The sequence below is a fragment of the Pseudomonas neuropathica genome, assembly GCF_051174785.1.
Classification (GTDB): Bacteria; Pseudomonadota; Gammaproteobacteria; order Pseudomonadales; family Pseudomonadaceae; genus Aquipseudomonas; species Aquipseudomonas neuropathica_A.
This window is the reverse complement of the sequence record NZ_CP195111.1, coordinates 3,327,749-3,385,419: the sequence shown is the minus strand read 5'-3', so window position 1 is coordinate 3,385,419 and position 57,671 is coordinate 3,327,749. Positions and strand designations below refer to the sequence as shown.

Sequence of the window (57,671 nt, the reverse complement as noted above, 5' to 3'; positions counted from 1 at the left end):
CGCAGAGCGCCTACCAGCAAGGCGCCTTTAAACTTTTCCACAGGTCACTCCTGATCTTGTGCGGTGCGCGAGGCGGCCATTCTAACCGCCGTTGGCGAGCTGCGCGTAGCGGTCGCAGTCCTGGGTGTGATCCATGACCATGCCCGAGGCCTGCATCAGCGCGTAGCAAATGGTCGGTCCGACAAACGTGAACCCGGCCTTTTTCAGGCCTTTGCTCATCGCCAGCGCTTCGGGGGTGATCGCCGGGACTTCGCTGCGATCCTTGAAATGATTGATGATCGGTTGGTCACCAACGAACGACCAGAGGAACGCCACCGGATCCTCCAGCGCCAGCCAGGCCTGGGCATTACGCCGGGCGGCGTTGAGTTTGAGGCGGTTGCGGATGATCCCCGGGTCGAGCATCAACTCGTCGATTTCGGCGTCGCTCATCTGCGCCACCCGCTGCACATCGAAGCCGAACAACACCTCGCGATAACGCTCGCGTTTGCGCAGCACGGTGATCCACGACAGCCCGGCCTGGAACCCTTCGAGCAAAAGCAACTCGAACAAACCCTGCGCATCGCGTAGCGGCGTGCCCCACTCCTGGTCGTGATAAGCCATGTACAGCGGATCTTCGGTACACCAAAAGCAGCGTGGCATAAGGCTCCAGGGGGCGTGCGCAGCAATGAATCGGGTATACTCCCGCTCTTTAAATCGCAGCCCAAGAAACAGGTGAATTTCGTGAGCCAGCCTACGCCAGCCGTGCGTACCTTCCAAGACTTGATCCTCGCGCTCCAGCAATACTGGGCCGAGCAAGGTTGCGTGGTACTTCAGCCCTACGATATGGAAGTAGGCGCCGGCACTTTCCACACCGCGACCTTCCTCCGCGCCATCGGCCCGGAAACCTGGAACGCCGCCTACGTGCAGCCAAGCCGCCGTCCGACTGACGGCCGTTACGGCGAAAACCCGAACCGTCTGCAGCACTACTATCAGTTCCAGGTCGTCCTGAAACCGAACCCGGACAACTTCCAGGAACTGTACCTGGGCTCGCTCAAGCATGTCGGCCTCGACCCACTGGTCCACGACATTCGCTTCGTCGAAGACAACTGGGAATCGCCGACCCTCGGCGCCTGGGGTCTGGGCTGGGAAGTCTGGCTGAACGGTATGGAAGTGACTCAGTTCACTTACTTCCAGCAGGCGGGCGGCATCGAGTGCTACCCGGTGACCGGCGAGATCACTTACGGTCTCGAGCGTCTGGCCATGTATCTGCAAGGCGTGGACTCGGTCTACGATCTGGTCTGGGCTGACGGCCCGATGGGCAAAGTCACCTACGGCGACGTGTTCCACCAGAACGAAGTGGAGCAGTCCACCTATAACTTCGAACACGCCAACGTCGACAAACTGTTCGAACTGTTCGACTTCTATGAAGGCGAAGCCAAGCGTCTGATCGAGCTCGACCAGCCGCTGCCGTTGCCAAGCTACGAAATGGTGTTGAAGGCGTCGCACACCTTCAACCTGCTGGATGCACGCCGGGCGATCTCGGTGACCGCGCGTCAGCAATACATTCTGCGCGTACGCACCCTGGCGCGTTCCGTTGCGCAAGCCTACCTGCTGGCACGCGCCAAGCTGGGCTTCCCGATGGCGACCCCGGACCTGCGTGACGAAGTACTGGCCAAGCTGGAGGCAGCACAATGAGTGCGCAAGATTTTCTGGTTGAACTGGGCACCGAAGAACTGCCACCGAAAGCCCTGAACACCTTGGCTGAGGCATTCCTCGCCGGTATCGACAAGGGCCTGCAAGCTGCCGGCCTGAGCTACGAGACCAAAACCGTCTACGCCGCGCCGCGTCGTCTGGCTGTGCTGATCACCGCGCTGGCCACTCAACAGCCGGATCGCAGCATCAACCTCGACGGCCCGCCACGTCAGGCGGCGTTCGACGCTGACGGCAACCCGACTCAGGCAGCACTGGGCTTTGCCAAGAAGTGCGGCGTCGATCTGAGCGAAATCGATCAGAGCGGCCCGAAACTGCGTTACAGCCAGAGCATCGCCGGCAAGCCGACCGCAAGCCTGCTGCCGACCATCGTCGAAGATTCGCTGAACGACCTGCCAATCCCGAAACGCATGCGTTGGGGTGCGCGCAAGGAAGAGTTCGTGCGTCCGACCCAATGGCTGGTGATGCTGCTCGGTGACCAGGTCATCGACTGCACCATCCTCGCGCAGAAGGCTGGCCGTGATTCCCGTGGTCACCGTTTCCACCACCCGCAAAGCGTGCGCATCGGTTCGCCGTCGAGCTACCTCGCTGACCTGCGTGCCGCCTATGTATTGGCCGACGCCAACGAGCGTCGCGAGATCATCAGCAAGCGCACCGAAGAGCTGGCCACCCGTCAGGAAGGCACGGCAATCGTTCCGCCGGCACTGCTCGACGAAGTGACCGCGCTGGTTGAATGGCCGGTGCCGCTGGTGTGCTCGTTCGAGGAACGCTTCCTCGACGTGCCGCAAGAAGCGCTGATCACCACCATGCAGGACAACCAGAAGTACTTCTGCCTGCTGGATGCCGACGGCAAGTTGCTGCCACGTTTCATCACCGTGGCCAACATCGAAAGCAAAGATCCACAGCAGATCATCGCCGGTAACGAGAAAGTGGTTCGCCCACGTCTGACCGACGCCGAGTTCTTCTTCAAGCAAGACAAGAAGCAGAAGCTCGAAGCTTTCAATGATCGCCTGAAGAACGTGGTGTTCCAGGAAAAACTTGGCAGCGTCTACGACAAGGCCGAGCGCGTTTCCAAGCTGGCTGCGTACATCGCCGCACGCATTGGCGGCAACGCTTCGTGGGCTGCTCGCGCTGGCCTGCTGTCGAAGTGCGACCTGGCCACCGAAATGGTCGGCGAGTTCCCGGAGATGCAAGGTGTCGCCGGTTACTACTACGCCCTCAATGATGGCGAGCCGGAAGACGTCGCGCTGGCGCTCAACGAGCAGTACATGCCACGCGGTGCCGGTGCTGAACTGCCGGCGACCCTGACCGGCGCGGCCGTTGCAATCGCTGACAAGCTCGACACCCTGGTCGGTATCTTCGGTATCGGCATGCTGCCAACCGGCAGCAAAGACCCGTATGCCCTGCGCCGTGCGGCACTCGGCGTGCTGCGTATCCTCATCGAGAAAAAACTCGACCTCGACCTGAATGACGCCGTGGCTTTCGCCGTGACCGCGTTCGGTGCCAAGGTCAAGGCTGCCGGCCTCAACGAGTCCGTGCTGGAATTCATCTTCGACCGTTTGCGTGCGCGCTACGAAGACGAAGGCGTTGAAGTGGCCACTTACCTCTCGGTACGTGCGCTGAAGCCGGGTTCGGCGTTGGACTTCGACCAGCGAGTGCAAGCGGTGCAAGCCTTCCGCAAACTGCCGGAAGCGGCAGCGCTGGCGGCGGTGAACAAGCGTGTATCGAACCTGTTGAGCAAACTCGAAGGCGCGGTACCAACCGAGGTGCAAGCCAAGTACTTCGACAACGCCAACGAGTTCTCGCTGTACTCGGCGATCCAGCAAGCGGATCAAGCGGTACAGCCGATGGCCGCGGCGCGTCAGTACAACGAGTCGCTGGCACGCCTGGCGGCATTGCGTGAGCCGGTGGATGCGTTCTTCGACGCAGTGATGGTCAATGCCGACGACGCCAATGTGCGGGCCAACCGTTACGCGCTGCTGGCGCGTCTGCGCGGTCTGTTCCTCGGCGTTGCCGACATTTCGCTGCTGGGTTGAGGGATTGCTGTTGAAACTGCTGATTCTCGATCGGGACGGAGTGATCAATTACGACTCCGACGCTTACATCAAGTCGGTGGCGGAGTGGATTCCGTTGCCCGGCTCGATCGAAGCGATTGCGCAGTTGAGCAAGGCCGGCTGGACGGTGGCGGTGGCCACCAACCAGTCGGGCATTGCTCGCGGCTATTACGACCTCGCCACCCTCGATGCCATGCACGCGCGCCTGCGCGAGCTGGTCGCGGAACAGGGCGGTGAAGTCGGGCTGATCGTGTATTGCCCGCATGGCCCGGACGAAGGCTGCGATTGCCGCAAGCCGAAACCGGGGATGTTGAAAACCATCGCGGCGCATTACGACGTGAAGTTGGCGAATGTCTGGTTCGTTGGCGATAGCCTTGGTGACCTGGAGGCCGCCAAAGCCGTCGATTCACAGCCAGTTTTGGTAAAGACCGGAAAAGGCGCAAAGACTCAGGGCAAAACCCTGCCGGTTGGCACTCTGATTTTTGACGATCTGGCGGCGATTGCCGCAGAACTTATCCACAACTAGAGTACTTCTGAAGTTCCTGACCAGGGATTGATCGGGAGTGCGCTTGAACACTCGGGCATTGCCCCGTAACGGTAAACGTCACTATGTCGATACTGCGGGCCATCAGGATTTTTCTCTTTTACCTGCTGCTGGGCACCACTTCCCTGCTGTGGTGCAGCTTGAGTTTTTTTATCGCGCCGTTTCTGCCGTTCAAGGCGCGTTATCGTTTTATCAACGTGTACTGGTGCCGTTGCGCCTTGTGGTTGACCAAGGTGTTCCTCGGTATCCGTTACGAAATCAAAGGCGCGCAAAACGTGCCTGACCGGCCCTGCGTGATTCAGTCGAACCACCAGAGCACTTGGGAAACGTTCTTTCTCTCCGCTTATTTTTCGCCGTTGAGCCAAGTGCTCAAGCGCGAATTGCTTTATGTGCCGTTCTTCGGCTGGGCGATGGCCATGTTGCGGCCGATCGCGATTGACCGCGACAACCCGAAAGCGGCGTTGAAGCAAGTCGCGGCCAAAGGTGATGAACTGCTCAAGGACAACGTTTGGGTGCTGATCTTCCCCGAAGGTACACGCGTTCCTTACGGCACTGTCGGCAAGTTCTCCCGCAGTGGCAGCGCTTTGGCGGTGAATGCGGCGCTTCCGGTGCTGCCGATTGCACACAATGCCGGCAAGTTCTGGCCGAAAATCGGTTGGGGCAAGAAGTCTGGCGTGATCACCGTGGTCATTGGTGAACCGATGTACGCCGAAGGCACTGGCCCTCGCGCCATCGCCGATCTGAACGACCGGGTGCAAGCCTGGAACGAGAAGACCCAGCGCGAAATGGGCTCGCTGCCACCGGCCCCGCAGGCACCGGCCGCTAGTGATCAGATCGCTGTCTGAGATTTTGTGGATAACCTGTGTACGGTTTTGTTGAAAACGCTTGAATATTGAAACTAAGTTATTGATTTAAATATATATTTCTCAAACTCATAAAACATCGTAAAAGGTGCATAAGTTTTTTTCGGAAGTAAAAAAACCGGCTGATATAGCCGGTTTTTTTGTGCCTGATCATTCGGGGATCAGCGGTAACTCAAGCAGGAACGTGGTGCCTTGATCGACCACGCTGCGGCATTCGATTCTGCCGCCATGATGATCGACCACCGCTTTGACCATCGACAGGCCGAGCCCCACACCGTCGATTCCTTGTGCCGAAGAAAAACGTCGGTACTGGCTGAACAGGTCAGGCAAGTCTTGTTCGGCGATGCCTTTGCCCTGATCGGTCAGTTCGCAACATAGCCACTCTCCGTGGCAACTGACCCGCAGTTGAATCGTGGTGTCTGCCGGGCTGTACTTGATCGCATTCTCCAGCAGATTGAACAGCGCACGCGTCAGTAATCCCTGGTCAGCCATGATCAGGCGCTCCTGGGATTGCTCATCCATGTTCTGCAGCAATTCGATGCGTTTCTGCTGGGCGATGGGCAACGCCTGATCCAGCACGTCCAGCACCAACATCGCGAACAGGCTCGGCTGGAACTGATAGGCCTCGGACTCGGCCCGCGCCAGCAAGACGAAACCATCGGTGAGATCCAGCGCGCGACGCACCTGCCGCTCAATCTGTTCGAACAACGGCGAATCCGCCCCGGCCTGATGGCGGTGAACATCGAGCAGGGCGAGGATAGCCGAATGCGGGGCACGCAGGTCGTGGGAGAGAAAGCGCAGCAACACACCGCGTTGTTCCTCGGCGGCACGTTCGGCGCTGAGATCGGTGAGGCTGAGCAGCCAACCGATCGGCGTATCTCCGTCCACCGGCAGCAGGGCGGCACGCTCCAGACGCAGGCTGCGTTCCTTGAGATCGCGAAACTCCAACAGCGGTATGGCCGACAGTGACGGGCGCAACTCTGTGGACAACTCCGGGTAACCGAGGCTGGCCAGTTGATCGAGGACGTCGTCCCCCACCAGGTTGTGATCGAATAGCTGGCGAGCCTTGCGATTGCCCAGCAGGATCTGACCTTTGGGATCGCTGATCAGCGTAGCGACGGGCAAGTACTCCAGACCGTCGGCAATAAAGCGCCGGGTATCTCGGGTGCGACTCATGGCCTGTTCAAGCGCCATGATCTGGCCCTGCAAGCGATCAGCCCCGGTGAATTGCGTACGACGACGTTCGGGGAACACTTTCGGCTCGCTGTCCAGGCGGGCCAGTTCCCAGCCGAAATACGTCAGCACCACACTCAGACGCCGCCAGTTCCAGATCAGATAACCGAACAACATGCCCAGCACCGCCGGTGTCGGCGACCACCAGCGGCGCATTTCCGCCAGTCCGGTACTGGCCAGCAGCACGCACGCCATGCCGATCAACGTTAGCCAGAGTGCCCATCGCGGTCGCCAAAGCAGCAAGCCAAGCACGCAGGCCACCAACCCTACCGATAACAACGCTCCAGCAACGGGAGACACATCGTGCAAGTTAATCTGCGCGCGATACGACAACAGCGCAGTCAGCGGCAACAGCACTAGACTTATCCACACCCATTCGCGCACCAACTGTCGAAACAGTCGCTGCACCTGGCTCGGCTCTCGGCTTTCGCGCCGGCGCTGATTGTTCATACGGAAAAAGGGCAGGGCAGGGTGAATGCTTTCATAGGTCACAGGTCTGAGACGTAGACTCGAAGAATCATAGCGGACGTCGTCCAACGGCGGGCCGCTTACTTTCAAGGCGATGACCAAGCGACTATGGTTGACGCCCAACTGTTCAAGCAACAAGGAACCATCGCGTATGCGCGTTGCGATACTGGACGACGAACCCGCCGAACTGCGCCGGGTCGAGCAAACCTTGCAGCAAATGGCCGATGCCGGTGAGCAGCCGTGGTCGCTACACAGCTTCGAGCGTGGTGAAGACCTTCTCCGGCAACTGCGCCGGGAAACCTTTGACCTGCTGATCCTCGACTGGCAACTGCCCGACCTCACCGGCCTGGCCCTGCTACGCTGGACCCGCGAACACATGGAAGCGCCACCGGCAGCGATCATGCTGACCAGTCGCGATGGCGAGAGCGATATCGTTCAGGCGTTGAATGCCGGGGCTGATGATTATGTGAGCAAGCCGTTTCGGCCGAATGAGTTGAAGGCGCGGGTGGCTGCGGTGCTGCGTCGGCATAGCCAGCAACGTGCGGCGGCGACGGAAGTGCTGAGCTTTAATGATCTGACTTTCGATGACGCGGAACTGACCGTCACACGCGAAGGAAAGCCGATTGTCATGACCGAACGTGAGTATCGACTGGCGCGTTGTTTGTTCAGCAATCTAGGCCGGCCGTTGTCGCGGGATTATCTGTATGAGCGATTCTGGCCGCATGAAGAGATGGCGTCGTCGCGACCGCTGGATACACATATCTATCGGCTGAGGAACAAGCTGGGGCTGACGGCGGATCGGGGTTGGCAGTTGTTGACGATTTATGGGTATGGGTACCGGTTGGAAAGTGTGTCTTCAGCATCCGAGTAAAAGATCAAAGATCGCAGCCTTCGGCAACTCCTACAAGTAATCAATGGGGGAGCTGCCGAAGGCTGCGATCTTTTGATCTGCCAATAAAAAAGGCCAACGCAATGCGTTGGCCTTTTTTGTTGACGACAACCGGGATCAGAAATCCAGGTTCGACACCGCCAGCGCATTGCTCTCGATGAAGTCACGGCGAGGTTCGACCGCATCACCCATCAGGGTGTTGAAGATCTGGTCCGCGCCAATGGCGTCTTCGATGGTGACTTTCAGCATGCGGCGCACGCTTGGGTCCATGGTGGTTTCCCACAGCTGATCCGGGTTCATTTCGCCCAGACCTTTGTATCGCTGAATGGTGTGGCGCTTGGTGCTTTCCGCCATCAACCAGTCCAGGGCTTCCTTGAACTCGGTGACCGCTTTCTTGCGCTCGCCGCGCTGGATGTACGCGCCTTCGTCGAGCAGGGTGCTCAGTTGAGCGCCGAGGGTGACGACGGTTTTGTAGTCGTTGCTGCCGAAGAAGTCGCGGTTGAAGGTGACGTAGTTCGACAGGCCGTGGGAGATCAGTTCGACCTCTGGCAGCCAGACGCCACGTTCACGATCTTCACGCAGGCTGGCCTTGTAGACCAGACCGGATTTTTCAACGGTGCGCAGACGTGCTTCGTACTGGGCCAGCCACTCTTGCATCGCGGCGTGGTCGCCAAGCTTTTCCAGGCTCACGGCCGGCAGGTAGATGAAGTGCTCGGTCAGCTCCTGCGGATACAGGCGCGACAGACGCTTGAGGGTCTTCATCACCATGCGGAAGTCGTTCACCAGACGCTCGAGCGCTTCACCGGAAATGCCCGGGGCTTCTTCGTTCAGGTGCAGGCTCGCGTCTTCAAGGGCCGACTGCGTCATGTACTCTTCCATGGCGTCGTCGTCTTTGATGTATTGCTCTTGCTTGCCTTTCTTGACCTTGTACAGCGGTGGCTGGGCGATGTAGATGTAGCCGCGCTCGATCAGCTCCGGCAACTGACGGAAGAAGAAGGTCAACAACAGGGTACGGATGTGCGAACCGTCGACGTCAGCATCGGTCATGATGATGATGTTGTGATAACGCAGCTTGTCGATGTTGTACTCGTCGCGACCGATGCCGCAGCCCAGTGCGGTGATCAAGGTACCCACTTCCTGGGAAGAGATCATCTTGTCGAAACGCGCTTTCTCGACGTTGAGGATCTTGCCCTTCAACGGCAGGATCGCCTGGGTCTTGCGGTTACGTCCCTGCTTGGCAGAGCCGCCCGCGGAGTCACCTTCCACCAGGTACAGTTCGGAGAGTGCCGGGTCTTTTTCCTGGCAGTCAGCGAGCTTGCCCGGCAGGCCGGCGATGTCCAGCGCGCCTTTGCGGCGGGTCATCTCACGGGCTTTACGCGCCGCTTCACGGGCACGCGCAGCGTCGATCATCTTGCCGACGACCAGCTTGGCTTCGTTCGGGTTTTCCAGGAGGAAGTCGGAGAAATACTTGCCCATCTCCTGCTCGACCGCCGTCTTCACTTCGGAAGACACCAGCTTGTCTTTGGTCTGCGAGCTGAACTTCGGATCCGGCACTTTCACCGAAATAATCGCAGTCAGGCCTTCACGGGCATCGTCACCGGTGGTGGCGACTTTGTGCTTCTTCGCCAGACCTTCCTGCTCGATGTAGTTATTCAGGTTACGCGTCAGTGCCGAACGGAAACCCACCAGGTGAGTACCGCCGTCGCGCTGCGGAATGTTGTTGGTGAAGCACAACAGGTTCTCGTTGAAGCTGTCGTTCCACTGCAGGGCGATTTCTACGCCGATGCCGTCTTCACGCTGGATGTTGAAGTGGAACACTTGGTTGACCGCAGTCTTGTTGGTGTTCAGGTATTCAACGAACGCACGCAGGCCACCTTCGTATTTGAACAGCTCTTCCTTGCCGCTGCGCTCATCCTTGAGGACGATGCCGACACCGGAGTTGAGGAAGGACAGTTCACGAATGCGCTTGGCGAGGATGTCCCAGCTGAAGTGAATGTTCTTGAAGGTTTCGCTGGAAGCTTTGAAGTGGATCTGGGTGCCGGTGGTTTCGCTGTCGCCAACGATGGCCATCGGTGCCTGAGGTACGCCGTGGACGTAAGTCTGCTCCCAGATCTTGCCGCTGCGGCGAACGGTCAGTACCAGTTCTTCGGACAGTGCGTTCACTACCGACACACCTACACCGTGCAGACCGCCGGATACTTTGTAGGAGTTGTCGTCGAACTTACCGCCAGCGTGGAGGACGGTCATGATGACCTCGGCGGCGGAAACGCCTTCCTCTTTGTGCACGTCTACCGGGATGCCACGACCGTTGTCTTTAACGGTGATGGACTCATCCGGGTGGATGATGATGCTGATGTCGTCGCAGTGGCCGGCGAGGGCTTCGTCGATCGAGTTGTCGACCACCTCGAACACCATGTGGTGCAGACCGCTGCCATCATCGGTGTCGCCAATGTACATACCGGGACGTTTGCGTACGGCATCCAGGCCTTTCAGCACTTTAATGCTCGTTGAGTCGTACGTATTTTCTTCGCTCAATGCCTTCACTCCCGATGGTCGTGGGTCTGGGTGATACGGCCCTGTTCCACGTGGAACAGAGCGACTGGCGTTTCCGTCTGCCAGCCTTCCCTCAATAATTCGTGATCTACACAGGTGATGAACACCTGGCAGCGTAAGTCTTCCAGCAAGCGGCACAGCGCGCGACGGTGGCTCTCGTCCAGCTCGGACGGCAAGTCATCCACCAGATAAATACACTGACCGCGTCGGGCCTGGCTGACCAGGTGCCCTTGGGCAATCCGCAATGCACAGACCACCAACTTCTGCTGACCCCGGGACAAAATGTCCGCGGCGTTGTGTGCGCCCAATCTAAGACGCAAATCAGCCCGTTGCGGTCCGGCCTGGGTATGACCCATTTGCTGATCCCGTTGCACGGAACCGGCCAGTACGGCGCTCAATTCCCGTTCTTTGTCCCAGCCTCGGTAATAGCTGAGCGTCAAACCTTCGAGCTCAACCAGTTCGCTCAAGGTTTGTTCAAAGACTGGTTTCAAGGCTTTGATGTAAGCGCGGCGGTATTCATCGATTTCAGCGCTGGCCTGGCACAGTTCCCTGTCCCAAACCGCTTGCGAAACGGCGTCAAGTGTACCATGCCGCAGCCAGGAGTTTCTCTGGCGCAAGGCCTTCTGCAAACGCTGCCAGGTCGCCATAAAGCGCGGTTCGACGTGGAACACGCCCCAGTCGAGAAACTGCCGGCGGATCTTCGGCGCGCCTTCAAGCAAACGGAAGCTGTCAGGGTTGATCAACTGCAACGGCAGGATCTCCGCCAGTTGCGCAGCGCTACGGGCGTTCTGGCCGTCGATGCGGATCTGGAACTCGCCCTGACGATCGCGCGAGATGCCTAACGCGCTGTGGCCACCCTCGGCCAATTCAACCTGACCGAACACGGTGCAGGCGAGTTGCTCGTATTGGATGACCGGCAACAGCCGCGTGCTACGAAACGAACGGGCAAGCCCCAGCAGATGAATGGCTTCCAGAACACTGGTTTTGCCGCTGCCGTTGGCGCCGTAAAGAATGTTGATGCGGGGGGAGGGGGAGAAGGTCACCGGGTGCAGATTGCGCACCGCGGTGACCGAAACACGACTTAAGGACATCCAGGGTCAGCTGATTACAGACGCATCGGCATGACAACGTAAGCCGAATCGTCGTTATCGGACTCCTGCACCAGCGCACTGCTGTTGGAGTCGGACAGGATCAGGCGAACCTGCTCGGTGGTCATCACGCCCAATACGTCGAGCAAATAGCTGACGTTGAAGCCGATTTCCAGGGAGCCGCCGTTGTATTCAACGCCCACTTCCTCTTCCGCTTCTTCCTGCTCCGGGTTGTTGGCCTGGATTTTCAACTGACCGCTGGCCAGTTGCAGACGGATACCACGGTACTTCTCGTTGGACAGAATCGCGGTACGGCTGAACGCTTCACGCAGTGCCTGGCGATCGCCGAGTACCAGCTTGTCGCCGCCCTTAGGCAAAACGCGCTCGTAGTCCGGGAACTTGCCGTCGACCAGTTTCGAGGTGAAGGTGAACTCGCCGGTAGTGGCGCGGATGTGATGCTGACCCAGTACGATGCTGACATTGCCGTCCGGCTCGGTAAGCAGACGTGCCAGCTCAAGGATACCTTTGCGCGGCACGATCACCTGATGACGATCCGGCTGGCCGATATCGGCTTTCATCGAGCACATGGCCAGACGGTGACCGTCAGTGGCCACCGCGCGGATGATGCCTTCGGACACTTCCAGCAGCATGCCGTTGAGGTAATAACGCACGTCCTGCTGAGCCATGGCGAAGCTGGTGCGTTCGATCAGACGACGCAGTTTGCTCTGCTCAAGGCTGCAGGTCAGCGAGCCTGGACCTTCTTCAACGGTCGGGAAATCGTTGGCCGGCAGGGTCGACAGGGTGAAACGGCTACGGCCTGCCTTCACCACCAGCTTCTGCTCGTCGACCTTGATGTCGATCAGCGCGTCGTTGGGCAGGCTTTTGCAGATATCCATCAGCTTGCGCGCAGGCACGGTGATGGAACCTGTTTCCGCCGGCTCCTCAAGTTGCACACGACCGACCAGCTCGACTTCCAGGTCGGTACCGGTCAGCGACAGTTGCTGGCCTTCGACTACCAGCAGCACGTTGGACAGTACCGGCAAGGTCTGTCGACGCTCGACGACGCCTGCGACCAGTTGCAGGGGTTTCAACAGGGCTTCGCGTTGAATGGTGAAATGCATGGTCTAGTCCCTTGCCTTAATAAGCTGCGCTGGTGTTCATCAAGTGGTCAGTGTACGCAGCAGGTTCTTGTAGTCCTCGCGGATGTCCGCGTCGGATTCCTTAAGTTCGTTGATCTTGCGGCAGGCGTGCAACACGGTGGTGTGGTCGCGGCCGCCAAACACATCGCCGATTTCCGGCAGACTGTGGTTGGTCAGTTCCTTGGACAAGGCCATGGCCACCTGACGCGGACGCGCTACCGAGCGCGAACGACGCTTGGATAGCAAGTCCGAGATCTTGATCTTGTAGTACTCGGCGACGGTGCGCTGAATGTTGTCCACAGAGACCAGTTTGTCTTGCAGCGCCAACAAGTCTTTCAGGGATTCGCGAATCAGCTCGATGGTGATGTCGCGGCCCATGAAGTGCGAGTGGGCGATCACGCGTTTCAGCGCACCTTCCAGCTCACGGACGTTGGAACGAATGCGCTGGGCAATGAAGAACGCAGCGTCGTGCGGCAACTCGACTTTGGCCTGGTCGGCCTTCTTCATCAAGATCGCCACACGGGTTTCCAGTTCCGGCGGCTCGACGGCAACCGTCAGGCCCCAGCCGAAACGGGATTTGAGGCGTTCTTCAAGGCCTTCGATTTCTTTCGGGTAGCGGTCACTGGTGAGAATGACCTGCTGACCACCTTCAAGGAGGGCGTTGAAGGTGTGGAAAAACTCTTCCTGCGAACGCTCTTTACGGGCGAAAAACTGAATGTCGTCGATCAGCAGGGCATCCACCGAACGGTAGAAGCGCTTGAACTCGTTGATCGCGTTCAGTTGCAGCGCCTTGACCATGTCAGCGACGAAACGCTCGGAATGCAGGTACACGACCTTGGCATTCGGATTCTTCTTTAATAGATGGTTACCCACCGCGTGCATCAAGTGGGTTTTACCCAGGCCGACGCCACCATACAGGAACAGTGGGTTGTAGCCGTGCTTGGGGTTGTCCGCCACTTGCCAGGCCGCCGCACGGGCGAGCTGGTTGGATTTACCTTCGACGAAGTTTTCAAAGGTGAAGGTGCGGTTCAGGTAGCTGGTGTGCTTGAGCGCACCTTCGACCTGCACGGTGCGCTGTTCGGCGCGGACCGGCGCCTGTTGCGAAGCAGCACCGGACATCGGATCGAAACTGTCGCGAGACGGTTCATCGCTGACTTCAGGGCTTTTCTGCGTTGAACGCTTGGCTGCCGGCGCTGACGTCTGGGTAGGTGCCGGCGTACTCACAGGCGTGGCATTTGCCTGGGCCTGCTGGGAAACCTGCGCGGCTGCAAGCGGCGCGTTCGGTGCGGCACGCGGAGCGGAACTGCGTTTGCTGCCTATTAACAAGGAAAGCGCAGGCGCCATGCCGTTGCCGTGCTCATCCAGCAGTTCAAGGACGCGGCCCAGGTACTTTTCGTTGACCCAGTCCAGCACAAAACGGTTCGGTGCGTAGACGCGCAACTCGTCGCCTTCGGCTTCGACCTGTAGTGGACGGATCCAGGTGTTGAATTGTTGGGCAGGCAGCTCCTCGCGCAAAAGCTCCACGCACTGCTGCCAAAGTTCCACTGACACGGATATCCCCTAAGTTGAAAGCCGGTGAGGCAAAAACAAGCGGCCATTGTAGCGGCGAGCCGTCCACTTATCCACATGCAGGTTGTCCGGCGAACATGATTTATCAATGTGTTAACCGATGAGAAAGCGACCAACGGTGTGTTAATAAGCTCTGTGGATAACCGCCACTAAGGGCACTGGACAACTGGGGGTTGAACTCGGTGGATAACCTGCCTGTGGATAACGAACCCTTCCACACACAGGTTATCCGACAGTGCAGCACAGGCTGAACACGGTTTTCCACCGTAGTTGTCATTCTCTGTACATCACGTGAAATATGGGCTCATGCCACTTATCCACAGAAGATGGCTGCCCTAGCTTTTATAAGCTTTACAAAAAAGCTTTAAATAAGTCCCTTCTTTATTTTTATGTTTGGCAGACAGGCTTTCAGCCACAGAGGCCCCCGAGATCTATTTATAAGGAAACGCTGGTTGGAAATTGACCTGAAGGCTTGCTTTCTCTAGAATCCCCGGTCTCTTAAAACGGGGGCCATTCCGGCCCGTTGTGGACGAACCAGGTAACACGACAATGAAACGTACTTTCCAACCAAGCACTATCAAACGCGCTCGTACCCACGGTTTCCGTGCTCGCATGGCTACCAAGAACGGCCGCGCAGTCCTGTCGCGTCGTCGCGCCAAAGGTCGTGCGCGTCTGGCAGTTTGATAATCCGGTACTGGAGGTGAGTCAGGACTTCAGTCGGGAAAAGCGTCTGCTTACTCCCCGGCATTTCAAGGCAGTCTTTGACTCCCCTACCGGCAAGGTTCCGGGGAAAAATCTCCTGCTCCTTGCACGCAACAACGATCTTGATCACCCCCGTCTCGGGCTGGTTATCGGGAAAAAGAGCGTAAAGCTCTCCGTTGAGCGCAATCGCCTCAAACGTTTGATGCGCGAATCATTCCGTCTGCACCAGGATTCACTGGTCGGCTGGGATATCGTTATCGTCGCGCGCAAAGGTCTGGGCGATGTAGAAAACCCCGAATTGATTCAGCATTTCGGCAAGCTCTGGAAGCGTCTGGCACGCAGCAAGCCAGTTCCAGAAGTCAAAACCGAAACTGTAGGGGTAGACAGTACCGATGCGTAAACTGGCCCTCGTTCCGATCCAGTTTTATCGCTATGCCATTAGTCCTTTGATGGCCAGCCACTGTCGTTTCTACCCCAGTTGTTCCTGCTACGCGTATGAAGCCATCGAAAATCATGGCCTTCTGCGCGGTGGCTGGCTGACCTTTCGTCGTTTAGGTCGCTGTCATCCGTGGAATCCCGGTGGTTATGACCCGGTTCCACCTATCCCTACCTCCCGTTCTTCTTCGATGGCCGAGTAATCATGGATATCAAACGCACGATCCTGATCGTCGCCCTGGCAATCGTGTCCTACGTTATGGTTCTTAAATGGAACCAGGACTATGGCCAGGCTGCCCTGCCGACTCAGAATGTTGCTTCCAGTACGACTACATCCGGTTTGCCGGACACCACTACTGGCAATAATGCTGCCGCCAGTGACGATATTCCGCGCGCCGCTAGCGATACCAGTGCACCTGCCGAAACTCCGGTAGCCGCCAGCAAGGATCTGATCCAGATCAAAACCGATGTGCTCGATCTCGCGATCGATCCACAAGGTGGTGATGTTGCTCAACTGAACTTGCCTTTGTATCCACGTCGTCAGGATCGTCCTGATGTTCCGTTCCAGCTGTTCGATAACGGCGGCGAACGTGTTTATCTGGCCCAAAGCGGTCTGATCGGCACCAATGGCCCGGATGCAAATCCGGCCGGTCGTCCGGTCTACTCTTCGGAGAAGAAGACTTATCAACTGGTTGACGGTCAGGACCAACTGGTCGTCGACCTGAAGTTCAGCAAGGATGGCGTCAACTACATCAAGCGTTTCACTCTGAAACGCGGCCTGTATGACGTAGCCGTTTCCTACATTGTGGATAACCAGAGCGCTCAGCCCTGGAACGGCGCAATGTTTGCTCAGTTGAAACGCGACAACAGCGCTGATCCTTCGTCCACTACTGCTACTGGCACCGCGACTTACCTGGGCGCCGCCCTGTGGACAAGTTCGGAGCCGTACAAGAAAGTGTCCATGAAGGACATGGACAAGGCACAGCTGAAAGAAACCGTCACCGGTGGCTGGGTAGCCTGGCTGCAACACTACTTCGTGACTGCGTGGATTCCGGCCAAGGGCGAAAACAACATCGTCCAGACCCGTAAAGACAGCAAAGGCAACTACATTATCGGTTATACCGGTCCTACACTGACCGCTGCTCCGGGTGCCAAAGTTGAAACCAGCGCAGTTTTGTACGCCGGTCCGAAAAGCCAGGCTGTATTGAAAGAGTTGTCCCCAGGTCTGGAACTGACCGTCGACTACGGCATTCTGTGGTTCATTGCCCAGCCAATCTTCTGGCTGCTGCAACACATCCACGCCATTGTCGGTAACTGGGGCTGGTCGATTATCTTCCTGACCATGCTGATCAAGGGTATTTTCTTCCCTCTGTCGGCTGCCAGCTACAAATCGATGGCACGCATGCGTGCTGTCGCGCCGAAACTGGCTGCTCTGAAAGAGCAACATGGCGATGACCGGCAGAAAATGTCGCAAGCCATGATGGAGCTGTACAAGAAAGAGAAGATCAACCCGCTGGGCGGCTGCTTGCCGATCCTCGTGCAGATGCCGGTTTTCCTTTCGCTGTACTGGGTTCTGCTGGAAAGCGTGGAGATGCGCCAGGCGCCGTTCATGCTGTGGATCACTGACCTGTCGATCAAGGATCCGTTCTTCATTCTGCCGATCATCATGGGCGCAACCATGTTCATCCAGCAGCAGCTGAACCCGACTCCTCCGGATCCGATGCAGGCGAAGGTCATGAAAATGATGCCAATCATCTTCACCTTCTTCTTCCTGTGGTTCCCTGCAGGTCTGGTGCTGTACTGGGTTGTGAACAACTGCCTGTCGATTGCACAACAGTGGTACATCACGCGTAAGATCGAAGCGGCGACGAAAAAAGCCGAGGCGTAACTTGCACTGTGGATAACACCACTCAAAACGCCCCCTAGTGGGGCGTTTTGCTATCTGCCACTTTTGTCTGGATTCCGGTTTATGAGCACACCTCGTGAAACCATCGCCGCCGTCGCCACTGCTCAGGGTCGCGGCGGTGTGGGCATCGTCCGTATTTCCGGGCCGCTGGCCAGTGTTGCAGCCAAAGCCATCAGCGGCCGCGAACTGAAACCGCGTTACGCCCATTACGGGCCGTTTTTCAGTGACGACCAGCAAGTACTGGACGAGGGCCTGGCCCTGTATTTCCCGGGGCCGAACTCGTTCACCGGCGAAGACGTGCTGGAACTGCAGGGCCACGGCGGCCCGATCGTTCTTGATATGTTGCTCAAGCGTTGCCTGGAGGTGGGTTGCCGTTTGGCCCGTCCGGGTGAATTCAGTGAACGTGCCTTCCTCAATGACAAACTCGACCTGGCCCAGGCCGAGGCGATTGCCGATTTGATCGAAGCCAGTTCGGCACAGGCTGCGCGTAATGCCCTGCGTTCATTGCAGGGGGCATTTTCCCAACGTGTGCATAACTTGACCGAACAACTGATCGGTCTGCGCATCTACGTCGAAGCCGCCATCGACTTCCCGGAAGAAGAAATCGACTTCCTCGCCGATGGCCATGTGTTGAGCATGCTCGACAAAGTGCGCGATGAGTTATCCACAGTACTGCGTGAAGCCGGGCAAGGCGCTTTGCTGCGCGATGGCATGACTGTGGTAATTGCCGGTCGTCCGAATGCCGGCAAGTCCAGCCTGTTGAATGCTTTGGCCGGTCGCGAAGCTGCCATCGTGACGGAGATTGCCGGCACCACGCGGGATATCCTGCGTGAACATATCCACATCGACGGTATGCCGCTGCATGTTGTCGATACTGCAGGGCTGCGTGATACCGATGATCATGTGGAAAAGATCGGTGTTGAACGGGCATTGAAGGCTATTGGTGAAGCTGATCGGGTGTTGCTGGTGGTCGATGCAACCGCTCCGGAGGCACTGGATCCGTTTGCGTTGTGGCCAGAATTCCTCGAAACCCGCCCGGATCCGGCGAAAGTTACCCTGATTCGCAACAAGGCGGATCTGACCGGCGAAGCAATTACCCTTGAAACCAGTGAAGACGGGCATGTGACGATCAGTCTGAGCGCCAAGTCGGCCGGTGAAGGACTGGACTTGCTGCGTGACCATCTCAAAGCCTGCATGGGTTACGAGCAAACTTCGGAAAGCAGCTTCAGTGCACGTCGCCGCCATTTGGAGGCATTACGTCACGCCAGCGCCGCATTGGAACATGGCCGCGCGCAGCTTACATTGGCCGGCGCCGGCGAATTGCTCGCCGAAGATTTGCGTCAGGCCCAGCATTCTTTGGGTGAAATCACCGGGGCGTTCAGCTCCGATGACCTGCTGGGAAGGATCTTTTCCAGCTTCTGCATCGGCAAATAAAAAAAGGGGCTGTGGAATATTTATCCACAGCCCCTTTTTTGCTTTACCAGTTGTAAGACACCGTACCGAGTAAGGTGCGGTCTTCACCCCAGTAGCAGCGACCGGCATCGTTGCATCCCGACACATATTCCTTGTCGAACAGGTTTTTCGCGTTCAGGTCGACGCTCCAGTACGTATCGATCTGATAACCGATCGCCGCATCCACCAACGTGACATCGCCGGCATCGAGCTTGCCGTACAGAGAAGGGGAGGTGTAGGCGAAGGCACTGTCGAAGTAACGCACACCACCGCCGACGTACAGGCCTTTCAAGTCACCATCGAGGAATCGGTATTTCGTCCAGACCGAAGCCTGATTACGTGGCACGCCGGTCATTTGATGGCCTTTGACCAATGAAGTCGCGGCATCCTTGGTGATGCGCGCATCGGTGTAGGTGTATGCAGCCGTGACATTGAGGTTTTGTGTCAGGTTGCTGTTCAGTTCCAGTTCCACGCCTTTGGAACGGCTTTCGCCGACCTGACGATAAGTCGCTGTCGTTGAGTCGAAGTAGGTATCGTCCTTTTTGCGCAGGTCGTACACGGACGCGGTAAACGCGGTATCCCAGCCGATTGGTTCGTATTTCAGGCCTACTTCGTATTGGCTGCTGGTGATCGGGTCGAGCGGTGCGCCGGCATTGGAGATCTGCTGCACCGGTACGAACGAGGTGGAATAGCTGAGATACGGCGTCATGCCGTTGTCGAACTGGTACATCACCCCGCCTTGATAAGTGAATTTCTTGTCCTCGGAGCTGATGTTGCTCGACTGGGCGACCTTGTCGCGGAAATCACTGTCGACCCAGTCCTGGCGCCCACCGAGCAAGAACAACCAATGGTCATATTTGCTTTGGATCTGTGCATAAACACCTTTCATCTGTTGCTCGAGCAGCGTGTTTTGCACCGCGATCGGGGTAGTGGGATCGCGTAGGTAAACCGGGTTGTAGATATCAATCGGCCCGACGATGCCGGCATTCCAGTCCTGATTGAACGAAGTGCGATCGTAACTGGCGCCGAACAGCACGGTGTTTTCCAGCTCACCGAGCTGGAATTTGCCTTCCAGCTGGTTATCCAGCGAGTACACCATCGACTTGTTGAAGCGATCGTACGCAGTCATGTTCAGGCGCGTGCCAAAACCGGCGTTGTTGAGGTTGCCCGGCCAGGTTTCGTGGCGGGTGATGCGCGACTGCATGTAGCGCGAGTTCTGCCGGAACTGCCAGTCGTCGTTGAAGGAGTGGCTGAACTCATAACCACTGCTCCAGGTTTCCCGTTCGAAGGTGTTCCAGTCCGGGTCGCCGAGCATGGTGCCTTTGGATAACTTGCCATTGGGGTTGGTCAGCAATGTCCCGGCGGCCGGCAGGCCAAGTTCCATGTTGGTGTGATCCTTCTGGTAGTTGGCCAGCAGGGTCAGGGTATTGAAGTCATCGAAATTCAGAGTTAGCGAAGGCGCGATGTAAATGCGGTCATCCGGGACGTGATCGGTCTGGGTGTCCGACTTGCGCCCGAGCATGACAACGCGCCCGAGAATGTTGCCGCTGTCGTTGAGTGGCCCCGACACATCAACGCCGATCTGCCGACGATTGTTCGAGCCATAACCCAGTTGCACTTCGCCTTGCGGTGCAGCGGTTGGCCGTTTGCTGACCAGGTTGACCAGGCCCCCCGGCGCGTTTTCCCCATACAGCAGCGAGGACGGGCCACGGAAAATTTCCACCCGCTCAAGTCCATAAGGTTCGGTACTGGTGTCATAGCGGTTGCCTTGTACACGCAGTCCATCGCGCAGCAGACCGTAGCCATAATCGGTCGCGTTGAAACCGCGAATGAAAAACAGATCCCCGGCCAGACTGTCACCGGCGGCAAACGGTGGGGCAAAGATCCCCGGGACGTAGCCAAGTACTTCGGTGAGCGTCTGAGATTTCTGATCTTTCATGCGTTGCGCGGTTACGACTGACACCGAGCGCGGCGTTTCCGACAACGGCGTGCTGGTTTTCGTACCAATCCGGCTGCTTTGCGCCTTGTAGCCAACGTCGGCGGCGTAATCCAGGTTCATTGGGTTAGCCAATTGCCCGTTGATGTTGGTCGGGGCCAGTTCCAGCGAGTCACCATTGGGCAGCGCCTGCAGAATGTAGCTGCCAGGCGCCTGTGGTATCGCTTGTAAACCCGAGCCTTGCAGCAGTTGGGCGAATCCCTGGTCAACGGTGAAGTTGCCGTTCAGTCCGGCACTGCTTAAGCGGCTGGTCTGCTGCGGCGAGAACGACAGAATCACGTTCGAAGCAGAGGCGAACTGGCTCAACGCATTATCCAGTGGGCCGGCAGCAATGGTGTAACGCTGGGCGGCCATCGCCGCGAAGGCGTTGTTGGTCATTACCAGGCAGGACGCGACACTAGTCATCAGTAGGCTGTAGGCAATGCAGTGGTGGGAAAAACGCTTACGGAACGTGGGAAGACGCATGTGTGGATAAGCCCTGAAGGTGGCGAAGAGCCGCGTTTATCGCGATTACCTGTAGGGCCGGGTCAGGGCAAAAAAAGATAACCCTGTTTTCGATTTATTTTTCCCCAGGTGATTTTCGATCAGAGGTTGTGGCTGATCGAGACCCAGTAACGGGTGAAGTAGCGGACGTTGATCGGTAACGAGGCCTGGAGATTGGCCAGCACGGCATCGGTGGAATCGAGCCGAAAGGTGCCGGATACCCGCAGCTCCCGGGCGCGGCTATCGCAGTGCAGAACACCGCTGCGATAACGCCCCAGCTCTTCGATCACCTCGCCCAACCGTGCATCGAGGACAATCAGCTGGCCGTTGGTCCACGCCACTGCCGAGGATTTATAGGGATGAAGGCGTCCGATATGCCGACTATCAAAGTCAGCACCTTCGCCTGCTTTCAAAATCATCGCGGCCGTTGATGGATCAGCGGGTTGCACGCTGACCCGATCTTCCAGCACGCCGACCCGCGTTGAGCCTGACAGCTGATGCACAGAAAAACGCGTACCCAACGCTTGAATCCGGCCATCGCGGGTTTCGACAAAAAAGGGTCGCTGATCGCCAAGCTTGCCGGTTTGAATGAGGATCTCACCTGAGCGCAGGCGAATCAGGCGCTGCGCCGCATCGAAGGACAGATCAATGGCGGTATCGGTGTTGAGCTGGATCTGGCTGCCATCAGCCAATAAAAGGCTACGACGCTGGCCAACGCCGGTTTTGTAGTCGGCCCAGACATTGCCAAGGGATGTATGTTGCTGAGCATTCCAGCCCAGGAACCCCGTCCCGGTCACGAGCAGCAACAGCTTCAGCACCTGACGCCGTTGCTGGCCTGGATTCAGCGCGCGACGTTTCAAATCCTTCGGCAAAGTGCCGAGGTGACGCTGCAATTGTTCCATCTGGTTCCACGCCGCCAAGTGCGCTGGATCGCTATCTATCCACAGTTGCCAGGCTTTTTGTTCGGCGAGCGTCGGCGGATCGGCCTGAAACTGCACATACCAACCGGCAGCGGCTTCGAACACTTTGCGATTGGGGGCGATGGCCATCAGCGCTGCGCCATGATCAGGGCACATTCCGTCAAAGCGCGGATCATGTGCTTCTTTACTGTGGTCAGGGAAACCTTCAATTGCACGGCGATCTGTTGATAAGTCAGGCCGTCAATCTGCGAGAGCATGAAGATCTGCCGGGTTCGCGCGCCCAGGCCGGCCAGGGCTTTATCCACAGCGACCAGGGTTTCGATGATCAGCGCCTTGTCTTCTTCGCTGATGGCGGTCGCTTCTGGTCGAGCAGCCAAGGTCTGCAAGTAGGCGACTTCGATGGCCTGTCTTCTATAACGATCAATGACGAGGCCGCGTGCAATGGTAGCCAGATAATCCCGCGGCTCGCGAATATGCACGGCATTCCGCGCCGCGAGGATCCGCACGAAGGTGTCATGTGCGACATCGGCAGCATCGCAGGCGTCATGCAATTTGCCCTTGAGCCATCCATATAGCCACGAATGGTGTTGCTCGTAGATTTGCTCGATCGCAGCGTGATGGGCGGGTAGGGACATGGGGAAAGATTGGCGAGTTAATGATAATGGCTATTATTAGCCTCTGTTACGTTCTCTCACAATAGCCCTTTCACATCCCACTATCGGCCTTCTGACCGTCACCGATCTTTCGATGGCGGTGTTTTTTGCGTCCTGAAAAAGCCGTTTGGTTAATTTTCCGTGGATTAAGCCCTGTGAATAACTGCCATTGAGGTCGGTTGATAACAGGGCTTCAAAACTGGACATAACCCCATCTGTGGATAACCATCCCTTTCATCCACAGGCTTAAAGCGGTTATCCAAGGGCCTCATTGGCACATGAGCACAGGGTTTTAAATCTCTGTACATATCGGATATAAAGGCCTGCAGCAATCTATCCACAGAAAGGTGGCTCAGTAAGAATAAACATAAAAACAAAGGTTTTATAAATTTCTCTCTTTTTTATTCTTTTAACCTCGAGTTCTCCACAGCTGGTTAAATTTTGTGCAAAGGGTTCTTTAGGAAGGGCGAAGTCCCTATACTTGTCGACCAGGTCCAGAAACCTGATCTCAAACTAATCCTGAATTACCTACTTAAGCAGGCACGAGGTGCGTGGTGGATTTCCCTTCCCGTTTTGAAGTGATCGTCATCGGCGGCGGTCATGCCGGTACCGAGGCAGCACTGGCCTCAGCACGTATGGGGGCAAAAACCCTGTTGCTGACGCATAACGTGGAAACCCTCGGTGCCATGAGTTGCAACCCGGCCATCGGTGGCATTGGCAAAAGCCATCTGGTCAAGGAAATCGATGCCCTCGGCGGCGCGATGGCCACCGCTACCGATTTGGGTGGCATCCAGTTTCGTGTGTTGAACAGCCGTAAAGGCCCGGCGGTGCGTGCAACTCGCGCCCAGGCCGACCGTATTCTTTACAAAGCCGCTGTCCGCGAAATTCTGGAAAACCAACCGAACCTGTGGATATTTCAACAAGCCGCTGATGACCTGATCGTCGAGCAGGAACAAGTCCGCGGTGTTGTCACGCAAATGGGTCTGCGCTTCTTCGCCGATTCCGTGGTGCTGACCACTGGTACGTTCCTCGGCGGACTTATCCACATCGGTTTGCAGAATTTTTCCGGCGGTCGTGCCGGTGATCCGCCGTCAATTGCCCTGGCTCATCGTCTGCGTGAACTGCCACTGCGTGTCGGTCGCCTGAAAACCGGCACACCGCCACGTATCGACGGCAAGTCTGTGGATTTCTCGGTAATGACCGAGCAACCCGGCGATACGCCGATCCCGGTGATGTCGTTCATGGGCAACAAAGAACAGCATCCACGTCAGGTCAGCTGCTGGATTACTCACACGAACGCCCGCACCCACGAAATCATCGCGGCGAACCTCGATCGTTCGCCGATGTATTCCGCTGCCGGTGAAATTGAGGGCATCGGCCCGCGCTATTGCCCGTCGATCGAAGACAAGATCCATCGCTTTGCCGACAAGGAAAGCCATCAGGTGTTTATCGAACCGGAAGGTTTGACCACCCATGAGCTGTATCCGAACGGGATATCCACAAGCTTGCCGTTCGACGTGCAATTGCAGATCGTGCAATCGATTCGCGGCATGGAAAACGCGCACATCGTGCGTCCAGGCTATGCGATCGAGTACGACTACTTCGATCCCCGTGATTTGAAATACAGCCTCGAGACCAAAGTCATCGGCGGTCTGTTCTTTGCCGGACAAATCAACGGCACCACCGGTTACGAAGAAGCTGGCGCCCAAGGTTTGCTCGCTGGCGCCAACGCGGCACTGCGCGCCAAGGGCAAAGAAGCCTGGTGTCCACGTCGCGATGAAGCGTACATCGGTGTGTTGGTCGACGACCTGATCACCCTCGGTACCCAAGAGCCGTACCGCATGTTCACTTCCCGTGCCGAATACCGCCTGATCCTTCGCGAGGACAACGCCGACCTGCGGTTGACCGAAAAAGGTCGCGAGCTCGGTCTGGTCGATGACGCGCGTTGGGCAGCCTTCTGCAAGAAGCGCGAAAGCATCGAGCTGGAAGAACAGCGCTTGAAGAGCACTTGGGTTCGCCCGAATACGCAGCAGGGTGATGCGATCGCGGAAAAATTCGGCACGCCGCTGACCCACGAGTACAACTTGCTCAACCTCTTGAGTCGTCCGGAAATCGACTACGCTGGTCTGGTCGAAGTGACCGGCAACGGCGCCGAAGATCCACAGGTCGCCGAGCAGGTTGAAATCAAGACCAAATACGCCGGTTACATCGACCGTCAACAGGACGAAATCGCCCGTCTGCGCGCCAGTGAAGACACGAAATTGCCTGTGGATATCGATTACACCAACATTTCCGGTCTCTCCAAGGAAATCCAGAGCAAGCTCGGTGCCACGCGTCCAGAGACGCTCGGTCAGGCTTCGCGGATCCCGGGTGTGACCCCGGCAGCGATTTCGCTGTTGATGATTCATTTGAAAAAACGCGGCGCGGGCCGTCAGTTGGAGCAAAGCGCTTGAGTTCTAAGGTCACTTCGCAACACGCCGAAGAGTTATCCACAGGAGCCCGCGAGCTCGGTGTCAATCTCACTGAAGCCCAGCACGAATTGCTGCTGGGTTATCTGGCCCTGTTGATCAAATGGAACCAGGCCTACAACCTGACCGCCGTGCGTGATCCGGACGAAATGGTCTCGCGGCACTTGCTCGATAGTCTCAGCGTCATGTCGTGCATCGAAAACGGTCGCTGGCTCGACGTTGGCAGCGGCGGCGGCATGCCGGGAATCCCGTTGGCGATTCTGTATCCAGACTCGCAAGTGACCTGTCTGGACAGCAACGGCAAGAAAACCCGCTTCCTGACCCAGGTAAAACTCGAACTCAAACTGGATAACCTGCAAGTTATCCACAGTCGTGTCGAAGCCTTCCAGCCTGCTCAACCGTTCAACGGGATCATTTCCCGGGCGTTCAGCAGCATGGAAAACTTCACCAACTGGACTCGTCACTTAGGCGACGCCGATACACGCTGGCTGGCAATGAAGGGCGTTCATCCGGCCGATGAGCTGGTAGCATTGCCGGCAGACTTCAAACTCGATAGCGAACACGCCCTGGCCGTACCCGGTTGCCAAGGCCAACGCCATCTGCTGATACTGCGCCGCACGGCATGATTGGGAACACAAGCAAGAATGGCTAAGGTATTCGCGATAGCGAACCAGAAGGGTGGTGTGGGCAAGACCACCACCTGCATCAACCTCGCAGCATCCCTGGTCGCGACCAAACGCCGGGTGCTGTTGATCGATCTCGATCCACAGGGCAACGCCACCATGGGTAGCGGTGTGGATAAACACGGCCTGGAAAATTCGGTCTATGACCTGCTGATCGGCGAATGCGATCTGGCCCAGGCCATGCACTATTCCGAGCACGGCGGTTATCAACTGCTGCCGGCCAACCGCGATTTGACGGCGGCCGAAGTGGTTCTGCTGGAAATGCAGATGAAGGAAAGCCGTCTGCGCAGCGCGCTGGCGCCGATCCGCGAAAACTACGATTACATTCTGATCGACTGCCCGCCGTCGCTGTCGATGCTCACGCTGAACGCACTGGTTGCTGCTGACGGGGTCATCATCCCCATGCAGTGCGAGTACTTTGCGCTCGAAGGTCTCAGCGACCTTGTGGATAACATCAAGCGCATCGCCGAACTCCTCAATCCGAACCTGAAAGTCGAAGGCCTGCTGCGGACCATGTATGACCCGCGCTTGAGCCTGATGAATGACGTTTCGGCGCAGCTCAAGGAACACTTCGGCGAGCAGCTCTACGACACGGTGATCCCGCGCAACATCCGTCTGGCCGAAGCGCCGAGCTACGGCATGCCGGCGCTGGCCTACGACAAGCAATCGCGCGGCGCCCTGGCTTATCTGGCCCTGGCCGGCGAGATGGTTCGTCGTCAGCGCAAAAACTCACGCATCGCCGCCGCTCAGGCAACTTAAGGAATCCCCATGGCCGTCAAGAAACGAGGTCTCGGACGTGGACTGGATGCACTGCTGAGTGGTCCGACCGTCAGCGCGCTGGAAGAACAAGCGGCGCAAGCTGACACCCGCGAACTGCAGCACTTGCCACTGGATCTGCTGCAGCGCGGCAAATACCAGCCGCGCCGCGACATGGATCCGCAGGCGCTGGAAGAACTGGCAGCGTCGATCAAAGCGCAAGGCGTGATGCAGCCGATCGTGGTGCGCCCGATTGGCGGTGGCCGCTTCGAGATCATCGCCGGTGAACGTCGCTGGCGCGCAAGTCAGCAAGCCGGGCAGGAAACCATCCCGGCGATGGTCCGCGATGTGCCGGATGAAACCGCAATCGCCATTGCGCTGATCGAGAACATCCAGCGCGAAGATCTCAACCCGATCGAAGAAGCGGTGGCCCTGCAGCGTTTGCAGCAGGAATTCCAGCTCACTCAGCAACAAGTTGCCGAGGCTGTGGGTAAGTCCCGCGTCACTGTGGCTAACCTGTTGCGGCTTATTGCGCTGCCAGAAGTCATCAAGACCATGCTGTCCCACGGCGACCTGGAAATGGGTCATGCCCGTGCATTGCTCGGTCTGCCGGACAATCAACAGGTTGAGGGGGCGCGACATGTTGTCGCACGCGGTCTCACCGTGCGCCAAACCGAGGCACTGGTTCGTCAGTGGTTGAGTGGCAAACCTGAGCCTGTGGAAGCGACCAAACCCGACCCGGATATCGCTCGCCTCGAACAGCGTCTGGCCGAGCGCCTAGGCTCTGCGGTGCAGATTCGCCACGGCAAGAAGGGAAAGGGTCAGTTGGTGATCGGTTACAACTCCCTCGATGAGCTTCAAGGTGTGCTCGCACACATCCGCTGAAACATTTCCTCATGTAGCGCGCAGTCGGAAATCACTACCTGACAGTTGAATAGGGGCAGAACCGCCCCTATACTCTGCGCGCATTTTGTCGGCACAAATTATGCCAAGTTATTGAATTCTGGCAGCCGACCATTGGAGAGCAATAGTGATGGAAACCCGCAAGCCAAACCGCCTGCCGTTCCATCGCCTGGCGGTTTTTCCGGTGTTAATGGCTCAATTTGTCATTTTGCTCATTGCCGCTTTGGCGCTCTGGCAATGGCATGGAGTCGTTGCCGGATACTCGGGACTTTGCGGAGGCCTGATAGCCTTGCTGCCCAATGTTTATTTCGCTCACAAGGCATTTCGGTTTTCCGGCGCCCGAGCAGCCCAGTCCATCGTCCGGTCTTTTTATGCCGGCGAGGCAGGCAAACTGATTTTGACGGCAGTGCTCTTTGCACTGGTGTTTGCAGGTGTGAAGCCACTGGCGCCGATAGCTGTATTCGGCGCGTTCGTGCTGACTCAGTCGGTCAGCTGGTTCGCTCCCCTGCTGATGAGAACAAGACTTTCGAGACCTTAGGGCGTTTGAGGCAACCATGGCAGAAACAACCGCTTCGGGCTATATCCAGCACCACTTGCAGAACCTGACCTTCGGTCAGCTACCTAACGGCGGCTGGGGCTTTGCCCATACCGCAGCAGAAGCCAAGGAAATGGGCTTCTGGGCTTTCCACGTCGATACTCTCGGCTGGTCGGTCGCGTTGGGTCTGATCTTCGTACTTCTTTTCCGCATGGCGGCGAAGAAAGCGACTTCGGGTCAGCCGGGTGCTTTGCAGAACTTCGTTGAAGTATTGGTCGAATTCGTCGATGGCAGCGTGAAAGACAGCTTCCATGGCCGTAGCCCGGTGATCGCACCGCTGGCACTGACCATCTTCGTCTGGGTGTTCCTGATGAACGCCGTCGACCTGGTACCGGTCGACTGGATTCCTCAGTTGGCCATCCTGATCTCCGGTGACCATCACATCCCGTTCCGCGCCGTGTCGACTACCGACCCGAACGCGACCCTGGGCATGGCGTTCTCGGTTTTCGCACTGATCATTTTCTACAGCATCAAGGTCAAGGGCTTCGGCGGCTTCATCGGCGAACTGACCCTGCACCCGTTCGGCAGCAAGAACATCTTCGTTCAAGCCCTGCTGATCCCGGTGAACTTCCTGCTGGAATTCGTGACCCTGATCGCCAAACCGATCTCTCTGGCTCTGCGTCTGTTCGGTAACATGTATGCCGGCGAGCTGGTGTTCATTCTGATCGCTGTGATGTTCGGCAGCGGCCTGCTCTGGCTGAGCGGCCTGGGCGTTGTTCTGCAGTGGGCGTGGGCTGTGTTCCACATCCTGATCATCACGCTGCAGGCGTTCATCTTCATGATGCTGACCATCGTCTACCTGTCGATGGCGCACGAAGAAAACCATTAAGACCAGTCTCGACTAGTCTGATGTCCTTCCCGGTCAAACGGGAAGGGGCTCTTCACAGGGCACCTGAAACGATTTGTTTTACCGCTTTAATCTAAAAAACCTAAACCATACGACGTAAAAGTCGGGAGGAAAGATGGAAACTGTAGTTGGTCTAACCGCTATCGCTGTTGCACTGTTGATCGGCCTGGGCGCACTGGGTACCGCAATTGGTTTCGGCCTGCTGGGCGGCAAGTTCCTGGAAGGCGCAGCGCGTCAGCCAGAAATGGTTCCAATGCTGCAAGTTAAAATGTTCATCGTTGCCGGTCTGCTCGACGCCGTAACCATGATCGGTGTTGGTATCGCTCTGTTCTTCACCTTTGCGAACCCGTTCGTTGGTCAGATCGCTGGCTAATTACCCGGATTCTTCCGAGTAATTTGATGTGATGGACAACGTAACTGCGAGGTGTTGGCGTGAACATTAATGCGACCCTGATTGGCCAGTCCGTTGCGTTCCTGATTTTTGTACTGTTCTGCATGAAGTATGTATGGCCTCCGGTCATCGCTGCTCTGCACGAACGTCAAAAGAAGATCGCTGATGGTCTGGACGCTGCCAGCCGTGCAGCTCGCGACCTGGAGTTGGCCCAAGAAAAAGCGGGTCAGCAACTGCGCGAAGCGAAAGCTCAGGCAGCTGAAATCATCGAGCAAGCCAAGAAACGCGGTAACCAGATTGTCGAAGAGGCCGTTGAAAAGGCCCGTGTCGACGCTGACCGTGTGAAGGTTCAGGCTCAAGCCGAGATCGAACAGGAACTGAACAGTGTCAAAGACAAGCTGCGTGCCCAAGTGGGCTTGCTGGCTGTCGGCGGCGCCGAGAAGATCCTGGGTGCCACAATCGATCAAAACGCGCACGCAGAGCTGGTTAACCAACTGGCTGCTGAAATCTAAGCGAGGGCGATCATGGCAGAACTGACCACGTTGGCCCGACCTTACGCTAAGGCGGCCTTCGAGCACGCTCAGGCCCACCAGCAACTGGCCAATTGGTCAGCCATGCTCGGCCTGGCTGCAGCGGTGTCGCAAGACGACACCATGCAGCGCGTGCTCAAGGCCCCGCGACTGACGAGCGCAGAAAAGGCCGCCACGTTTATTGACGTGTGCGGCGACAAGTTTGATGCCAAGGCACAGAACTTCATCAATGTCGTTGCCGAAAACGACCGTCTCCCGCTTCTGCCGGAGATTGCCGCTCTTTTCGACCTGTACAAGGCCGAACAAGAGAAGTCGGTAGACGTTGAAGTGACCAGTGCTTTTGCATTGAACCAAGAACAGCAAGACAAACTCGCCAAGGTTCTCAGTGCACGACTCAACCGGGAAGTGCGCCTGCAAGTTGCGGAGGATGCTGCCCTTATAGGTGGTGTCGTTATCCGCGCCGGCGACCTGGTTATCGATGGCTCGATTCGCGGCAAAATCGCGAAACTTGCCGAAGCATTGAAATCTTGAGTTTGAAGGGGCAGCAGAGCAATGCAGCAACTCAATCCTTCCGAAATAAGTGAAATTATCAAGGGCCGCATCGACAAGCTCGATGTGACCTCCCAAGCCCGTAACGAAGGCACTGTCGTCAGCGTATCTGACGGCATCGTGCGGATTCACGGTCTGGCCGACGTTATGTACGGCGAGATGATCGAGTTTCCGGGCGGCGTCTACGGTATGGCCCTCAACCTGGAGCAAGACTCCGTAGGTGCCGTTGTACTGGGCGCTTACCAGTCTCTGGCTGAAGGCATGAGCGCCAAGTGCACCGGCCGCATCCTCGAAGTTCCTGTTGGTAAGGAACTGCTGGGTCGCGTAGTCGACGCACTGGGTAACCCTGTTGACGGCAAAGGTCCACTGGGCAACACCGAGACCGACGCGGTCGAGAAAGTTGCACCGGGCGTGATCTGGCGTAAGTCGGTAGACCAGCCTGTACAGACTGGCTACAAGGCTGTCGATGCCATGATCCCTGTCGGCCGTGGCCAGCGTGAGCTGATCATCGGTGACCGTCAGATCGGTAAAACCGCTCTGGCGATCGACGCGATCATCAACCAGAAAGACAGCGGCATTTTCTGCGTCTACGTAGCTATTGGTCAGAAGCAATCGACCATCGCCAACGTGGTTCGCAAGCTGGAAGAAAACGGCGCCCTGGCCAACACGATCATCGTGGCTGCCAGTGCTTCGGAATCTCCTGCGCTGCAATTCCTGGCACCGTACTCCGGTTGCACCATGGGTGAATTCTTCCGCGACCGCGGTGAAGACGCGCTGATCGTTTATGACGATCTGTCCAAGCAAGCAGTGGCTTACCGCCAGATTTCCCTGCTGCTGCGCCGTCCACCAGGCCGTGAAGCTTACCCAGGCGACGTGTTCTATCTCCACTCCCGTCTGCTGGAGCGCGCATCCCGCGTTTCGGAAGAGTACGTAGAGAAGTTCACCAACGGCGCAGTGACCGGCAAAACCGGTTCCCTGACCGCACTGCCGATCATCGAAACCCAGGCTGGCGACGTTTCCGCGTTCGTTCCGACCAACGTGATTTCCATCACCGACGGTCAGATCTTCCTGGAATCGGCCATGTTCAACTCGGGCATCCGTCCTGCAGTGAACGCCGGTGTTTCGGTATCCCGTGTGGGTGGTGCCGCTCAGACCAAGATCATCAAGAAGCTCTCCGGTGGTATCCGTACCGCTCTGGCTCAGTACCGTGAACTGGCGGCATTCGCCCAGTTCGCTTCTGACCTGGACGAAGCGACCCGTAAGCAACTTGAGCATGGTCAGCGCGTTACCGAGCTGATGAAGCAGAAGCAATACGCACCAATGTCGATCGCTGACATGGCGCTGTCGCTGTATGCCGCTGAGCGTGGGTTCCTGACTGACATTGAAATCGCCAAGATCGGCAGCTTCGAACAAGCGCTGATTGCTTTCTTCAACCGCGATCACGCCGATTTGATGGCCAAGATCAACGTTAAAGGTGACTTCAATGACGAAATCGACGCTGGCATGAAAGCCGGTATCGAGAAGTTCAAGGCCACCCAAACCTGGTAAGCCGCAGCGGGAGCCGCGAGGCTCCCGCTTGCTAACCTGATAGGTGTTACATGGCAGGCGCAAAAGAGATTCGCAGTAAGATTGCGAGCATCAAAAGCACGCAAAAGATTACCAGCGCCATGGAAAAAGTGGCGGTCAGCAAAATGCGCAAGGCACAAATGCGCATGGCTGCTAGCCGTCCTTATGCGGAGCGTATCCGCCAGGTTATTGGGCATCTGGCCAACGCCAACCCGGAATACCGCCACCCGTTCATGATCGAGCGCGAAATCAAGCGCGTTGGTTATGTTGTGGTGAGCAGTGACCGTGGTCTGTGCGGCGGCTTGAATACCAACCTGTTCAAGGCCCTGGTCAAGGACATGGCGGTAAACCGCGAAAACGGCGTCGAGATTGATCTGTGTGTCGTTGGTAGCAAGGGTGCGGCCTTTTTCCGCAACTTCGGCGGTAACGTCGTTGCAGCTATCAGCCACCTGGGTGAAGAGCCGTCGATCAATGATCTGATCGGCAGCGTCAAGGTGATGCTGGATGCCTACCTGGACGGCCGTATTGACCGCCTGTCCGTGGTGTCCAACAAGTTCATCAACACCATGACGCAACAGCCTACCGTGGAGCAGTTGATTCCACTGGTGGCAACCCCGGATCAGGATCTCAAGCACCACTGGGACTATCTCTACGAACCGGATGCCAAAGAGCTGCTTGACGGCTTGATGGTCCGCTACGTTGAGTCGCAGGTCTACCAGGCGGTGGTCGAGAACAACGCGGCTGAACAAGCTGCGCGGATGATCGCGATGAAGAACGCTACCGACAACGCCGGTGATTTGATCAGCGATTTGCAGCTGATCTACAACAAGGCGCGTCAGGCTGCGATCACCCAAGAGATCTCGGAAATCGTCGGCGGCGCTGCCGCGGTTTAACGGTTCAAATATTCAGAGGATCCAGCTATGAGTAGCGGACGTATCGTTCAAATCATCGGCGCCGTTATCGACGTGGAATTTCCACGCGACAGCGTACCGAGCATCTACAACGCGCTGAAAGTAGTGAGCGCGGCTGAAACCACCCTGGAAGTTCAGCAACAGCTGGGCGACGGCGTGGTTCGCACCATTGCGATGGGTTCCACCGAAGGCTTGAAGCGCGGTCTGGAAGTTACCGACTCTGGCGCAGCCATCTCCGTACCGGTCGGTAAAGCGACCCTGGGCCGGATCATGGACGTCCTCGGTAACCCGATCGACGAAGCTGGCCCGATCGACACCGAAGAGCGTTGGGGCATTCACCGTCCAGCGCCTTCGTTCGCTGAACAGGCAGGCGGCAACGACCTGCTGGAAACCGGCATCAAGGTTATCGACCTGGTTTGCCCGTTTGCCAAAGGCGGTAAAGTCGGTCTGTTCGGTGGTGCCGGTGTAGGCAAAACCGTAAACATGATGGAACTGATCCGTAACATCGCCATCGAGCACAGCGGTTATTCCGTGTTCGCCGGTGTGGGTGAGCGTACTCGTGAGGGTAACGACTTCTACCACGAGATGAAGGACTCCAACGTTCTGGACAAAGTGGCACTGGTTTACGGTCAGATGAACGAGCCGCCGGGTAACCGTCTGCGCGTAGCACTGACCGGCCTGACCATGGCCGAGAAGTTCCGTGACGAAGGTAACGACGTTCTGCTGTTCGTCGACAACATCTATCGTTACACCCTGGCCGGTACTGAAGTATCCGCACTGCTGGGCCGTATGCCTTCGGCAGTAGGTTACCAGCCGACCCTGGCTGAAGAGATGGGCGTTCTGCAAGAACGTATCACTTCGACCAAGGAAGGTTCGATCACCTCGATCCAAGCGGTATACGTACCTGCGGACGACTTGACCGACCCGTCGCCAGCGACCACCTTCGCCCACTTGGACGCCACCGTCGTTCTGTCCCGTGACATCGCTTCCCTGGGTATCTACCCAGCGGTAGATCCACTGGATTCGACTTCGCGCCAGTTGGACCCGAACGTAATCGGCCAGGACCACTACGACACCGCTCGCGGCGTTCAGTACGTTCTGCAACGTTACAAAGAGCTGAAGGACATCATCGCGATCCTGGGTATGGACGAGCTGTCGGAAGCCGACAAGCAGTTGGTAAACCGTGCTCGTAAGATCCAGCGCTTCTTGTCGCAGCCGTTCTTCGTGGCTGAAGTCTTCACCGGTGCTTCGGGTAAATACGTTTCCCTGAAAGACACCATTGCTGGCTTCAAAGGCATCCTCAACGGTGACTACGACCACCTGCCAGAACAAGCGTTCTACATGGTTGGCGGCATCGAAGAAGCGATCGAGAAAGCCAAGAAACTGTAATCCCGGCGCCCGGCAACGGGCGCTAATTTAGGTTGAGGCAATCAGATGGCTATGACAGTCCATTGCGATATCGTCAGCGCGGAAGGGGAAATCTTTTCCGGCCTGGTCGAGATGGTGATTGCGCACGGTGCACTGGGTGATCTTGGTATCGCTCTGGGTCACGCGCCGCTGATCACTAATCTGAAGCCAGGTCCGATCCGCCTGATCAAGCAAGGCGGGGAAGCCGAGGTGTTCTACATCTCCGGTGGTTTCCTCGAGGTTCAGCCGAACATGGTCAAGGTGCTTGCCGATACCGTGCAACGCGCCGCCGACCTGGATGAAGCTCAAGCTCAAGCAGCTCTCAAGGCTGCCGAAGCTGCTCTGCACGAGAAGAGCGCAGATTTCGATTACGGAGCTGCGTCCGCACGTCTGGCCGAGGCTGCAGCACAGCTGCGCACCGTCCAGCAGATCCGCAAGAAGTTTGGCGGTTAATCCGTCAGCCGCTTGTTGTGCGATTGATTAAAAAGGGTAGCCTCGGCTACCCTTTTTTCTTTTCCGAATTCCCGAAACCCGGTCGCAGTTGCTGACCACCCAGGATTGGTAGCCAGTCATGTCTCTTGAAATCGTTATCCTCGCGGCCGGTCAAGGCACCCGTATGCGTTCGGCGCTGCCGAAAGTGCTGCATCCGATTGCCGGTAATTCCATGCTGGGTCATGTTATCCACAGCGCCCGGCAACTTGATCCACAACGCATTCATGTGGTGATTGGTCATGGCGCCGATGTGGTGCGTGAACGTCTGGCCGCTGATGATCTGAATTTCGTCCTGCAAGACAAGCAACTGGGCACCGGTCACGCCACTGCTCAAGCGGTGCCGTTCATTACTGCCGACACCGTGCTGATCCTCTACGGTGACGTGCCGCTGATCGAAGTCGAAACCCTGCAACGTCTGCTCAAACATGTCGTGCCCGGGCAGATGGGTTTGCTCACTGTCGAACTGGAAGACCCGACCGGCTATGGCCGCATCGTGCGCGATGCCGAAGGTAAGGTGGCCGCCATTGTTGAGCACAAGGATGCCAGCGAAGCCCAGCGCGCCATTACTGAAGGCAACACCGGCATTCTCGCGGTACCGGCCAATCGTCTGGCGGACTGGATGAGTCGTCTGTCGAACAACAACGCCCAGGGCGAGTACTACCTGACCGACGTGATTGAAATGGCGGTCAGCGATGGTCTGGTGGTCGCCACCGAACAACCGCACGACCCGATGGAAGTGCAGGGCGCCAACGATCGCAAGCAGCTGTCCGAGCTGGAGCGTCATTACCAGGTGCGCGCTGGCCGTCGTTTGATGGTGCAAGGCGTGACCCTGCGGGACCCGGCACGTTTCGACGTGCGTGGCGAAGTCACCGTTGGTCGCGACGTGCTGATCGACATCAACGTGATTCTTGAAGGCAACGTGGTTATTGAAGACGACGTGGTCATCGGCCCGAACTGCGTGATCAAGGACAGCACCCTGCGCAAAGGCGTGGTGATCAAGGCCAACAGTCATATTGAAGGGGCCGTTCTGGGCGAGGGCAGCGATGCTGGCCCGTTCGCGCGGCTGCGTCCGGGAACCGTGCTCGATGCACGCGCGCATGTGGGTAACTTTGTTGAACTGAAAAATGCTCACATGGGTGAAGGCGCCAAGGCCGGTCACCTCACGTATTTGGGCGATGCCGAAATCGGTGCGCGGACCAACATCGGCGCCGGCACTATCACCTGCAACTACGATGGCGCCAACAAGTGGAAAACCGTGTTGGGTGCGGACGTTTTCATCGGCTCGAACAACTCGTTGGTCGCTCCTGTGGATATCTCCAACGGTGCAACCACGGCAGCGGGTTCAACCATTACGCAGAATGTGGATAACGCCCAACTCGCGGTTGGTCGCGCGCGGCAGAAGAATATCGATGGCTGGAAGCGGCCGGATAAGATCAAGAAGAGCTGAGTTATCCACAGTTTCTTTTAGCGACGAAATTCAATGTGGGAGCGAGCTTGCTCGCGAATGCGGTAGATCATTCAACATTGATGTTGGCTGACACGATGCCTTCGCGAGCAAGCTCGCTCCCACATTTTTGTTTGCGTCGTGTTTAAAAAAGTCTGACTTCCGCTTGACGATTTTGGGCCGATAGGTTTTGATTGCTTACGTTATCTTTCGAATCGAAACTTAAGCCGCCATGTCGAAACGCAATACGCCGCAACGCCGCCACAACATCCTCGCCTTGCTCAACGAGCAGGGCGAAGTCAGTGTGGATGAGCTGGCCAAGCGCTTCGAAACCTCCGAAGTTACGATTCGCAAGGATCTGGCTGCACTTGAAAGCCATGGTCTGTTGCTGCGCCGTTATGGTGGAGCGATCACCATGCCGCAGGAACTGGTCGCGGAAACTGCGCAGAGCGTTTCCAAATACAAACAGGCGATTGCCCGCGCGGCGGTGAAACGCATCCGCGAACACGCGCGCATCATCATCGACAGCGGCAGCACCACCGCCGCGATGATCCCGGAGCTCGGCCAACAGCCAGGCCTGGTGGTGATGACCAACTCCCTGCACGTCGCCAACGCCTTGAGCGAACTCGAACACGAACCGGTGCTGCTGATGACCGGTGGCACCTGGGATCCGCATTCGGAATCCTTTCAGGGCCAGGTCGCCGAGCAAGTACTACGCTCTTACGACTTCGACCAGTTGTTCATTGGCGCCGACGGTATCGATCTGGTGCGCGGCACGACGACTTTCAATGAATTGCTGGGACTGAGCCGGGTCATGGCTGAAGTGGCGCGGGAAGTCATCGTCATGGTCGAGGCCGACAAGATCGGTCGCAAGATTCCCAATCTGGAACTGCCGTGGAGCAGCGTCCATACCCTAATTACCGATGATCGCCTGCCTATCGAAGCGCGCGATCAGATACAGGCCCGCGGTATCACCGTGATTTGCGCGGCTGTCAGTCAGGAGAAATAAGCATGTGTGGAATTGTCGGCGCAGTTGCTGAACGTAATATCACCGCCATCCTGCTCGAAGGCCTCAAGCGCCTTGAATACCGCGGCTACGACAGCGCCGGTGTCGCGGTCTTCACCAACGACGAAACCCTCGAGCGCATGCGTCGCCCGGGCAAGGTCAGCGAACTTGAAGCGGCGCTGGTCGAACATCCGCTGGTTGGCCGTCTCGGCATTGCTCACACCCGTTGGGCCACGCACGGCGCGCCTTGCGAACGTAACGCCCACCCACATTTCTCCGGCGACATCGCCGTGGTGCACAACGGCATCATCGAAAACCACGAAGCCCTGCGCGAACAACTGAAAGCGCTGGGTTACGTGTTTACTTCGGACACCGACACCGAAGTCATTGCCCACCTGCTCAGCCACAAACTCAAAGACCAGCCAGACCTGAGCGTTGCACTTAAAGCGACGGTCAAGGAACTGCACGGTGCTTACGGTCTGGCCGTGATCAATGCCAAACAGCCGGATCGTCTGGTCGCCGCGCGCAGTGGCAGCCCGTTGGTGATCGGTCTGGGTCTGGGCGAGAACTTCCTCGCCTCTGACCAGTTGGCCCTGCGTCAGGTCACGGACCGCTTCATGTACCTGGAAGAAGGCGATATCGCCGAAATTCGCCGCGATAACGTGCAGATCTGGGACATCAACGGCAATGCCGTCGAGCGCCAGACTGTGCAGTACAGCGACGGTGCCGAAGCCGCCGACAAAGGTGAATACCGCCACTACATGCTCAAGGAAATCCACGAGCAACCGGCCGTTGTGCAGCGCACTCTCGAAGGCCGTCTGAGCAACGATCAGGTTTTGGTGCAAGCGTTCGGGCCGCAAGCCGCCGAATTGTTCGCCAAAGTGCGCAACGTACAGATCGTCGCCTGTGGCACCAGTTATCACGCGGGCATGGTCGCCCGTTACTGGCTTGAAGAACTGGCCGGTATTCCGTGCCAGGTCGAAGTTGCCAGTGAATTCCGCTACCGCAAAGTGGTGGTGCAGCCGGACACCCTGTTCGTGACCATCTCGCAGTCCGGCGAAACCGCCGACACCCTGGCGGCCCTGCGCAACGCCAAAGAGCTGGGCTTCTTGGCCAGCCTGGCGATCTGCAACGTCGGCATCAGCTCGCTGGTGCGCGAATCCGACCTGACCCTGCTGACCCAGGCCGGCCGCGAAATTGGTGTGGCCTCCACCAAAGCCTTCACTACGCAATTGGTCGGCCTATTGTTGCTGACCCTGTCGCTGGGCCAAGTGCGCGGCACCCTGGCGGACGGCGTCGAAGCACGTCTGGTCGAAGAACTGCGTCGTCTGCCAACCCGTCTCGGCGAAGCACTGGCCATGGACAGCACCGTGGAAAAGATCGCCGAACTGTTCGCCGAGAAAAACCACACGCTGTTCCTCGGTCGTGGCGCGCAATTCCCGGTGGCGATGGAAGGCGCTCTGAAACTCAAGGAAATCTCCTACATCCACGCCGAAGCCTATCCGGCCGGCGAGCTGAAACACGGCCCGCTGGCGCTTGTGGATAACGACATGCCGGTGGTCACCGTGGCGCCGAACAACGAACTGCTGGAAAAGCTCAAATCCAACCTGCAGGAAGTCCGCGCCCGTGGCGGTGAACTGATCGTGTTCGCCGACGAAAAAGCCGGGATGACCAACGGCGAAGGCACCCACGTGGTGCAGATGCCGCACATCCACGACATCCTCTCGCCGATCCTCTACACGGTTCCGCTGCAGTTGCTGTCGTACTACGTGGCGGTGCTTAAAGGTACGGACGTCGATCAGCCACGTAACCTGGCGAAGTCGGTGACGGTGGAGTAACGATTTTTGCACGAGAGCGCGAGATTTCGCGCTCTCGTGTAGGACATTGGAACCAGACTCTCACTATTGGTTTTTTCTATCAAAAAACCCGCAAAATAATCCGCGTATTACCTCAGTATGAGAAACCTCCTACAGAACTCAAGGCTAGGTAAATAGCGGCCTTGAGCGTATTCTTGAATCCGCAGATAAATCCGCGATTCAGGAGGTTGAATGTGTGCTGAAACAGTCTTGGGAACCCATTGGCTTGAGCCGCTTATGCCGGTATTTCCGAATGAAATACTGCATTTGGCTGAGCAGGTGCCGTTTCAGGCTGGGAAGCTCAGCGCGATGGTTTCTCCCCCTATGTTGCAGCGGGTCGGCGGGTTACTTCGGGTTACCAGCAGCTTTTACAGTAACTTGATTGAAGGCCAGTTCGCCGAGCCGGTGACCCTCGCCCCGACGTCTCCCAAACGGCAACGCAAAGAGCTGACCGAACTGGCGATGACGCATATCGGTACGCAGCAGGCTTTCGAGCGCGCGTTGTCCATGCATAAGAGCCTTCCTTGGGAAGTTCTCTTCAGCCCGGCTTTCGTTGCGCGTTTGCACAAAAGACTCTTCTACGGAGCCCGCGAAGATCAATTGATGTTGAGCGACGGTAGCCCCTTGGTACCCGGCGAATTGCGCGATGTGAGGGGACGAGAAGTTCTGGTCGGCAACCATTCTGCACCACCCTGTCAATCCGTGAGTCCGATGCTCGCTCGAATGCAGAATGTGTATGGGCGTTTGCCGGATGCGCGGAGTCGATTGCTTTCGGTGATGGCGTATCACCATAGACTGGCTTGGGTACATCCATTTATCGATGGCAACGGGCGAACCATCAGGTTACTTACTCATCTTCAACTGCAAAAACTTGGGCTGGTCTCACCTCTCTGGTCGTTATCTCGCGGTCTCGCTCGACAGCAGGGAACCTATTACGCCCGATTAGCCAATGCTGACAAACCCCGCCGCGGAGATCTGGACGGTCGTGGTCAGCTGACTCAAGCAGGCTTGTTCGAGTTTGTCGGCTTCATGTTGGAAACCTGTCTCGACCAAATGCGTTATACCGAGCGGGCGCTGAACATATCGAATATGCGCGAAAGATTGCACAGCATTTTTGTGTGGCACGAGCGTGTAAAAATGGCGGGAATTAAACCTGAGGCTGCACGGGCATTGCATGTTCTGCTGACTCAGGGAACGTTGAGTCGTGCCGACTTCAAGATTTTCACCGGACTGTCGGATCGCGTAGCCACGGATCAGTTGAAAGGTTTGGTGCAGTTGGGGTTGGTGGAAAGTGCGACACCGAAAGCGCGTGATCTTTATCCGGGTCTACCGATTTGGTTTGCTCAGTTGTTGTTCCCGGATTTGCACCAGCGGATGAACGCTGCGACGTAGGAGTCAAGGAATGGATCGCTTCCAGGAAATGCACATCTTCACCACCGTCGCCCAGGAGCAAGGCTTCTCTGCGGCCGCGCGGCGTCTGGGTCTCTCTGCGGCGAGCGTGACGCGGGCGGTCGCGGCGCTGGAGTTGCGCATCGGCACGCAGTTGTTGATCCGCACCACGCGCAGTGTGCATTTGAGCGAAGCGGGGCAACGGTATCTTGAAGATTGCCGGAGGATTCTCGCCGAGGTGCAGGAAGCCGAGGATTCGGCGGCGGGCAGTCATGCTCAGCCGCGTGGGCAATTGACGGTGACGGCGCCGGTGTTGTTCGGTGATTTGTTTGTGACGCCGGTGATGGCGCGTTATCTCGCGCAGTATCCGGATGTCACGATCAATGCCGTACTGGTTGATCGGATCGTCAACATGGTCGAGGAAGGCATCGATGTGGCGGTACGCATCGGCGATCTGCCGGACAGCAATCAGCATGCGATTCGGGTCGGGGAGGTGCGTCGGGTCATTTGCGGCTCGCCGAAATACTTTGCCGAGTATGGACGACCGCTTCACCCTCACGCATTGGCGGGCGCGCCCGTGGTGGCGACTTCAGCGATTGGTCAGCAACGCAGTTGGCCTTTTCTCGACGCAGGCGAGCCGCTCAGTGTGCGTCCTGAACCGCGTTTGATCGTCACTGCCAATCAGGCTGCAATTACGGCCACTTGTCTGGGCTTGGGCTTGACCCGAGTGTTGTCCTATCAAGTCGCGAGACAAGTTGCTGTCGGTGAGCTGGAAATCGTCCTCGCTGAATTCGAACTGCCGCCGCTGCCTATTCATGTCGTGTATCAGGGCGGGCGCAAGGCTCCTGCGCGGATCCGCAGTTTTGTCGATTTCACGGCAGAGGCTTTGCGCGAGCATCCTGCGTTGAAAAATGCAGCGTTATTGCAGCCAATGAAATAATTGATTGCGTTTGCTGGTGATTCTGTTCTTTTCGCAAGGAGGGGATGATGGCCTTCATCGGCGCTCTCATCCCCGCAGCGGCGCCCCTGTTCAGCGGAGTCGACCATGCAAGCGATCAAACTCTACAACTTTCCACGCTCCGGCCACGCCCACCGTGTCGAGCTGATGTTGTCCCTGCTGCAATTGCCGACCGAGCTGATTTTTGTCGATCTGGCCAAAGGTGAGCACAAGCAGCCGGCGTACCTTGCTATCAATAGTTTCGGCCAAGTGCCGGCCATCGACGACGACGGCGTGGTGCTCGCCGACTCCAACGCAATTCTGGTTTATCTCGCGCAGAAATACGGCGACGGTCGTTGGCTGCCAACCGATCCTGTCGGCGCCGCACGGGTACAGCGCTGGTTGTCGGCCGCCGCTGGGCCGATTGCCTTCGGGCCCGCTGCAGCGCGATTGGTCACAGTGTTCGGCGCACAACTGAATGCCGAAGAGGCGATCACCCGTGCACACAACCTGCTCAAGGTGATGGACATCGAGTTGGGCAAAACCGCGTATCTGGCTGGCGACGAACCGAGCATTGCCGACGTTTCGGCCTACAGTTACATCGCCCATGCGCCGGAAGGCAACGTGTCGCTGGATGACTACGGCAACGTTCGCGCCTGGTTGGCCCGGGTCGAAGCATTGCCCGGCTTCGTCGGCATGCCGCGCACTGTCGCCGGTCTGCAAACCACCGCCTGATATTCGCAATCCACACTGTGCCGACGGTGCAGGGGAGAGGTCGTGATGGGACGTTCACCGTGGCACGCTGGCGAGCAACAGTTACAGGCCCATGTCGGCGTTGCCGAACGCATGGAAGCCTTCGGGCGCAAGGTGATTCGCACCTGGATGCCGGATCAGCACCGTGATTTCTATCAGCAACTGCCCTTCATGCTGTACGGCGCAGTCGATGCAGACGGGCGCCCGTGGGCCAGTGTGCTCGAAGGTGCGCCGGGGTTTGCCCATTCGCCTGATCCCGCGCACCTGCATTTCGTCAGCCAGGTTGCTGCCGATGATCCGGCGCAGTTGCGCAATGGCGAGCCGATCGGTTTGCTCGGTATCGAGTTGCACACCCGCCGGCGCAATCGCCTTAATGGTCATGTTGGTAATCTGACGGCCGACGGGTTCGATGTGAGCGTGGATCAGGCTTTCGGCAATTGCCCGCAGTACATTCAGTTGCGCCAGTTTCAACGTGTGCCGCTGACGGATCCGAATACTCGTCCGGCTCAGCATCTGAACGGCCTCGATGACGCCGCCATCTCGTTGATCAATGGCGCCGACACGTTCTTCGTCGCCAGTTATGTGGATGTCGAGGGTCAGCGTGCGGTGGATGTTTCTCACCGTGGTGGCCAGGCCGGTTTCGTACGGGTGGAAGGCAATCGTCTGACCATCCCCGACTTCGCCGGCAATCTGCATTTCAACACCCTCGGCAATTTGTTGCTGAACCCCAAGGCTGGCTTGCTGTTCATCGACTTTTCCACAGGCGATCTGCTGCAACTGAGCGGGCGCACCGAGATCCTTCTCGATGACCCGCAGATCGAGGCCTTTCAAGGTGCGGAACGGTTGTGGACATTTGAAGTGGAGAAATTGGTGCGACGTCCGGCAGCCTTGGCGTTGCGCTGGCGCTTCGACGGCATGTCGCCGACCAGTCTGTTGACCGGCAATTGGGCCGAGGCGGACGCGCGGTTGCAGGCGCAGGCGCTGGGCAACCAGTGGCGGCCGCTGCGCGTAGCGAAGATCGAAGCAGAAAGTCGCAGCATCCGTTCAATCTATCTGGAGCCAACTGATGGCGCCGGTTTGCCGGTGTTTCTCGCGGGTCAGCATTTGCCGCTGCGTTTCACGATTGATGGCGAGGTACATATTCGTACTTACAGCCTTTCGAGTGCGCCGTCGGATGGTTTCTACCGCATTAGCGTCAAACGCGAAGGTCTGATTTCATCGCATCTGCATGAACAGATTCGCGTTGGCGACGTACTTGAAGCGCGGGCGCCGCAGGGGCATTTCACCGTGGCGCCGCTGGAACGGCGACCGTTGGTGCTGCTGGCTGCCGGTGTGGGCATCACGCCGTTGCTGTCGATGCTGCGCGAGGTGATCTACCAAGGCCTGCGGACGCGGGGAATTCGTCAGACATTGTTGTTGCAGAGTTCGCGCAGTCTGGCGGATCAGCCGTTTCGCAAGGAGCTGGATCGTCTGCTCGAAACGGCAGGCGACTCTGTAAGAATCTTGCGTTTGCTCAGCCAGCCGGAAACCCATCTGCAAGAGGGCGAGGATTTCGATGTGCATGGGCGCATCGACGGCACCGTGCTGAGGAACCTGCTGGATGCCGAAGATTTCGACCAGCTCGACTTTGTGCTTTGCGGCCCCGGTGGTTTTACCCAAGGGTTGTACGACACCCTGCGCGAGCTGGATGTGCGCGATGCACAGATCTACGCGGAAACCTTTGGCCCGTCGACCCTGAAACGTCAGGCCGATGCGGATGCGATCGTGATCGAACAACCGCCCGCAGCGACCACTTCGGTGCCGGTGGTGTTCGAGCGCTCGGCAAAAGAGGCGCGCTGGCAGCCCGATGGCGGCAGTTTGCTGGAGCTGGCGGAAAGTCGGGGGTTACGTCCGGAGTTCAGTTGCCGCGGTGGCTCGTGCGGTACGTGCAAGACCCGGCTGGTCAGTGGTGCAGTGAATTATCCACAGGTACCGGCGGATATTCCGGAAGCGGGGCATGTGCTGATTTGTTGCGCGGTTCCGGCGCAAAGCAATCAGCCACTGGTCTTGGACCTGTAACCGAACCCGTGTAGGAGCTGCCGAAGGCTGGATCTTTTGATTTTGATTTTTAAAAACAAGATCAAAAGATCGCAGCCTTCGGCAGCTCCTACAGGGGATCGGTGTTCAACCCACGTTCAGGCGTAGGACAGCGATTTTTCTTCCAGCAATTCCTGATACAGCTCTGTCCACTTGCGGCCCATGTCATCGGCGGTGAATAACTGCCGGTAACGCGCTTCGGCTTTCACCCCCATGGCAGCGGCACGCACCGGGTCTTCCCACAGCGTGCGCATCGCCTCGCGAAATGCCTGTGGATGACTGGGCGGGACCACCAGCCCGGTTTCGTTGTGAATATTGATGTAACTGGTGCCAGTGCCGATCTCGCTGGAGATCATCGGTTTGCCGTACATCGCGCCTTCCAGCAAAGAAATGCCGAACGCTTCCGAGCGCAGGTGCGACGGGAACACAATGGCGTAGCTCAGTTGCAGCAGTGCGACTTTGTCCTCGTCTCCCAGGCGTCCGAGGAAATGAATGTTGCGCAGGCCCAGCGTCTGCGCTTGAGCGTGCAGCTCCAGTTCCAGCGGCCCGGCGCCGACAATGACCACGGGATAATCCACATCTTTCAGGGCCTCGAGCAAAATGTGCAGGCCTTTGTAGTAACGCATCACGCCGACAAACAGAAAAAACTTATCCCCAAGCTGCTGGCGCCAGCGATTCATTCGTTCGGTATCCGGCTGTGGATAACCGGACTTGTTCAAACCGTAAGGAATCACCCGGGTCTTGTCCTGAAACTGCTGCAACACATCGCTGGTGTGCAGGTAGTTTGGCGACGCCGCGACAATGCGGTCAGCGCTGGCGAGGAAGCGGTTCATCAGTGGCCGGTACAGTTTGAGCAGGTGCTTCTGGCGAATAATGTCCGAGTGGTAGGTCACCACGGTGGGTTTGTTCCTGGCGCTGGCGAAATGCACCAGGTCCATGAATGGCCACGGGAAGTGGTAATTGACCACGTCGGCTTCCGCCGCCATCTCGCGAAACTGTTTGAACACGCTCCAGGAAAATCCGGTGGAGGCAAATTGAATATCGAGTTTGGCCCGATGCACTTCGTGCTGACCCAATTTCACCACGGCCGGTGTCGGGTCAGCACTGAGCGTCAGCACCTGGCCATCAATGTCGTGCTGGGCGCCGCTTTCGCACAGTTGGAAAATCACTTGCTCAATGCCGCCGACCGAATCAGGCAGGTACGTCTTGAAAAAATGAAGAACTCGCATTCAACCTCCCATAGCCTGACGGTAGGCACCGGCCGTAGCCTGTGCGCAACGCTCCCAGGAAAAAAGCCGTGACTGCTGCAACCCGGCTTCTTGGCATGCCTGCCAATGCGCTTGATCGTCGATCAGTCGACTCAGCGCATCACGCAGGCCTTCTGCATCGTCAGCTTCAATATAGTTGCCCGCTGCGCCCGCGACTTCCGGCATCGCCGAAGAACGCGTAAGCACCACCGGCGTGCCGCTGGCCATGGCCTCCAGTACCGGCAGACCAAAACCTTCATACAGCGACGGAAAAATCAGCGCCCGCGCGCCGGCCAACAGTTGCGCCACTTGTTCGTCGGGCAGATAACCGAGCAGGCACACATGCCCGCTGGCCAGTGCCTGACGCAACGCTTCACTGAACTGCTCGCGCTCCCAGCCGGCCATGCCGACGATCAGCAGCGGGAAGCGCTGACGCATCGTTTCTGGCAACAAGGCATGGGCGCACAGGGCCAGCCCAAGGTTCTTGCGCGGCTCCAGCGTGCCCACACACAGGAAATATTCCCGCGCCGCAACCGCGTGCGCCTTGAGCACCGCGTCAATGGCGCTCGCCTCACGCGGATGAAAGCGCGCGGCGACGCCCAGTGGTGCCACCACAAAGCGTTCAGCAGGCAGGCCGAAATACGCTTGAGCTTCGTCGGCAATGGCTTGCGAGTCAGTGAGAATCACCTGCGCCTGTTGCACCCCGACAGCCAGTCGACGCTCGATTTCCTTAAGCCGTGCCACGGGCTGGGTCTCGGGGAAATGCAGGTGCGTCAGGTCGTGCAGGGTGATCACGGTCGGGCCGTCGAAGGCCAGCGGCCACAGGCTCGGTTCGTGATAGAGGTCGATACCTTGCGCGCGACCCTGGTCGAAGCGTTTCTGCTCCAGCCAGCGACGCGCCTGATAGGCCCCGGGAATCTGCCGCAATAGCGGCGTCAGGCGCGAGTAACCGGGCATGGCCGCTTCCGGCAGTGCCGAGCTCCAGCCCCAGCCGTGGAACAACGTCACGTCAATATCTGGCTCGCTGCGCAAGGCGTTGACCAGCTCGGCAACGTAATGGCCGATGCCGGTGCGCGGTGCCTGAAGAATGCGAGCGTTAAGCGCTATGCGCATGCTGCCTCGCTGGCGCCGCCGGCGCTTGCAGAACATTACGCACACTGCGCTCGGCCAGTTGCTGACTGGCTTCACGCCAGCCGATCCATTGCCAGTGCGCGACATCGCGGGCCGCAGGGAACTGGCCTTTGCGCTGAAATTGGTTGATCAGGTCGGCAAGGCTTTGCGGGTCCTGCAAATCAAAGTACGCCATGAACTCGCCTCCGATTTCGCGGAAAACCGCGATATCGCTGCCCATCGCCGGCAAGCCACGCTGCATGGCTTCCACGAGGGGCAAGCCAAAGCCTTCGACGAACGAAGGGAACACCAGCGCACTGGCGTGGGCGTAGGCGTGTTCAAGGCTGGTGTCAGTGAGGTCGTTGAACATGAACAGGCGCTGGTTCAGTTGCGGATGATTGCGTACCCGCTCGAGCAGGGCCTCGCACTTCCAGCCGATTCGCCCGGCGATGCACAACCGTGCCGTTGAGCCAGTGGCCCAGGCGCGTTCGAAGGCATCGAGCAGATACGCGTGATTCTTGCGCGGCTCGATGGTGCTGACCATCAGGTAAATCGGGTCTGTGGTCGTGAACAATTGCTTCAGGCGCGTATCGACCGTGGCCTGGTCGTTGTGCAGATCCAGTTCGGAACCCAAGTGAAAGAAATCGAACCAGCGCTTGTTGGTTTGCTCGGCACCGATTCTGCGTTGCAACTCTTCGCGTACCTGATCGCGCACCGTGGCGGAAATCGCCATGTAGCCATCGGCTGTGCGGGTGATCCAGTCGAACCATTCGTTGAAGACCTCGACCAGACGCGTGTCGTAAAACTGTGGGTGAGTCAGCGGGATCAGGTCGTAGATCACCGCGATCATGCCGACGCCGTCACGTTTGAGCCGTTCGACGTGGGCGAAAAAATCCGAGTGCCAGGAAGAATCCAGCAGCACCAGTTGATCGCCCGGCTGGTGTTGCAGTGGCGAACAACGTTTAAGCAACTGCGTGCGATTGATCCGTCGAATCAGGCGGATTGGCAGGCCGAACGCAGCGAAAATGCTCAGCCGATAACCGACATACAAAACCCGTCGCGCCAGTTTTGAGGTGCATTGTGCGTCGCGCTTCTGATGCCATTGCCAGAAGCGATGGGCTAGGCGCTCGAGGCGTCCACCGAATGTTTCCAGCGTGTTGAAAAACGGCGTATCGCACGCTGCCAGCTGCAGTACGCGATAGAGTTCGCCATTGAGCACCACTACTGGCACGCATTCGACGCCTGCGGCGCTGGCCGGCAGTTGCTTGATGACGTTGCGCACCACGCGCTGAATCCCCGAGTTGATAGTCGGGTGCTTGAACACATGGGTGCACTCCACCAGCAAGCGGGTCATGGTGTGCGCTCGACATGGCTGACTTCGCTATCACGACTGATCGTGGTCTGCGCGTTGAGCCATGCGCAACCGACGAAATCTTCGCGTCGATTGTTGATGACATGAAACACCAGACCGAGATCACGCCATTCGTAATTACGGTCCAGGTGCGAATCCAGCCGCGACAGGCTCAGGGCCACCGAATAGTTGCCTTTACCCAGACCCATGACAAACGCAAAGCGATAAGTGATGCGCTCGCCGGCTCGCAGGTTTTCCAGTGCCTGGTTCTGGCGATGGGTGTTGATGCCGTACATGGGCTGGCCGAGGCGATCCTTGATCATGAACCCCAGCACCAGTCGCTCGATGTCCTGACGAACCTCGACATCTACGGCCAGAACCACCGACTGGCCGACTTCGGCGGCTTCGATGGAGCGCTCGGACTGGTCCAGCAGGCGGACGCGCAGAATGCCCGCCTCACCGGTGCCCGACACGGTTTGCACCTGGCCGTCGCTGAGTATTTCCTGGCGTACGATCTGGCCCTCACGTTCAGCAAGCAAGGCGTTGTAGTAATCCATCACCGCTTCGGGTTTGTCGTGCATGGCCATGCGGCCGCCATCGAGCAGGATCGCCGAATCACAGATCGATTGAATCGCCGAGCGGTCGTGGGACACGATCAGCAGGGTGGTCCCGGCTGCGCGGAAGCCGCGGATGCGCTCGAAGCTTTTATGCTGGAAATAGGCATCGCCCACGGACAACGCTTCGTCGACGATCAGAATATCGGGGCGGCGTGCGGTGGCGACGCTGAATGCCAGGCGCATCTGCATGCCACTGGAGTAGGTGCGCACCGGATGATCAATCGCTTCGCCGATTTCAGCGAAGTCCTCGATCTGTGGCATCAAGGCGTTGATTTCTTCGAGTTGCATACCGAGCAGTTGCCCGGCCATCACGGCGTTCTGCCGGCCGGTGAAATCCGGATGAAAACCCATGCCCAGTTCCAGCAACGCGGCGACCCGACCCGACAACTCAATGGTGCCGCAGGTCTGTCGGCTGGTGCCGGTAATCATCTTCAGCAGCGTACTCTTGCCAGCGCCATTGACCCCGACGATGCCCACGGCCTCGCCGGCCGGGATCTCGAAGGTCAGGTCCTTGAGTACCCAATGCTGGCGGTGACGCAGCGGTGAAAAAGGAATCAGCCATTCGGCCAGACGACTCCAGCGGCTGGGGTATTGTTTATAGGCTTTGCCCAGCCCGGTAACACGGATATGTCCCATCAGAGCTCATCCACCATTTCGCCGACCCGTTGACGGAACAGGCGCAGACCGATTGCGCAGAACACCACACCGATGACGAACGCCGGCAGCAGCGAACTCCAGATTGGCCATTGTCCATAGAGGAATACATTCTGGTAGCTGGCGATCAGGCTGGTCAGCGGGTTGAATTGCAGCAGACTCTGTAACCACTCCGGCAATATGCTGATGGGGTACACGATCGGTGTCAGCCAGAACCAGAATTGCAGACAGATACCGAAGAGCTGGCCGACATCACGGAAGAATACGTTGAGCACGCCCAGGACCATGCCGAGTCCGGCGCAGAGCATCATCTGCAGGGCAATCAATGGCACCAGCGCCAGCAAGGCCATGCCCGGCCAGCGTCCGGTGACGAGCAGAAAGCCGAGGAACAAGCCGATGATGATGGCGAAATTGATCCCGGCATTGATCAGCACGATCACCGGCAGACAGACCCTGGGGAAACTTATTTTTTTCAGCAGGTTGGCGTTGTCCAGAAACATGGTCTGGCTGCGCAGGGTGATTTCCGAAAACAGCCCCCACGCCAGCAGACCGGCGCACAGGTAAATGCTGTAGGCCATGCCGTCATCCACACCAGGCAGGCGGGCGCGCATGATGTGGGAAAAGATCACGGTGTAAACGATGATCATCGACAGCGGATTGAAGATCGGCCACAGAGCACCGAGCAGCGAATTACGGTAACGCGCTTGGAACTCTCGCTGCACGCTGCCGAGAATGAAACCTCGGTAGTCATGCAACGAGCGGTACAGGGAAAGCAGCATTTAATCCGTCCTGCCGTATTGGTCTTCGAAGCGGACAATGTCGTCCTCTCCCAGGTATTCGCCGCTTTGCACTTCGATGATCACCAGATCGATCACGCCGGGGTTTTCCAGGCGATGCTTGTGACCGGCGGCGATGAAGGTCGACTCGTTCTTGGCCACCAGCGTTGTGCCGCTGCCGTTGTTGGTGACTTTGGCCATGCCTTCGACCACCACCCAATGTTCGTTGCGGTGATGGTGCATTTGCAACGAGAGCTTACCGCCAGGCTTGACCACGATGCGTTTGATCTTGAAGCGCGGGCCTTCTTCGAGCACGGTGTAAGTGCCCCACGGGCGGCTGACGGTACGATGCAGCCGATAGGCTTCGTGGGATTTGTCCTTGAGTTGCTTGGCCACGCGGCGTACGTCCTGCGCACGGTCGGCGTGGGCCACCAGTACGGCGTCGGCGGTGTCGACCACGATCAGGTTATCCACACCCACCGTAGCCACCAGGCGACCTTCGCTCTGGACGAAGTTGTTGTGGCTGTCGATGAAAATCGCTTCGCCGTTGGCGCGGTTGTTGTCGGCGTCGGCCGGCACCAGTGCCGCGACGGCGCCCCACGAACCAATGTCGCTCCAGTCGAAACCGGCCGGCACGACGACGACTTTTTCCGAACGCTCCATCAGTGCGTAGTCGATGGAGATGTCGGTAATTTCAGCGAACAGCGCCGGCGAAAGTTCCTGTTGCAGGCAACCGACGGTTTCGATCGGCGCGCTGGCGGCCATGCAGGTGCGGGTCTGCTCCAGCAGCTCAGGCGCATGCAATTGCAGTTCGGCAATGACGGTGGCGGTGGTGAAGCAGAACATTCCCGAATTCCACAGGAAGTTGCCGCTCTCCAGATAATGCGTAGCGGTTTGCAGGTCGGGTTTCTCGACGAAGCGCTGTACTTTCGCCGCGCCCTTGGCGTCCAGCGGGGCGCCGGTCTCGATGTAGCCGAAGCCGGTTTCCGGCGCCGTCGGGATCACGCCGAAGGTCACCAGATAACCGTCTTTGGCCAGATTGACCGCGTGCTCGACCGCCGTTCTCAGCGCGTCCTGGTTGACGATCAAATGGTCGGCAGGCATCACCACCATGATCGCGTCATCACCATGCAGTGCTTGCAACGACAACGCCGCCGCAGCGATGGCCGGCGCCGTGTTACGCCCGGTCGGCTCCAGCAGGAAGTGCCCGCGATGACGCGACACGTGGGCGGCGCAATAGTGATCCTTGCTCTGGAAGTAGTACTCGCGGTTGGTCACCGTGACAATGTCGCCCCAACCGTCGAGCAACGCTGCCGCACGCTGGTAGGTCTTGCCCAGCAGCGACTGGCCGTCGGGCAGATTCATGAACGGTTTCGGATGGCCCTCGCGGGACACCGGCCACAAACGGGTACCGGCACCGCCGGACAGAATCACGGGAATCAGCATGGCCTACTCCTTGGCGACGCGTTTCATGTCCGCATCCATCATCATGCGGATCAAGGTATCCAGGTCGGTTTTCGGCTTCCAGCCCAGCACACGCTGAGCCTTGGCCGGGTTGCCGAGCAGCACTTCGACTTCGGCCGGGCGGAAGAAAGCCGGGTCGATTTTCACGTAGTCGCGGTAGTTGAGGCCGACGTGATCGAAGGCAATGCGGCACATTTCCCGCACGGTGGTGGTGACGCCGGTGGCGACTACAAAATCGTCAGGCTTGTCCTGTTGCAGCATCAGCCACATGGCTTGGACGTAGTCGCCGGCAAAACCCCAGTCGCGTTTCGCATCGATGTTGCCCAAGGCCAGCTCCAGCTGTTTGCCTTGCTTGATGCGTGCGGCGGCATCGGTGACCTTGCGGGTCACGAACTCGATGCCGCGCAGCGGTGATTCGTGGTTGAAGAGGATGCCGCTGCTGGCGTGCAGGTTGAAGCTTTCGCGGTAATTGACAGTGATCCAGTGACCGTAAAGTTTGGCCACGCCGTACGGGCTGCGCGGGTAGAACGGGGTGTTCTCGTCCTGCTGCTCGGCCTGTATCAGACCGAACATTTCGCTGGTCGAGGCCTGATAAAAGCGTGTGTGCGGACTGAACTGACGGATCGCTTCGAGCAAGTGGGTTACGCCCAGACCATCGACGATGCCGGTGGTCACCGGTTGATCCCACGAGGCGGCGACGAAGCTTTGCGCGGCGAGGTTATAGACCTCGTCCGGCGCCGACTTGATGACGGCACGTTGCACCGAGCAGGCATCGGCCATGTCACCGTCCAGATAGACGATGTCGGCTTCGACGCCCATCTCGCGCAGGCGCCAGCGCGAATCACTGCTGCGCCGTGCGACGAGGCCGTGAACCTTGTAGCCCTTGTCGAGCAACAGCTTGGCCAGATAGGCGCCGTCCTGGCCGGTGATCCCTGTGATCAGTGCACTTTTAGTCATTCTTGTTTTACTCGCGTCTCCCAGTCGGACAGGATCGCCCGCAGGGATTGTTGTGTAGTGATTTCAGGCGTCCATCCTGTGGTGCGGGTCAGCCTGGCGTGGCTGCCGCAAACGCGACGCTGATCGGCGCGCCGCATGCGCGCGGGGTCCTGAACCAGTTGCAGCTCGACTTCGGCCAGATCGCCGAGCTGCTCGATCAGGCTGCGGATACTTTGCTCTCGGCCCGAGCAGATGTTGTAGACCTGTCCCGGCGCACCTTTTTCCAGCAGCGCGAAGTAGGCCGAGATCACATCGCCGACATCGAGGAAATCCCGCGTCACGTCGATATCGCCGACTTCCAGTTGCGGTGCTTGCAGGCCTTGTTTGATGCGATTGATCTGGCGTGCGGCACTGGCAATGACAAAGCCCGGGTTTTGTCCGCTGCCAATGTGATTGAACGGCCGCGCGATCAACACTGGCCAACCTTCGCTCAGGCCCCATTGCAGGCTGAGAAATTCCGCCGAGAGCTTGCTCACCGCGTACGGGTTACGTGGGCAGGGCGGTTGTTGTTCAGTGATCGGCAGGTCGCTTTCGCTGACCTGGCCGTAAACGTCACCGGAACTGACATACAGGAAGGTGCCGCAAAAGCCGCGCGTCTTGAGGGCTTGCAACAGGTTCAGCGTACCGAGCAGATTGATCTCGAGCGTGCGGGCAGGGTCGCGGAACGCTTCGGGGACGAAAGTCTGCCCGGCCAGATGGATGACCGCATCAGGCAGTTGCGGCCACAGGTCGATGAGGCTTTGCGGATCGGTGAGGTCATAGGATGCTGCGGCAGGCAGTAGCTCCCACGACGAATCCGGCAACGCCAGACGCGACTGAATATGTTGTCCCACGAAGCCACTGAGACCCGTGACGAACAGACGCTTTTTCAAACAGCGACCCCTTGATCTTTGAACTTGCGCCACTTTCCCACAGGCTTTAAGGAAGGGTCTGACAGACCGAAAGAAAAACCGGCTAAAAGACAGGCGAAGTCAGTTGTTGTAGTTGTTTGTTGTCAATCTGTGCCAATTGCTCGGCAATTTCAACAGGCCAAACCGTGACTGGTCAGTTCTCGTTAGCGTAGTCGGATTTATTCTCGCCGGGCGGTTCACGAACCCTTTGCGGATGTGTTTAGAATGCGCCTTGTCACGATTGGCCGGGTTTGTCGGGATCGTCGTGCGCAAAGGTGAAACTGACCACTAAAACAAGAACAAGACGGGACCAGAGACGAAGAACGGATATCAATCCGATTCAACGCTTGGCCGTCACAGTGTGAGGCTGCCGGGATGGCAGTGTCATCGTGGAATGCCATGAATTTCATTCTTTATTCGGACATCAACGACAGTTCCATCAGCCAGAATCTGGGACATCCCGATTCCAGTTACTACTTCGTGCTGAAGGCCTATCTCCCCCTGCTCGAAACGCTCGGGCGAGTCCATGTGGCAGGTGCCGTCGCCGAGGTCGATCCGCTCTACCGACAATTGCTCGCCGCTGGCCAGGAGAGTGTCTTTCTCTCGTTCACCCGACCACAGAAAACCCGGACCGATCTCGAATGCCCCACCGTCTGCGTTGTTGCATGGGAGTACGATTCGATCCCCAATGAACAGTGGGGCAACAATCCTCGCCAGGACTGGACGCGGATGCTGGCTGAACATGGCCGCGTGATCACACTGTCCAGCCACACCGCGCGAGCGATCCGGCGCGTCATGGGCGAAGACTTTCCCGTGCTGGTTTTACCAGCGCCGCTGTGGGAACGCTTTGCAGCTATTCGCGAGCGGCACGTCAGCGCGCCGGTCAATGCGGGTACGACGTTGACGGTCAAAGGTTGCATCTTTGATTCCCGTCAGATGAACCTGCACCCGGATAACCTGCTGCCCAAGCCGCTGACAGCCGAAGAACTGGCCGAAATCGAAGCACAGCTGGAGGCTTCGCGCCCGCCACCGCTGACCCTGAAGCGGCGCTTTGTCATTGCCCGGCATTACTTGCGATTGTGGCTGTTGAATCTGGGTCACGAGCAAGAGCCGCCGGTGCCGCGCGTGAGGTTTCTGCAGAACTGGTACTGGGAAGGGATTCGCGACCTGGTTCCGGAGGCGTTGCACGATTGGCTGGGCAAACGTCTGCCAAACATCGCAGGCCCACAGCCTTTACCGCTAGCGGTGCAACCGCCACCGCGAGATATGCCGGACAGTTCATTAACGGTGCAAACCCATGTGGACGGTGTGGTCTACGTGACGGTGTTCCGCCCCGATGACGGGCGCAAGAACTGGCTACAGATTCTGACGGCTTTTTGCGCGGCGTTTCGTGATACCCCCGACGCCACACTGGTGATGAAATTTACCCAGAGTGATCTGGCGGCCGTCTACGCACACTTGATGACACCGCTGGCGCAGCTGGCACCCTTTTCCTGCCGGGTCGTGATGATTCAGGGCTATCTGGATGATGCTGAATATGCGCGGCTTTACCAGTGTGCAAGTTTTTACGTCAACGCTTCGCATTGCGAAGGCCTGTGCCTGCCGCTGATGGAATTCATGGCATGCGGCAAACCGGTGATCGCTCCCGATCACACGGCGATGCAGGATTACATCGATGAGTCCGTGGCGTTCGTGGTCGGCTCCAGTGTAGAGGTGTGCACCTGGCCCCATGACCCGCGAATGCTGTTTCGCGCGCAGCGCCATCGACCGGACTGGGGATCGTTGAAAAAGGCCTACGAAGACAGTTACCGGATGGCCAAGACACAGCCACAGGATTATCAGCGCATGTCGCTTGCGGCAGCCGAGCGCATGCACGACTACTGCGCGCAACCGGCGCTGCAAAAGCGTGTCAGCGATTTTTTCGGGCTGGCTTCACAGGCCGGCAACGTTGCCCCGGTTACGGATAACGCCTCATGCTGATCATCATCCATTCGGAAACCAACCAGCACACCATCAGCCGCAACCTTGGGCGTTCGGAGTACAGCTATTTCTTCGTTCTCAAGGAGTATCGCCCGGTGCTGGAGCGCCTTGGACGGGTGATCGAGGTCATGGACCCGAACACTGAAGTCGATGCGTTGTACGCCGACTGCCAGTCCCGTGGCGAGCCTTGTGTATTCCTCTCGTTCTCGCCACCGCACCGCACCCCGGTGCATCTGGCCTGCCCGACATTGCCCGTCTTCGCCTGGGAGTTCAGCACCATCCCCAACGAACCGTTTGCCGGCGATCCGTTGAACGACTGGCGTACGGTACTCAACGCCTGCGGTGCGGCGATCACCCATTCCACTTACACGGTCGATGCGGTGCGCGAAGCAATGAGCGCCGATTACCCGATTGTCGCCGTCCCTGCCCCGGTATGGGATCGATTCGCCGCGCGCGGCGTGCAGTTGCAGGGGCAACCTGTGGTCGATTCGGTACGATTGACGATCAAAGGGCTGGTGGTCGACAGTCGCGAGATCGATCTGGATGCCTTCGGCCCGGTGCATCTGCGCAGTGGCCTGGGCATCGACTTCCTCGCACCGGTCACCGAGCAGACCCTGTTGCTTGAAGGCGTGGTGTACACCTCGGTGTTCAACCCGCGCGACGGCCGCAAGAACTGGGAGGACATGATCAGTGCCTTCTGCGCGACTTTCCGTGACCACGATGACGCGACACTGGTGCTCAAGCTCACGCACCACGATGCGGAAGAAGCGCTTACTGACATCCTGCATCATCTGTACAAAAATCAGCCTTATCGCTGCCGCGTCGTGCTGGTCTATGGCTATCTGGCGGACGCGGATTACGAACGGCTGGTGCAGGCGACCCGCTACGTCGTCAACACGTCCTACGGCGAAGGCCAGTGCCTGCCGCTGATGGAGTTCATGTCTTGCGGCAAACCGGCCGTGGCGCCCTGCACGACGGCGATGATCGACTATCTGAATGCCGATAATGCGTTCCTGATCGAGTCGACCGAGGAGTTCACGGCCTGGCCGCACGATCCACGCTCGGCTTACCGGACCCTGCGCTACGCGGCCAATTGGGCCTCGATTTGCACGGCCTATCGAGCCAGCTACGAGGTGGCCAAAGGCGATCCGCAGCGTTATGCGCAAATGTCGGCGAAGGCTGTGCAGAGTCTGCAAGGGTTTTGCAGTCAAGCCGTGGCCGAGCAGCGCTTGCAGGTATTTTTTGCGCAACTGTTCGAGCGGCGTACTGAATTGGCCAGGGAGGTGAGCGGAGCATGATTCGTCGATTGCTCCAGCGCTTTTTTGCCGAACCGCAACCGCCGATTGCTGTTGAACCGGTCACCGAAACGGTGGTTGAGCAGACAGCTGAATCAGAACCTGAACCCTTGTTCACCTGGTCACCGCGCGATGTCGGCTTGCGTGATGCAGTCCTGGACGGCTGGTTTCTCAATGACAGCGGCGAATTGCTCAAAGGCTTTGCGATAACGCCGGACGACACCTTGCTCGATGTCGGTTGCGGCGAGGGTGCCGCGACCTTGTTTGCGGTACGCCAAGGCGCATCGGTGATCTTCACCGACAGCGAGCACGACAAAGTGAGCGAGCTGGCCCGTCAGGTCGAGGCCCGCAGCGCCAGACCGAGCCTTGGGCTGGTCAGCAACAGCCTGCCATTGCCTCTGGCGGACGGTTGCGCAAGCAGGGTGGTGTGCATGGAGGTGTTGGAGCACGTCGACGAACCCGAGCCGTTCATGGCCGAACTGGCACGTATGGGGCGTCCCGGTGCGTTGTATCTGCTCAGTGTGCCGGCACCGGTTGGCGAGCATTTGCAGAAAGGCATCGCCCCGGCGAGTTATTACCAGTCACCCAACCACGTACAGATTTTCACCCCAGAACGCTTCGAGGCGATGGTCGAGGATGCCGGGCTGGTCATCGAGCATCGGCAAGCCACCGGGTTCTTCTGGGTGATGGGGATGATTTTCTTCTGGGCCAGCGAAAAAGCGGCCGGCAAGGATCCGGGCGGTGCGGTGCGCGATCGCATTCACCCACCGTTCCCGCATTTGATGGGGGGGTGGGCTCGAACCTGGGAAGAGATGCTTGACCGGCCCGACGGACTGGCGATCAAGCAGATACTCGACCAGTTCATGCCCAAGAGTCAGGTGATCATTGCCCGTAAACCGCTGGATGCGGGGAGGCCGGATGAGCAATAAACGCATCATGGATATCGAGGTGCTGCGCGCCATAGCTGTGCTTGGGGTGTTGTTTCATCACCTGTCCGGCAATCTGTTCCGTGATCCCGTGCCACTGCTCGAATCCATTCATGGCTGGGCGCAGCCGTGGTGGGGCGTGGACCTCTTTTTTGCCATTTCCGGATTCG

At 58.1% G+C, this 57,671-nt stretch carries 52 protein-coding genes (2 of these 52 running past the window's edge); 34 read left to right on the top strand and 18 right to left on the bottom strand.

Annotation, left to right across the window (positions count from 1 at the left end):
* Together ACRRSD_RS15460 and ACRRSD_RS15455 are read right to left on the bottom strand one after the other, a co-directional pair.
* A protein-coding gene (locus ACRRSD_RS15460; protein WP_034152198.1) for a lysophospholipid acyltransferase crosses the window boundary here: on the bottom strand, window positions 1-41 show its start. Its footprint begins 847 nt before the window's first position; the window shows 41 of its 888 coding nt (coding positions 1-41); the start codon lies at window positions 39-41; its stop codon lies off the left edge, out of view.
* Window positions 42-81: 40 nt separating this feature from the next.
* Window positions 82-639 carry a DNA-3-methyladenine glycosylase I gene (locus ACRRSD_RS15455; RefSeq protein ID WP_034152197.1) on the bottom strand — a complete coding sequence of 186 codons (558 nt, stop codon included), beginning with the start codon at window positions 637-639 and terminating at the stop codon, window positions 82-84.
* An 81-nt stretch (window positions 640-720) separates the two neighbouring features.
* Between ACRRSD_RS15455 and glyQ the strand changes: the two genes are divergently transcribed.
* From glyQ to ACRRSD_RS15435, 4 genes are all read left to right on the top strand, one after another.
* A complete protein-coding gene (gene glyQ, locus ACRRSD_RS15450; protein ID WP_034152298.1) occupies window positions 721-1,674 on the top strand; it encodes a glycine--tRNA ligase subunit alpha in 954 nt (317 codons plus the stop codon).
* Entirely contained in the window at window positions 1,671-3,725 is a 2,055-nt protein-coding gene (glyS, locus tag ACRRSD_RS15445; protein ID WP_435034188.1) for a glycine--tRNA ligase subunit beta, read from the top strand. The genes glyQ and glyS overlap by 4 nt, the downstream gene beginning before the upstream one ends.
* Window positions 3,726-3,729: 4 nt before the next feature.
* On the top strand, window positions 3,730-4,269 hold the full coding sequence (gene gmhB / locus ACRRSD_RS15440; RefSeq protein WP_435034187.1) for a D-glycero-beta-D-manno-heptose 1,7-bisphosphate 7-phosphatase: 540 nt from the start codon (window positions 3,730-3,732) through the stop codon (window positions 4,267-4,269).
* Between the two features lie 83 nt (window positions 4,270-4,352).
* Complete coding sequence (locus ACRRSD_RS15435) at window positions 4,353-5,132, top strand: lysophospholipid acyltransferase family protein (protein ID WP_122604687.1); 780 nt, start codon at window positions 4,353-4,355, stop codon at window positions 5,130-5,132.
* 168 nt (window positions 5,133-5,300) lie between these two features.
* On the opposite strand, the gene ACRRSD_RS15430 is transcribed toward ACRRSD_RS15435, so the two are convergent.
* Window positions 5,301-6,833, bottom strand: coding sequence for an ATP-binding protein (locus ACRRSD_RS15430; protein ID WP_435034186.1), 1,533 nt, complete (start codon window positions 6,831-6,833; stop codon window positions 5,301-5,303).
* Between the two features lie 169 nt (window positions 6,834-7,002).
* Between ACRRSD_RS15430 and ACRRSD_RS15425 the strand changes: the two genes are divergently transcribed.
* The gene (locus ACRRSD_RS15425; protein WP_435034185.1) at window positions 7,003-7,722 is read left to right on the top strand and encodes a response regulator transcription factor; all 720 of its coding nucleotides are present in this window, start codon (window positions 7,003-7,005) and stop codon (window positions 7,720-7,722) included.
* Between the two features lie 135 nt (window positions 7,723-7,857).
* On the opposite strand, the gene gyrB is transcribed toward ACRRSD_RS15425, so the two are convergent.
* Genes gyrB through dnaA form a run of 4 tightly spaced genes read right to left on the bottom strand, consistent with a single transcriptional unit; the run spans window position 7,858 to window position 14,071 of the window.
* Window positions 7,858-10,275 (bottom strand): DNA topoisomerase (ATP-hydrolyzing) subunit B, encoded by a 2,418-nt coding sequence (gyrB, locus tag ACRRSD_RS15420; protein WP_007911885.1) that lies wholly within the window; start codon window positions 10,273-10,275, stop codon window positions 7,858-7,860.
* 5 nt (window positions 10,276-10,280) lie between these two features.
* Window positions 10,281-11,384 (bottom strand): DNA replication/repair protein RecF, encoded by a 1,104-nt coding sequence (gene recF / locus ACRRSD_RS15415; protein WP_025112255.1) that lies wholly within the window; start codon window positions 11,382-11,384, stop codon window positions 10,281-10,283.
* A 14-nt stretch (window positions 11,385-11,398) separates the two neighbouring features.
* Entirely contained in the window at window positions 11,399-12,502 is a 1,104-nt protein-coding gene (gene dnaN / locus ACRRSD_RS15410; RefSeq protein WP_007911887.1) for a DNA polymerase III subunit beta, read from the bottom strand.
* A 39-nt stretch (window positions 12,503-12,541) separates the two neighbouring features.
* Window positions 12,542-14,071, bottom strand: coding sequence for a chromosomal replication initiator protein DnaA (dnaA, locus tag ACRRSD_RS15405; RefSeq protein WP_034152191.1), 1,530 nt, complete (start codon window positions 14,069-14,071; stop codon window positions 12,542-12,544).
* Window positions 14,072-14,638: 567 nt separating this feature from the next.
* Here dnaA and rpmH point away from each other — a divergent pair.
* The 5 genes from rpmH to mnmE all read left to right on the top strand — a co-directional run bounded on the left by rpmH (window position 14,639) and on the right by mnmE (window position 18,566).
* The gene (rpmH, locus tag ACRRSD_RS15400) at window positions 14,639-14,773 is read left to right on the top strand and encodes a 50S ribosomal protein L34 (protein ID WP_003213577.1); all 135 of its coding nucleotides are present in this window, start codon (window positions 14,639-14,641) and stop codon (window positions 14,771-14,773) included.
* A gap of 16 nt (window positions 14,774-14,789) precedes the next feature.
* The gene (gene rnpA, locus ACRRSD_RS15395; RefSeq protein WP_016984072.1) at window positions 14,790-15,191 is read left to right on the top strand and encodes a ribonuclease P protein component; all 402 of its coding nucleotides are present in this window, start codon (window positions 14,790-14,792) and stop codon (window positions 15,189-15,191) included.
* A complete protein-coding gene (yidD, locus tag ACRRSD_RS15390) occupies window positions 15,184-15,429 on the top strand; it encodes a membrane protein insertion efficiency factor YidD (protein WP_010465488.1) in 246 nt (81 codons plus the stop codon). Before rnpA ends, yidD begins: the two co-directional genes overlap by 8 nt.
* A gap of 2 nt (window positions 15,430-15,431) precedes the next feature.
* Window positions 15,432-17,114 carry a membrane protein insertase YidC gene (gene yidC, locus ACRRSD_RS15385; protein WP_435034184.1) on the top strand — a complete coding sequence of 561 codons (1,683 nt, stop codon included), beginning with the start codon at window positions 15,432-15,434 and terminating at the stop codon, window positions 17,112-17,114.
* 81 nt (window positions 17,115-17,195) lie between these two features.
* Entirely contained in the window at window positions 17,196-18,566 is a 1,371-nt protein-coding gene (gene mnmE, locus ACRRSD_RS15380) for a tRNA uridine-5-carboxymethylaminomethyl(34) synthesis GTPase MnmE (protein WP_435034183.1), read from the top strand.
* A 43-nt stretch (window positions 18,567-18,609) separates the two neighbouring features.
* Here mnmE and ACRRSD_RS15375 read toward each other — a convergent pair whose 3' ends face one another.
* The 3 genes from ACRRSD_RS15375 to ACRRSD_RS15365 all read right to left on the bottom strand — a co-directional run bounded on the left by ACRRSD_RS15375 (window position 18,610) and on the right by ACRRSD_RS15365 (window position 22,618).
* Entirely contained in the window at window positions 18,610-21,045 is a 2,436-nt protein-coding gene (locus ACRRSD_RS15375; RefSeq protein ID WP_435034182.1) for a TonB-dependent siderophore receptor, read from the bottom strand.
* 119 nt (window positions 21,046-21,164) lie between these two features.
* On the bottom strand, window positions 21,165-22,112 hold the full coding sequence (locus ACRRSD_RS15370) for a FecR domain-containing protein (RefSeq protein WP_435034181.1): 948 nt from the start codon (window positions 22,110-22,112) through the stop codon (window positions 21,165-21,167).
* A complete protein-coding gene (locus tag ACRRSD_RS15365) occupies window positions 22,112-22,618 on the bottom strand; it encodes a sigma-70 family RNA polymerase sigma factor (protein ID WP_435034180.1) in 507 nt (168 codons plus the stop codon). Before ACRRSD_RS15365 ends, ACRRSD_RS15370 begins: the two co-directional genes overlap by 1 nt.
* A 572-nt stretch (window positions 22,619-23,190) precedes the next feature.
* Here ACRRSD_RS15365 and mnmG point away from each other — a divergent pair.
* The 20 genes from mnmG (at window position 23,191) to ACRRSD_RS15265 (ending at window position 44,177) form a co-directional block, all read left to right on the top strand.
* Entirely contained in the window at window positions 23,191-25,089 is a 1,899-nt protein-coding gene (mnmG, locus tag ACRRSD_RS15360) for a tRNA uridine-5-carboxymethylaminomethyl(34) synthesis enzyme MnmG (RefSeq protein WP_016984066.1), read from the top strand.
* A complete protein-coding gene (gene rsmG / locus ACRRSD_RS15355; protein ID WP_435034179.1) occupies window positions 25,086-25,730 on the top strand; it encodes a 16S rRNA (guanine(527)-N(7))-methyltransferase RsmG in 645 nt (214 codons plus the stop codon). Before mnmG ends, rsmG begins: the two co-directional genes overlap by 4 nt.
* Before the next feature lie 18 nt (window positions 25,731-25,748).
* Entirely contained in the window at window positions 25,749-26,546 is a 798-nt protein-coding gene (locus ACRRSD_RS15350; RefSeq protein ID WP_007911909.1) for a ParA family protein, read from the top strand.
* Between the two features lie 9 nt (window positions 26,547-26,555).
* Complete coding sequence (locus ACRRSD_RS15345; RefSeq protein WP_034152184.1) at window positions 26,556-27,428, top strand: ParB/RepB/Spo0J family partition protein; 873 nt, start codon at window positions 26,556-26,558, stop codon at window positions 27,426-27,428.
* A gap of 148 nt (window positions 27,429-27,576) precedes the next feature.
* Window positions 27,577-27,984 carry a F0F1 ATP synthase subunit I gene (locus ACRRSD_RS15340; protein WP_003229783.1) on the top strand — a complete coding sequence of 136 codons (408 nt, stop codon included), beginning with the start codon at window positions 27,577-27,579 and terminating at the stop codon, window positions 27,982-27,984.
* 16 nt (window positions 27,985-28,000) lie between these two features.
* The gene (gene atpB / locus ACRRSD_RS15335) at window positions 28,001-28,870 is read left to right on the top strand and encodes a F0F1 ATP synthase subunit A (RefSeq protein ID WP_007911917.1); all 870 of its coding nucleotides are present in this window, start codon (window positions 28,001-28,003) and stop codon (window positions 28,868-28,870) included.
* A 133-nt stretch (window positions 28,871-29,003) separates the two neighbouring features.
* Window positions 29,004-29,261 carry a F0F1 ATP synthase subunit C gene (gene atpE, locus ACRRSD_RS15330; RefSeq protein WP_003097235.1) on the top strand — a complete coding sequence of 86 codons (258 nt, stop codon included), beginning with the start codon at window positions 29,004-29,006 and terminating at the stop codon, window positions 29,259-29,261.
* A gap of 59 nt (window positions 29,262-29,320) precedes the next feature.
* Window positions 29,321-29,791 (top strand): F0F1 ATP synthase subunit B, encoded by a 471-nt coding sequence (locus tag ACRRSD_RS15325; RefSeq protein WP_003229781.1) that lies wholly within the window; start codon window positions 29,321-29,323, stop codon window positions 29,789-29,791.
* Between the two features lie 12 nt (window positions 29,792-29,803).
* Complete coding sequence (locus tag ACRRSD_RS15320; protein ID WP_007911956.1) at window positions 29,804-30,340, top strand: F0F1 ATP synthase subunit delta; 537 nt, start codon at window positions 29,804-29,806, stop codon at window positions 30,338-30,340.
* A gap of 21 nt (window positions 30,341-30,361) precedes the next feature.
* A complete protein-coding gene (gene atpA, locus ACRRSD_RS15315; protein ID WP_016984064.1) occupies window positions 30,362-31,906 on the top strand; it encodes a F0F1 ATP synthase subunit alpha in 1,545 nt (514 codons plus the stop codon).
* Between the two features lie 50 nt (window positions 31,907-31,956).
* Entirely contained in the window at window positions 31,957-32,817 is an 861-nt protein-coding gene (gene atpG / locus ACRRSD_RS15310) for a F0F1 ATP synthase subunit gamma (RefSeq protein ID WP_016984063.1), read from the top strand.
* Between the two features lie 27 nt (window positions 32,818-32,844).
* Entirely contained in the window at window positions 32,845-34,224 is a 1,380-nt protein-coding gene (gene atpD / locus ACRRSD_RS15305; RefSeq protein ID WP_007911961.1) for a F0F1 ATP synthase subunit beta, read from the top strand.
* 45 nt (window positions 34,225-34,269) lie between these two features.
* On the top strand, window positions 34,270-34,695 hold the full coding sequence (locus ACRRSD_RS15300) for a F0F1 ATP synthase subunit epsilon (RefSeq protein WP_007954164.1): 426 nt from the start codon (window positions 34,270-34,272) through the stop codon (window positions 34,693-34,695).
* Between the two features lie 118 nt (window positions 34,696-34,813).
* On the top strand, window positions 34,814-36,181 hold the full coding sequence (gene glmU / locus ACRRSD_RS15295) for a bifunctional UDP-N-acetylglucosamine diphosphorylase/glucosamine-1-phosphate N-acetyltransferase GlmU (protein WP_435034178.1): 1,368 nt from the start codon (window positions 34,814-34,816) through the stop codon (window positions 36,179-36,181).
* Window positions 36,182-36,410: 229 nt separating this feature from the next.
* Complete coding sequence (locus ACRRSD_RS15290; protein WP_007911964.1) at window positions 36,411-37,187, top strand: DeoR/GlpR family DNA-binding transcription regulator; 777 nt, start codon at window positions 36,411-36,413, stop codon at window positions 37,185-37,187.
* A 2-nt stretch (window positions 37,188-37,189) separates the two neighbouring features.
* On the top strand, window positions 37,190-39,022 hold the full coding sequence (glmS, locus tag ACRRSD_RS15285) for a glutamine--fructose-6-phosphate transaminase (isomerizing) (RefSeq protein ID WP_435034177.1): 1,833 nt from the start codon (window positions 37,190-37,192) through the stop codon (window positions 39,020-39,022).
* A 210-nt stretch (window positions 39,023-39,232) separates the two neighbouring features.
* Window positions 39,233-40,432, top strand: coding sequence for a Fic family protein (locus ACRRSD_RS15280; protein ID WP_435034176.1), 1,200 nt, complete (start codon window positions 39,233-39,235; stop codon window positions 40,430-40,432).
* Window positions 40,433-40,442: 10 nt separating this feature from the next.
* Window positions 40,443-41,369, top strand: a complete 927-nt coding sequence (locus ACRRSD_RS15275) for a LysR family transcriptional regulator (protein ID WP_435034175.1) — start codon at window positions 40,443-40,445, stop codon at window positions 41,367-41,369.
* A gap of 105 nt (window positions 41,370-41,474) precedes the next feature.
* Complete coding sequence (locus ACRRSD_RS15270; protein ID WP_435034174.1) at window positions 41,475-42,101, top strand: glutathione S-transferase family protein; 627 nt, start codon at window positions 41,475-41,477, stop codon at window positions 42,099-42,101.
* A gap of 45 nt (window positions 42,102-42,146) precedes the next feature.
* Window positions 42,147-44,177, top strand: coding sequence for a pyridoxamine 5'-phosphate oxidase family protein (locus tag ACRRSD_RS15265; RefSeq protein ID WP_435034173.1), 2,031 nt, complete (start codon window positions 42,147-42,149; stop codon window positions 44,175-44,177).
* Between the two features lie 116 nt (window positions 44,178-44,293).
* Here ACRRSD_RS15265 and ACRRSD_RS15260 read toward each other — a convergent pair whose 3' ends face one another.
* Genes ACRRSD_RS15260 through ACRRSD_RS15225 form a run of 8 tightly spaced genes read right to left on the bottom strand, consistent with a single transcriptional unit; the run spans window position 44,294 to window position 53,282 of the window.
* Window positions 44,294-45,424: a glycosyltransferase family 4 protein gene (locus ACRRSD_RS15260; RefSeq protein ID WP_435034172.1), complete on the bottom strand. Its 1,131-nt coding sequence runs from the start codon at window positions 45,422-45,424 to the stop codon at window positions 44,294-44,296.
* Window positions 45,425-46,555 carry a glycosyltransferase family 4 protein gene (locus tag ACRRSD_RS15255; RefSeq protein WP_435034171.1) on the bottom strand — a complete coding sequence of 377 codons (1,131 nt, stop codon included), beginning with the start codon at window positions 46,553-46,555 and terminating at the stop codon, window positions 45,425-45,427.
* Window positions 46,539-47,906, bottom strand: a complete 1,368-nt coding sequence (locus tag ACRRSD_RS15250) for a glycosyltransferase family 4 protein (protein WP_435034170.1) — start codon at window positions 47,904-47,906, stop codon at window positions 46,539-46,541. The genes ACRRSD_RS15255 and ACRRSD_RS15250 overlap by 17 nt, the downstream gene beginning before the upstream one ends.
* Window positions 47,903-49,156 (bottom strand): ABC transporter ATP-binding protein, encoded by a 1,254-nt coding sequence (locus tag ACRRSD_RS15245; protein ID WP_435034169.1) that lies wholly within the window; start codon window positions 49,154-49,156, stop codon window positions 47,903-47,905. Before ACRRSD_RS15245 ends, ACRRSD_RS15250 begins: the two co-directional genes overlap by 4 nt.
* Window positions 49,156-49,953, bottom strand: coding sequence for an ABC transporter permease (locus ACRRSD_RS15240; protein ID WP_435034168.1), 798 nt, complete (start codon window positions 49,951-49,953; stop codon window positions 49,156-49,158). Before ACRRSD_RS15240 ends, ACRRSD_RS15245 begins: the two co-directional genes overlap by 1 nt.
* Complete coding sequence (locus ACRRSD_RS15235) at window positions 49,954-51,396, bottom strand: mannose-1-phosphate guanylyltransferase/mannose-6-phosphate isomerase (RefSeq protein WP_435034167.1); 1,443 nt, start codon at window positions 51,394-51,396, stop codon at window positions 49,954-49,956.
* Between the two features lie 3 nt (window positions 51,397-51,399).
* The gene (gene gmd, locus ACRRSD_RS15230; RefSeq protein WP_435034166.1) at window positions 51,400-52,371 is read right to left on the bottom strand and encodes a GDP-mannose 4,6-dehydratase; all 972 of its coding nucleotides are present in this window, start codon (window positions 52,369-52,371) and stop codon (window positions 51,400-51,402) included.
* On the bottom strand, window positions 52,368-53,282 hold the full coding sequence (locus ACRRSD_RS15225) for a GDP-mannose 4,6-dehydratase (RefSeq protein ID WP_435034165.1): 915 nt from the start codon (window positions 53,280-53,282) through the stop codon (window positions 52,368-52,370). Before ACRRSD_RS15225 ends, gmd begins: the two co-directional genes overlap by 4 nt.
* Before the next feature lie 417 nt (window positions 53,283-53,699).
* Here ACRRSD_RS15225 and ACRRSD_RS15220 point away from each other — a divergent pair, with 417 nt between their 5' ends.
* The 4 genes in view from ACRRSD_RS15220 to ACRRSD_RS15205 are tightly spaced (each overlapping or abutting the next) and all read left to right on the top strand, a layout consistent with a single transcriptional unit that may run on beyond the window.
* The gene (locus tag ACRRSD_RS15220) at window positions 53,700-55,280 is read left to right on the top strand and encodes a glycosyltransferase (protein WP_435034164.1); all 1,581 of its coding nucleotides are present in this window, start codon (window positions 53,700-53,702) and stop codon (window positions 55,278-55,280) included.
* Window positions 55,274-56,578, top strand: a complete 1,305-nt coding sequence (locus tag ACRRSD_RS15215; RefSeq protein ID WP_435034163.1) for a glycosyltransferase — start codon at window positions 55,274-55,276, stop codon at window positions 56,576-56,578. Before ACRRSD_RS15220 ends, ACRRSD_RS15215 begins: the two co-directional genes overlap by 7 nt.
* On the top strand, window positions 56,575-57,504 hold the full coding sequence (locus ACRRSD_RS15210) for a class I SAM-dependent methyltransferase (protein WP_435034162.1): 930 nt from the start codon (window positions 56,575-56,577) through the stop codon (window positions 57,502-57,504). The genes ACRRSD_RS15215 and ACRRSD_RS15210 overlap by 4 nt, the downstream gene beginning before the upstream one ends.
* Window positions 57,494-57,671, top strand: the start of a protein-coding gene (locus ACRRSD_RS15205) for an acyltransferase family protein (protein WP_435034161.1). The gene runs 974 nt beyond the window's last position; 178 of the gene's 1,152 nt are visible here — the first part of the coding sequence; it begins with the start codon at window positions 57,494-57,496; its stop codon lies beyond the right edge, outside the window. Before ACRRSD_RS15210 ends, ACRRSD_RS15205 begins: the two co-directional genes overlap by 11 nt.

Bases quoted from the DNA above. Each gene is read 5' to 3' on its own strand.
- ACRRSD_RS15455 (WP_034152197.1), bottom strand. From the start codon at position 639: ATGCCACGCTGCTTTTGGTGTACCGAAGATCCGCTGTACATGGCTTAT.
- glyS (WP_435034188.1), top strand. From the start codon at position 1,671: ATGAGTGCGCAAGATTTTCTGGTTGAACTGGGCACCGAAGAACTGCCA.
- ACRRSD_RS15435 (WP_122604687.1), top strand. From the start codon at position 4,353: ATGTCGATACTGCGGGCCATCAGGATTTTTCTCTTTTACCTGCTGCTG.
- ACRRSD_RS15430 (WP_435034186.1), bottom strand. From the start codon at position 6,833: ATGAACAATCAGCGCCGGCGCGAAAGCCGAGAGCCGAGCCAGGTGCAG.
- ACRRSD_RS15425 (WP_435034185.1), top strand. From the start codon at position 7,003: ATGCGCGTTGCGATACTGGACGACGAACCCGCCGAACTGCGCCGGGTC.
- recF (WP_025112255.1), bottom strand. From the start codon at position 11,384: ATGTCCTTAAGTCGTGTTTCGGTCACCGCGGTGCGCAATCTGCACCCG.
- dnaN (WP_007911887.1), bottom strand. From the start codon at position 12,502: ATGCATTTCACCATTCAACGCGAAGCCCTGTTGAAACCCCTGCAACTG.
- rpmH (WP_003213577.1), top strand. From the start codon at position 14,639: ATGAAACGTACTTTCCAACCAAGCACTATCAAACGCGCTCGTACCCAC.
- yidD (WP_010465488.1), top strand. From the start codon at position 15,184: ATGCGTAAACTGGCCCTCGTTCCGATCCAGTTTTATCGCTATGCCATT.
- yidC (WP_435034184.1), top strand. From the start codon at position 15,432: ATGGATATCAAACGCACGATCCTGATCGTCGCCCTGGCAATCGTGTCC.
- mnmE (WP_435034183.1), top strand. From the start codon at position 17,196: ATGAGCACACCTCGTGAAACCATCGCCGCCGTCGCCACTGCTCAGGGT.
- ACRRSD_RS15375 (WP_435034182.1), bottom strand. From the start codon at position 21,045: ATGCGTCTTCCCACGTTCCGTAAGCGTTTTTCCCACCACTGCATTGCC.
- ACRRSD_RS15370 (WP_435034181.1), bottom strand. From the start codon at position 22,112: ATGGCCATCGCCCCCAATCGCAAAGTGTTCGAAGCCGCTGCCGGTTGG.
- ACRRSD_RS15365 (WP_435034180.1), bottom strand. From the start codon at position 22,618: ATGTCCCTACCCGCCCATCACGCTGCGATCGAGCAAATCTACGAGCAA.
- ACRRSD_RS15350 (WP_007911909.1), top strand. From the start codon at position 25,749: ATGGCTAAGGTATTCGCGATAGCGAACCAGAAGGGTGGTGTGGGCAAG.
- ACRRSD_RS15345 (WP_034152184.1), top strand. From the start codon at position 26,556: ATGGCCGTCAAGAAACGAGGTCTCGGACGTGGACTGGATGCACTGCTG.
- ACRRSD_RS15340 (WP_003229783.1), top strand. From the start codon at position 27,577: ATGGAAACCCGCAAGCCAAACCGCCTGCCGTTCCATCGCCTGGCGGTT.
- atpB (WP_007911917.1), top strand. From the start codon at position 28,001: ATGGCAGAAACAACCGCTTCGGGCTATATCCAGCACCACTTGCAGAAC.
- atpE (WP_003097235.1), top strand. From the start codon at position 29,004: ATGGAAACTGTAGTTGGTCTAACCGCTATCGCTGTTGCACTGTTGATC.
- ACRRSD_RS15320 (WP_007911956.1), top strand. From the start codon at position 29,804: ATGGCAGAACTGACCACGTTGGCCCGACCTTACGCTAAGGCGGCCTTC.
- atpA (WP_016984064.1), top strand. From the start codon at position 30,362: ATGCAGCAACTCAATCCTTCCGAAATAAGTGAAATTATCAAGGGCCGC.
- atpG (WP_016984063.1), top strand. From the start codon at position 31,957: ATGGCAGGCGCAAAAGAGATTCGCAGTAAGATTGCGAGCATCAAAAGC.
- atpD (WP_007911961.1), top strand. From the start codon at position 32,845: ATGAGTAGCGGACGTATCGTTCAAATCATCGGCGCCGTTATCGACGTG.
- ACRRSD_RS15300 (WP_007954164.1), top strand. From the start codon at position 34,270: ATGGCTATGACAGTCCATTGCGATATCGTCAGCGCGGAAGGGGAAATC.
- glmU (WP_435034178.1), top strand. From the start codon at position 34,814: ATGTCTCTTGAAATCGTTATCCTCGCGGCCGGTCAAGGCACCCGTATG.
- ACRRSD_RS15290 (WP_007911964.1), top strand. From the start codon at position 36,411: ATGTCGAAACGCAATACGCCGCAACGCCGCCACAACATCCTCGCCTTG.
- glmS (WP_435034177.1), top strand. From the start codon at position 37,190: ATGTGTGGAATTGTCGGCGCAGTTGCTGAACGTAATATCACCGCCATC.
- ACRRSD_RS15280 (WP_435034176.1), top strand. From the start codon at position 39,233: ATGTGTGCTGAAACAGTCTTGGGAACCCATTGGCTTGAGCCGCTTATG.
- ACRRSD_RS15275 (WP_435034175.1), top strand. From the start codon at position 40,443: ATGGATCGCTTCCAGGAAATGCACATCTTCACCACCGTCGCCCAGGAG.
- ACRRSD_RS15270 (WP_435034174.1), top strand. From the start codon at position 41,475: ATGCAAGCGATCAAACTCTACAACTTTCCACGCTCCGGCCACGCCCAC.
- ACRRSD_RS15265 (WP_435034173.1), top strand. From the start codon at position 42,147: ATGGGACGTTCACCGTGGCACGCTGGCGAGCAACAGTTACAGGCCCAT.
- ACRRSD_RS15260 (WP_435034172.1), bottom strand. From the start codon at position 45,424: ATGCGAGTTCTTCATTTTTTCAAGACGTACCTGCCTGATTCGGTCGGC.
- ACRRSD_RS15255 (WP_435034171.1), bottom strand. From the start codon at position 46,555: ATGCGCATAGCGCTTAACGCTCGCATTCTTCAGGCACCGCGCACCGGC.
- ACRRSD_RS15250 (WP_435034170.1), bottom strand. From the start codon at position 47,906: ATGACCCGCTTGCTGGTGGAGTGCACCCATGTGTTCAAGCACCCGACT.
- ACRRSD_RS15245 (WP_435034169.1), bottom strand. From the start codon at position 49,156: ATGGGACATATCCGTGTTACCGGGCTGGGCAAAGCCTATAAACAATAC.
- ACRRSD_RS15240 (WP_435034168.1), bottom strand. From the start codon at position 49,953: ATGCTGCTTTCCCTGTACCGCTCGTTGCATGACTACCGAGGTTTCATT.
- ACRRSD_RS15235 (WP_435034167.1), bottom strand. From the start codon at position 51,396: ATGCTGATTCCCGTGATTCTGTCCGGCGGTGCCGGTACCCGTTTGTGG.
- gmd (WP_435034166.1), bottom strand. From the start codon at position 52,371: ATGACTAAAAGTGCACTGATCACAGGGATCACCGGCCAGGACGGCGCC.
- ACRRSD_RS15220 (WP_435034164.1), top strand. From the start codon at position 53,700: ATGAATTTCATTCTTTATTCGGACATCAACGACAGTTCCATCAGCCAG.
- ACRRSD_RS15215 (WP_435034163.1), top strand. From the start codon at position 55,274: ATGCTGATCATCATCCATTCGGAAACCAACCAGCACACCATCAGCCGC.
- ACRRSD_RS15210 (WP_435034162.1), top strand. From the start codon at position 56,575: ATGATTCGTCGATTGCTCCAGCGCTTTTTTGCCGAACCGCAACCGCCG.